The 57,671-nt window shown below is 57.5% G+C and carries 51 protein-coding genes and 1 pseudogene (1 of these 52 only partly in view); 14 read left to right on the forward strand and 38 right to left on the reverse strand.

The genetic code is table 11. The features are described from left to right. Both BX591_RS13815 and pdeR read left to right on the forward strand, forming a co-directional pair. Positions 1 to 385, forward strand: the final stretch of a protein-coding gene (locus tag BX591_RS13815; RefSeq protein ID WP_111932010.1) for a DEAD/DEAH box helicase. Its footprint begins 4,106 nt before the window's first position; 385 of the gene's 4,491 nt are visible here — the last part of the coding sequence; its start codon lies off the left edge, out of view; the stop codon is at positions 383 to 385. Positions 386 to 631: 246 nt separating this feature from the next. Next, positions 632 to 2,635: a cyclic di-GMP phosphodiesterase gene (pdeR, locus tag BX591_RS13820; RefSeq protein WP_111932011.1), complete on the forward strand. Its 2,004-nt coding sequence runs from the start codon at positions 632 to 634 to the stop codon at positions 2,633 to 2,635. Between the two features lie 99 nt (positions 2,636 to 2,734). On the opposite strand, the gene BX591_RS13825 is transcribed toward pdeR, so the two are convergent. Both BX591_RS13825 and BX591_RS13830 read right to left on the reverse strand, forming a co-directional pair. Next, the gene (locus tag BX591_RS13825) at positions 2,735 to 3,622 is read right to left on the reverse strand and encodes a crotonase/enoyl-CoA hydratase family protein (protein ID WP_111932012.1); all 888 of its coding nucleotides are present in this window, start codon (positions 3,620 to 3,622) and stop codon (positions 2,735 to 2,737) included. 460 nt (positions 3,623 to 4,082) lie between these two features. After that, positions 4,083 to 5,546, reverse strand: a complete 1,464-nt coding sequence (locus BX591_RS13830) for a M20 family metallopeptidase (protein WP_111932013.1) — start codon at positions 5,544 to 5,546, stop codon at positions 4,083 to 4,085. 205 nt (positions 5,547 to 5,751) lie between these two features. Between BX591_RS13830 and BX591_RS13835 the strand changes: the two genes are divergently transcribed. After that, entirely contained in the window at positions 5,752 to 6,063 is a 312-nt protein-coding gene (locus BX591_RS13835) for a superinfection immunity protein (protein WP_111932014.1), read from the forward strand. Between the two features lie 38 nt (positions 6,064 to 6,101). Here the strand turns inward: BX591_RS13835 and BX591_RS13840 are convergent, their stop codons facing one another. The 5 genes from BX591_RS13840 to BX591_RS13860 all read right to left on the reverse strand — a co-directional run bounded on the left by BX591_RS13840 (position 6,102) and on the right by BX591_RS13860 (position 10,583). After that, positions 6,102 to 6,377 (reverse strand): YodC family protein, encoded by a 276-nt coding sequence (locus BX591_RS13840; protein ID WP_111932015.1) that lies wholly within the window; start codon positions 6,375 to 6,377, stop codon positions 6,102 to 6,104. Positions 6,378 to 6,867: 490 nt separating this feature from the next. Further along, positions 6,868 to 8,340, reverse strand: a complete 1,473-nt coding sequence (locus BX591_RS13845) for an MFS transporter (protein WP_111932016.1) — start codon at positions 8,338 to 8,340, stop codon at positions 6,868 to 6,870. A 33-nt stretch (positions 8,341 to 8,373) separates the two neighbouring features. Continuing rightward, a complete protein-coding gene (locus BX591_RS13850) occupies positions 8,374 to 9,012 on the reverse strand; it encodes a TetR/AcrR family transcriptional regulator (protein ID WP_111932017.1) in 639 nt (212 codons plus the stop codon). Between the two features lie 82 nt (positions 9,013 to 9,094). Then, positions 9,095 to 9,943 carry an isocitrate lyase/PEP mutase family protein gene (locus BX591_RS13855; RefSeq protein WP_111932018.1) on the reverse strand — a complete coding sequence of 283 codons (849 nt, stop codon included), beginning with the start codon at positions 9,941 to 9,943 and terminating at the stop codon, positions 9,095 to 9,097. A gap of 214 nt (positions 9,944 to 10,157) precedes the next feature. Then, positions 10,158 to 10,583 carry an OsmC family protein gene (locus tag BX591_RS13860; protein ID WP_105506390.1) on the reverse strand — a complete coding sequence of 142 codons (426 nt, stop codon included), beginning with the start codon at positions 10,581 to 10,583 and terminating at the stop codon, positions 10,158 to 10,160. A 265-nt stretch (positions 10,584 to 10,848) separates the two neighbouring features. On the opposite strand from BX591_RS13860, the gene BX591_RS13865 reads away from it, so the two are divergent. Then, positions 10,849 to 11,157 (forward strand): DUF4148 domain-containing protein, encoded by a 309-nt coding sequence (locus BX591_RS13865; RefSeq protein WP_105506389.1) that lies wholly within the window; start codon positions 10,849 to 10,851, stop codon positions 11,155 to 11,157. 140 nt (positions 11,158 to 11,297) lie between these two features. On the opposite strand, the gene BX591_RS13870 is transcribed toward BX591_RS13865, so the two are convergent. From BX591_RS13870 to BX591_RS13910, 9 genes are all read right to left on the reverse strand, one after another. Next, entirely contained in the window at positions 11,298 to 11,852 is a 555-nt protein-coding gene (locus tag BX591_RS13870) for a carboxymuconolactone decarboxylase family protein (RefSeq protein WP_111932158.1), read from the reverse strand. Between the two features lie 55 nt (positions 11,853 to 11,907). Next, entirely contained in the window at positions 11,908 to 13,236 is a 1,329-nt protein-coding gene (locus BX591_RS13875; protein WP_111932019.1) for an aspartate aminotransferase family protein, read from the reverse strand. Between the two features lie 170 nt (positions 13,237 to 13,406). Continuing rightward, positions 13,407 to 14,261 carry a MurR/RpiR family transcriptional regulator gene (locus BX591_RS13880; RefSeq protein WP_111932020.1) on the reverse strand — a complete coding sequence of 285 codons (855 nt, stop codon included), beginning with the start codon at positions 14,259 to 14,261 and terminating at the stop codon, positions 13,407 to 13,409. A 579-nt stretch (positions 14,262 to 14,840) separates the two neighbouring features. Continuing rightward, a complete protein-coding gene (locus tag BX591_RS13885; RefSeq protein ID WP_111932021.1) occupies positions 14,841 to 15,353 on the reverse strand; it encodes a gamma-glutamylcyclotransferase family protein in 513 nt (170 codons plus the stop codon). Between the two features lie 160 nt (positions 15,354 to 15,513). After that, entirely contained in the window at positions 15,514 to 16,098 is a 585-nt protein-coding gene (locus tag BX591_RS13890; RefSeq protein ID WP_111932022.1) for a hypothetical protein, read from the reverse strand. 115 nt (positions 16,099 to 16,213) lie between these two features. Beyond that, on the reverse strand, positions 16,214 to 16,801 hold the full coding sequence (locus BX591_RS13895) for a PIN domain-containing protein (protein ID WP_111932023.1): 588 nt from the start codon (positions 16,799 to 16,801) through the stop codon (positions 16,214 to 16,216). Then, complete coding sequence (locus tag BX591_RS13900; protein WP_111932024.1) at positions 16,767 to 17,927, reverse strand: helix-turn-helix domain-containing protein; 1,161 nt, start codon at positions 17,925 to 17,927, stop codon at positions 16,767 to 16,769. Before BX591_RS13900 ends, BX591_RS13895 begins: the two co-directional genes overlap by 35 nt. A 1-nt stretch (position 17,928) precedes the next feature. Then, the gene (locus BX591_RS13905) at positions 17,929 to 19,317 is read right to left on the reverse strand and encodes a hypothetical protein (protein ID WP_244146961.1); all 1,389 of its coding nucleotides are present in this window, start codon (positions 19,315 to 19,317) and stop codon (positions 17,929 to 17,931) included. 8 nt (positions 19,318 to 19,325) lie between these two features. Continuing rightward, entirely contained in the window at positions 19,326 to 19,880 is a 555-nt protein-coding gene (locus BX591_RS13910) for a hypothetical protein (protein WP_111932026.1), read from the reverse strand. 922 nt (positions 19,881 to 20,802) lie between these two features. On the opposite strand from BX591_RS13910, the gene BX591_RS13915 reads away from it, so the two are divergent. Then, entirely contained in the window at positions 20,803 to 21,081 is a 279-nt protein-coding gene (locus BX591_RS13915) for a hypothetical protein (RefSeq protein ID WP_111932027.1), read from the forward strand. A 304-nt stretch (positions 21,082 to 21,385) separates the two neighbouring features. Here BX591_RS13915 and BX591_RS13920 read toward each other — a convergent pair whose 3' ends face one another. The 6 genes from BX591_RS13920 to BX591_RS13950 all read right to left on the reverse strand — a co-directional run bounded on the left by BX591_RS13920 (position 21,386) and on the right by BX591_RS13950 (position 29,741). Beyond that, the gene (locus BX591_RS13920) at positions 21,386 to 23,194 is read right to left on the reverse strand and encodes a DUF262 domain-containing protein (RefSeq protein ID WP_111932159.1); all 1,809 of its coding nucleotides are present in this window, start codon (positions 23,192 to 23,194) and stop codon (positions 21,386 to 21,388) included. 591 nt (positions 23,195 to 23,785) lie between these two features. Continuing rightward, positions 23,786 to 24,487, reverse strand: coding sequence for an H-NS family nucleoid-associated regulatory protein (locus BX591_RS13930; RefSeq protein ID WP_111932029.1), 702 nt, complete (start codon positions 24,485 to 24,487; stop codon positions 23,786 to 23,788). Positions 24,488 to 25,318: 831 nt separating this feature from the next. Then, complete coding sequence (locus tag BX591_RS37340; protein WP_111932030.1) at positions 25,319 to 25,609, reverse strand: transposase; 291 nt, start codon at positions 25,607 to 25,609, stop codon at positions 25,319 to 25,321. A 426-nt stretch (positions 25,610 to 26,035) separates the two neighbouring features. Continuing rightward, entirely contained in the window at positions 26,036 to 27,013 is a 978-nt protein-coding gene (locus BX591_RS13940; protein WP_111932031.1) for a 3-hydroxyacyl-CoA dehydrogenase, read from the reverse strand. Then, on the reverse strand, positions 27,010 to 28,263 hold the full coding sequence (locus tag BX591_RS13945; protein ID WP_111932032.1) for an iron-containing alcohol dehydrogenase: 1,254 nt from the start codon (positions 28,261 to 28,263) through the stop codon (positions 27,010 to 27,012). Before BX591_RS13945 ends, BX591_RS13940 begins: the two co-directional genes overlap by 4 nt. Beyond that, positions 28,260 to 29,741 carry an NAD-dependent succinate-semialdehyde dehydrogenase gene (locus tag BX591_RS13950; protein WP_111932033.1) on the reverse strand — a complete coding sequence of 494 codons (1,482 nt, stop codon included), beginning with the start codon at positions 29,739 to 29,741 and terminating at the stop codon, positions 28,260 to 28,262. The genes BX591_RS13945 and BX591_RS13950 overlap by 4 nt, the downstream gene beginning before the upstream one ends. A gap of 164 nt (positions 29,742 to 29,905) precedes the next feature. Here BX591_RS13950 and BX591_RS13955 point away from each other — a divergent pair, with 164 nt between their 5' ends. Further along, positions 29,906 to 30,613 carry a GntR family transcriptional regulator gene (locus BX591_RS13955; RefSeq protein ID WP_111932034.1) on the forward strand — a complete coding sequence of 236 codons (708 nt, stop codon included), beginning with the start codon at positions 29,906 to 29,908 and terminating at the stop codon, positions 30,611 to 30,613. A gap of 123 nt (positions 30,614 to 30,736) precedes the next feature. Here the strand turns inward: BX591_RS13955 and BX591_RS13960 are convergent, their stop codons facing one another. The 11 genes from BX591_RS13960 to BX591_RS14010 form a co-directional block, all read right to left on the reverse strand. Then, complete coding sequence (locus BX591_RS13960) at positions 30,737 to 31,468, reverse strand: SDR family NAD(P)-dependent oxidoreductase (protein WP_111932035.1); 732 nt, start codon at positions 31,466 to 31,468, stop codon at positions 30,737 to 30,739. A 153-nt stretch (positions 31,469 to 31,621) separates the two neighbouring features. Further along, positions 31,622 to 33,277: a flavin-containing monooxygenase gene (locus tag BX591_RS13965; RefSeq protein WP_111932036.1), complete on the reverse strand. Its 1,656-nt coding sequence runs from the start codon at positions 33,275 to 33,277 to the stop codon at positions 31,622 to 31,624. 90 nt (positions 33,278 to 33,367) lie between these two features. Next, positions 33,368 to 34,270 carry an alpha/beta hydrolase gene (locus BX591_RS13970; protein ID WP_111932037.1) on the reverse strand — a complete coding sequence of 301 codons (903 nt, stop codon included), beginning with the start codon at positions 34,268 to 34,270 and terminating at the stop codon, positions 33,368 to 33,370. Positions 34,271 to 35,053: 783 nt separating this feature from the next. Continuing rightward, a complete protein-coding gene (locus tag BX591_RS13975; protein ID WP_111932038.1) occupies positions 35,054 to 35,485 on the reverse strand; it encodes a nuclear transport factor 2 family protein in 432 nt (143 codons plus the stop codon). A gap of 97 nt (positions 35,486 to 35,582) precedes the next feature. After that, positions 35,583 to 37,163, reverse strand: a complete 1,581-nt coding sequence (locus BX591_RS13980) for a cation:proton antiporter domain-containing protein (RefSeq protein ID WP_111932160.1) — start codon at positions 37,161 to 37,163, stop codon at positions 35,583 to 35,585. Positions 37,164 to 37,200: 37 nt separating this feature from the next. Then, positions 37,201 to 38,643, reverse strand: a complete 1,443-nt coding sequence (locus tag BX591_RS13985) for an alginate export family protein (RefSeq protein ID WP_111932039.1) — start codon at positions 38,641 to 38,643, stop codon at positions 37,201 to 37,203. Between the two features lie 162 nt (positions 38,644 to 38,805). After that, positions 38,806 to 39,498 (reverse strand): YoaK family protein, encoded by a 693-nt coding sequence (locus tag BX591_RS13990; RefSeq protein ID WP_111932040.1) that lies wholly within the window; start codon positions 39,496 to 39,498, stop codon positions 38,806 to 38,808. A 76-nt stretch (positions 39,499 to 39,574) separates the two neighbouring features. Further along, positions 39,575 to 40,492: a glyoxalase gene (locus BX591_RS13995; RefSeq protein WP_111932041.1), complete on the reverse strand. Its 918-nt coding sequence runs from the start codon at positions 40,490 to 40,492 to the stop codon at positions 39,575 to 39,577. Positions 40,493 to 40,518: 26 nt separating this feature from the next. Beyond that, positions 40,519 to 40,890 (reverse strand): DoxX family protein, encoded by a 372-nt coding sequence (locus BX591_RS14000; RefSeq protein ID WP_244146963.1) that lies wholly within the window; start codon positions 40,888 to 40,890, stop codon positions 40,519 to 40,521. A 62-nt stretch (positions 40,891 to 40,952) separates the two neighbouring features. After that, positions 40,953 to 42,842 (reverse strand): amidohydrolase, encoded by a 1,890-nt coding sequence (locus tag BX591_RS14005; protein ID WP_111932043.1) that lies wholly within the window; start codon positions 42,840 to 42,842, stop codon positions 40,953 to 40,955. Next, positions 42,839 to 43,129 (reverse strand): XapX domain-containing protein, encoded by a 291-nt coding sequence (locus tag BX591_RS14010; RefSeq protein WP_111932161.1) that lies wholly within the window; start codon positions 43,127 to 43,129, stop codon positions 42,839 to 42,841. The genes BX591_RS14005 and BX591_RS14010 overlap by 4 nt, the downstream gene beginning before the upstream one ends. Before the next feature lie 474 nt (positions 43,130 to 43,603). Here BX591_RS14010 and BX591_RS14015 point away from each other — a divergent pair, with 474 nt between their 5' ends. From BX591_RS14015 to BX591_RS14030, 4 genes are all read left to right on the forward strand, one after another. After that, on the forward strand, positions 43,604 to 44,293 hold the full coding sequence (locus BX591_RS14015) for a hydrolase (RefSeq protein WP_111932044.1): 690 nt from the start codon (positions 43,604 to 43,606) through the stop codon (positions 44,291 to 44,293). Positions 44,294 to 44,437: 144 nt separating this feature from the next. After that, a complete protein-coding gene (locus tag BX591_RS14020; protein ID WP_111932162.1) occupies positions 44,438 to 44,716 on the forward strand; it encodes a DUF1427 family protein in 279 nt (92 codons plus the stop codon). 204 nt (positions 44,717 to 44,920) lie between these two features. Next, positions 44,921 to 45,220 carry a YciI family protein gene (locus BX591_RS14025; protein WP_111932045.1) on the forward strand — a complete coding sequence of 100 codons (300 nt, stop codon included), beginning with the start codon at positions 44,921 to 44,923 and terminating at the stop codon, positions 45,218 to 45,220. A 337-nt stretch (positions 45,221 to 45,557) separates the two neighbouring features. Next, a complete protein-coding gene (locus BX591_RS14030; protein WP_111932046.1) occupies positions 45,558 to 46,439 on the forward strand; it encodes a pirin family protein in 882 nt (293 codons plus the stop codon). A gap of 114 nt (positions 46,440 to 46,553) precedes the next feature. Here the strand turns inward: BX591_RS14030 and BX591_RS14035 are convergent, their stop codons facing one another. Continuing rightward, positions 46,554 to 47,120, reverse strand: a complete 567-nt coding sequence (locus tag BX591_RS14035) for an acyloxyacyl hydrolase (protein WP_111932047.1) — start codon at positions 47,118 to 47,120, stop codon at positions 46,554 to 46,556. 244 nt (positions 47,121 to 47,364) lie between these two features. Next, positions 47,365 to 47,967, reverse strand: a complete 603-nt coding sequence (wrbA, locus tag BX591_RS14040) for an NAD(P)H:quinone oxidoreductase (protein ID WP_111932048.1) — start codon at positions 47,965 to 47,967, stop codon at positions 47,365 to 47,367. A 1,239-nt stretch (positions 47,968 to 49,206) separates the two neighbouring features. Here wrbA and BX591_RS37345 point away from each other — a divergent pair. Next, complete coding sequence (locus BX591_RS37345; RefSeq protein ID WP_420849372.1) at positions 49,207 to 49,611, forward strand: transposase; 405 nt, start codon at positions 49,207 to 49,209, stop codon at positions 49,609 to 49,611. A gap of 290 nt (positions 49,612 to 49,901) precedes the next feature. Next, the gene (locus tag BX591_RS14050; RefSeq protein WP_244146964.1) at positions 49,902 to 50,174 is read left to right on the forward strand and encodes an NUDIX domain-containing protein; all 273 of its coding nucleotides are present in this window, start codon (positions 49,902 to 49,904) and stop codon (positions 50,172 to 50,174) included. A gap of 288 nt (positions 50,175 to 50,462) precedes the next feature. Here the strand turns inward: BX591_RS14050 and BX591_RS14055 are convergent, their stop codons facing one another. From BX591_RS14055 to BX591_RS14060, 3 genes and pseudogenes are all read right to left on the reverse strand, one after another. Beyond that, entirely contained in the window at positions 50,463 to 50,708 is a 246-nt protein-coding gene (locus BX591_RS14055) for a hypothetical protein (protein WP_111932050.1), read from the reverse strand. A 189-nt stretch (positions 50,709 to 50,897) separates the two neighbouring features. After that, positions 50,898 to 51,148 (reverse strand): annotated as a pseudogene (locus tag BX591_RS37350) (IS3 family transposase); the annotation flags it as partial. Positions 51,149 to 51,587: 439 nt separating this feature from the next. Next, positions 51,588 to 53,675 (reverse strand): putative bifunctional diguanylate cyclase/phosphodiesterase, encoded by a 2,088-nt coding sequence (locus BX591_RS14060; RefSeq protein ID WP_146749759.1) that lies wholly within the window; start codon positions 53,673 to 53,675, stop codon positions 51,588 to 51,590. A gap of 1,760 nt (positions 53,676 to 55,435) precedes the next feature. Between BX591_RS14060 and BX591_RS37235 the strand changes: the two genes are divergently transcribed. Together BX591_RS37235 and BX591_RS14065 are read left to right on the forward strand one after the other, a co-directional pair. Further along, positions 55,436 to 56,101 carry a PDC sensor domain-containing protein gene (locus tag BX591_RS37235; RefSeq protein ID WP_338068895.1) on the forward strand — a complete coding sequence of 222 codons (666 nt, stop codon included), beginning with the start codon at positions 55,436 to 55,438 and terminating at the stop codon, positions 56,099 to 56,101. Then, on the forward strand, positions 56,101 to 57,621 hold the full coding sequence (locus BX591_RS14065; protein ID WP_338068896.1) for a response regulator: 1,521 nt from the start codon (positions 56,101 to 56,103) through the stop codon (positions 57,619 to 57,621). Before BX591_RS37235 ends, BX591_RS14065 begins: the two co-directional genes overlap by 1 nt. The last annotated feature ends 50 nt before the right edge of the window (positions 57,622 to 57,671 follow it).

Consider the following 57,671-nt stretch of genomic DNA (forward strand, 5'->3'; position numbering starts at 1 on the left):
GGCCGACTGGTTGCCGCCGTGGCGCGATCTGCTGCGCGTGCTGCAACGCCTCGAAGCGCGCGGCGTGATTCGCGGCGGACGCTTCGTCAACGGACTCGCGGGCGAACAGTTCGCGTTGCCGGAAGCGATTCCCGTATTGCGAGAGGTTCGCCGCCATGCGAACGATGGTGCTTTTGTGTGCGTCGCCGGCACCGATCCGTTGAATCTGGCGGGCACTTTGCTGGTCGGGGAACGCGTGTCCGCCGTGGCCGGTAATCGGGTGTTGTATCGCGATGGCGTGGTGATTGCCACACTCGTGGCAGGGACTTTCTGGTTCGCGCCCATCGTGGACGGCAATCCCGTCGAACGGGAGCGGGCACGCAGCTGGCTGGCAAAAAGACTCTAGGGATTGCACCCGCTTTGCACGCGTTTTGAACGCGAATTACTCGGCTAATTACACAGTCGGGTCATTTAGAAGCACTAAAGCCGATTTTGAAGCAAGCCTTAAAGTTCCGGACTGTCCTTCCGTTAATGTTTATAAGCCCGAAGCGCTGCCGCTTAGCTACAATGGGTAGAGTCTTAAGTATGATGAAGACTGTCTGCCGCCTTCCGCCTTAACGGCGGCCAACGGCACACATCGCCCGGGGACCCCATGAACGACGACCAACACGAGCAGGTGCTTTTTGCCCAGTTCGGCACAAGCAGCCCATGCTGGCGTCTGTCGACCGACAGCAACGCGCTTGAACTCACGCCCGTTACCGGCGACATGCCCGCGAATGTCGCGATTCCGCTGAACCCTCAACAAGCTTCGCAGATTCGCTGCCTGACCGGCGTCACCTCGCATCTGATCGCCGACGTGCGCCTGTTCGGTGAGCCGTTGCGTCTGCATCTGGTCGGCAAGAAGCTCAACAGCAACACCTGGGCCGGCACCGCCTCCGCGTACGACGACACCGAATCGGTGGCGCGCGATCTGGTGCATGGTCTGTCGTTCGCCGAGCAGGTCGTCTCCGAAGTGAATTCGGTCGTGGTGATCGTGGACAGGCACGGGCGAATACAACGCTTCAACCGGCTTGCCGAGGAACTCACCGGCGTCAAGGAAGAGAACATCATCGGCCGCAACGTGTGGGCGCTGTTCATGTCCACCGAAGACGGCGCCGCCTCCAGCCAGAACATTGCGGGCTTCTTCAATCGCGGCGTGTCGTATGAAGTCGAGCGGCGTGTCAAGACGGTGCACGGCGAACGGCTCTTCCTGTTCCGCAACAAATTCGTCCAGAGCGGCAGCGGCGTCGAGGAGCAATTCCTGATCTGCTCGGGCACCGACATCACCGAAGAACGCCTCGCGCAGGAACGGCTCACCCAGTTGGCCAATACCGACGCGCTCACCGGCCTCGCCAACCGCAACGCGATCCAGGACAAGATCCGCGTCGCGATCGAAGAAGCCGCGCCCGGCGAAGCGGTCGGCGTGCTGTTCCTCGATCTCGACAACTTCAAGAAGGTCAACGACCACTACGGTCACGTATTCGGCGACCGGCTGATCCGCGACGTGTCGTCGGCCATCAGCACCTGTCTGAACGAAGGCGACGTGCTCGCGCGACTGGGCGGCGACGAGTTCATCGTGCTCGCCGCCAAGGGCACCGCGCACGAACTCGAATTCACCGCGCAACGCATTCTCGAGCGCATGCGCACACCGTTCGCGCTGGGCCTCGTGGAGGTCTATACGGGCTGCTCGATCGGCATTGCGTGCTATCCGGAACATGGCGACAGTCTCGAATCGCTGATCCGTTCCGCCGACACGGCCATGTACGTCGCCAAAGACGAAGGCAAGCGCACGCACCGCGTGTTCTCGCCGGACATGAACCGCCGGGTCGCCGAATATATGTGGCTCGACACCAACCTGCGGCGCGGGCTCGACGAAGGCCAGCTTACGCTGCATTACCAGCCCAAGCTGTCGCTCGCCACCGGCACGGTGCAAGGCGCCGAAGCGCTGGTGCGCTGGAATTCGCCGGAACGCGGGCAGATCATGCCGGCGGAGTTCATCCGCTATGCGGAAGAATCCGGCCTGATCGGCGTGCTCGGCCGCTGGGTCATGAATACCGCCGCGAAGCAGGCCGCCAAATGGAAAACCGACGGCTACAACCTGCGCATCGCGATCAATGTATCGGCGCGGCAACTGGTCGATACGGCGGTGGTGCGCCATTTCACCGAGGCGCTGCAGAACGCCAGGCTCGACCCCTGCCTGATCGACCTCGAACTCACAGAGAGCTGCCTGATCGAAGACGAAGCGGCCGCGCTGGAACTCATCAAACAGTTCCGCGTGCTCGGCGCGCAGGTGCATCTGGACGACTTCGGCACGGGCTACTCGTCGCTGTCGCAACTGGGCCGCATTCCGCTCGACGTGATCAAGCTCGACCGCAGCTTCGTGCGCTCGATCAACGCCGACACCAAGGCGCAGGCGCTGGTGCGCTCCATGGTGGCGGTTGCCCAGGAGCTGGATCTGAAGGTGGTGGCCGAGGGGATCGAGACCGAATCGGAAGAACTGTTCATGAAGGGGCTCGGCGTCGATTACGTGCAGGGTTTCCTGTACGGCCAGGCCATGCCGGCCGCTGAATTCGAACGCTGGTTGCAGGATAGGCAGAAGCTCAGACTGATTGCCTGAGCTTCCGACCGCGCCGTGAAGTCCCATTGAGACCACCCGTTGCGGTTCGAGGCGTTTGCGAGAGCCGCGAGTTATCAGCCGCGATTCATCAGCCGCGATTCACGCGAAGTTGGCCGCGCTGGAGGCCGTCTGACGCAGGTTGGACGTACGACGGTTTTGCAGCGTCACCAGCCGCTCCATGAAAGCGAGGTCCTTCTCCTCGATCGTGAAGGCGGCATCCACCCAGTCCTCGGTGATTTCCATCAGTTCGGCACGCGACAATTGCAGCACGCGCTGGCGAGCCCGCAGCATCGCGCGAATGCCGTTCATCTTCGGCTTGAGCGTATCGATGAACGTGCGCGTGGCCAGATAGGCATCGCCGGGTTCGAACAGCTGATCGACCAGCCCCTTGCCGTAGTGCCATTCCGCCGTATGCGACTCCCCCACGCCGATCAGTTCCTCGGCGAGCCGCATGCCGGCCTTGCGCGCCACCAGCGAATAACCGCCCATGCCCGGGAACAGATTGAAGGCGATCTCCGGGAAGCCCATGCGCGCATCGTTCTGCGCCAGCAGGAAATGGTGCGCCAGCGCCGCCTCGAAGCCGCCGCCGAGCGCCGTGCCTTCCACCATCGCGATCGAAATCGCGCCGGTGTCGAAGCCGCGCGCCGCCGCATGCACGCAATCCACGCAGGCACGCGCGTAGGCCATCAGCGCCTGACGCTTGCCCGAGCGAATCGTCTCGGCGAAGAAATCGAGATCGCCGCCGACGTTGTACATGGTCGGAATCAACGACCCGGTCACCCAGAAATCGATCTGCAGCCCCGACTCTCGCGCCGCCTGCGCGAGCCCCAGAATGTCATGCACCAGATCGAGGTTGAAACAGGGACGCGGTTGGGCTCGCAACATCATCCACATGATGTTGCGGCCTTCTTCATAGTAAGCGGAGATTTGCGACAGGTTGCCGGCTTCGATGAACGGACGGCAGGCGTGGTGGCTATGCAGATTCATTTTGAACGGTCCTTTAAGGTTAAACACTGGTAATGCAATGCGAGCCTAAAGCAGACCGGAATCGGATGGGAGCGGGGTAACCAACAGATGAATGCAAGCGCTTATCGAAGCCACGCCGGACGGCGCTCCGGAGGCAGGCAGCCGCCTATCGACGCCATGCCGGGGACGCAAACGATTGCGCACCGAAGATGGGCGAAATTAGCCCGTAAATGAACATGCCGCCGCGCGCAAATAGCGAGCGGCGTAAATTCGAATTTTTTGCCGAATTGGAATGAGAATGAAATAAAGGTCGGTTAGGCAAGGCAATCGAAAATATGGATTGCGGATGTTTATTTTTTGAATTGTGGCCTGACAGACGGAATACCTGAATTGCATAGCGCGGGCACTTCGCCGCGCTATGCCAGTGGTGCCGCTCGGCTCCGACCGAGCGGCACGACCGGATGCGCTTACGCACTCACGCTCAAGGCGCGGCGGCGATCACATCGGCCACGGCGGCGGTCAGCTTCTTGCCGTACGGCACATGCAGGAACTCGTTCGGCCCGTGCGCGTTGGACTTCGGTCCCAGCACGCCGCACACCATGAACTGCGATTTCGGGAAGCCTGCCTTCAGCACGTTCATCAACGGAATCGTGCCGCCCTGCCCCATGTACGCGACGTCGGCGCCGTAGTGTTGACGCGAGGCGTCGTTGAGCGCGGTGGCGAGCCACGGTGCGAGATCGGGCGCGCTCCAGCCGCTGGCCGCGCCCGCGTCCGGCTTGAACGTCACCTTGGCGTTGTACGGCGGGTCGACTTCGAGCAGCGCCTTCAGTTCGGCGACGGCCTTCTCCGCTTCGATCATCGGCGGCAGACGCAGGGACAGCTTGAACGCGGTGCGCGGACGCAGCACGTTGCCGGCATCGGCGAGCGCGGGCATGCCCGCCGCGCCCGTTACCGACAACGACGGACGCCACGTCGAATTGAGCAGTGCTTCCCGCGGATCGGTGGTGGTGGGCAGCACCTGGCGGCCGTTCTCGCCGCACGCCCAAGGCAGTTTCTTCCAGACGTCGTCGCCGAGAATCTTCGCGGTCGCTTCGGCTTCGCGCAAACGGTCGGCGGGAATCTGCACGTGGAAGCCTTTCGGCAGCAGCGTGCCGTTCGCGGAGTCTTCGAGACGGTCGAACAGTTGCCGCATGATGCGGAAGCTCGATGGCGCGATGCCGCCGTAACCGCCCGAATGAATCCCTTCGTCGAGCACCTGCACTTCGAGGTCGCCGGCGACCAGCCCGCGCAGCGACGTGGTGAGCCACAACTGGTCGTAATTGCCCGCGCCCGAATCCAGACACACGACGAGCCCGACCTTGCCGAGCCGCTCGCGCAATGCGTCGACGTACGGCAGCAGATCATAGCTGCCCGACTCCTCGCAGGTTTCGATCAGACCGACGCAACGCGGACGCTCGATACCTTGCGCGTCCAACGCGGCAAGCGCGGTGATGCTGGCGTAGATCGCGTAGCCGTCGTCGGCGCCGCCGCGGCCGTAGAGCTTGTCGTTCTCGAGCTTGGGCGTCCAAGGCCCGAGGTCGTTGCGCCAGCCGTCGAACTCGGGCTGCTTGTCGAGGTGGCCGTACAGCACGATGGTTTCCTCGCTGCCGGAACGGGTCGCGGCCGTTTCGAAGAAGATCACCGGCGTGCGGCCCGGCAAGCGGATCACTTCGAGCTTCAGGCCGCGCACGGATTGCTGTTCGGCCCATTGCGCGGCGTCGGTGATCACGCGTTCCAGATAGCCGTTTTTGACCCACGCGGGATCGAACGCCGGGCTCTTGGCCGGAATCGCGATGTAGTCCGTCAACGCCGGCACGATCTCATCGTTCCATTTACGGTCGACGAATTCGCGTAGCGTGTCGTGGTTGATGCGTTGGGTCTGCTGGGTCGTATCGTCGGAGATCATGATGGCGTCCGTGTCGGATCGGGTCGGTCGAAACGAACATGATAGTCCTGATGCCCGACGCGCTGAAGCCCTCGCCACCCGGCCCGGCCTGACGGGGCCTGCGGCGACCGGGCGCGCGACACGAAAAATCGCTCCGCATGGACGCTGCGCAAAATAAACAATCGCGCGACAATCACGGCTTACGTTGCGTTCGAGGAGCGCCCCCATGGCGGGCAATGTCATCGTTCAGGCCGTGGCCGCCGTGCTCGCATTGGGGCTGTATTTTCTGCCGGCCGTTCTGGCGGATCGCCGCAAGCGTCACGACGTGCTGACGCTGGCGCTCTTCAACGCGTGCCTCGGGTGGACCGGTTTCGGCTGGCTGCTTGCGCTCTACTGGTCGTTGCAACCGAACCCGCCGAAGAACGTCGCCGGCGAGGTGGTCGAGACACGCAAGATCGTGCGGATGAAGGCTTTTTCGACCGCGTTGCTGGTACGCGTGCAACGACGCGCCACGGCACGGGATAGTTTGAAGAAGTAAGGCCGCGAAGCCGAGCTGGTTTGCCTGGCCGCCGGCGCTCAGGCGGCCCGCCGCCCCACCCGGCTCCATTGCACGGACCCGGCCGGAATGGAGCGCGGCGCGGCGCGCACGCTGGCCGGCGCGAACATCTCGCGGCGCAGTTCGCCGTGTTCGTCGAACCACTCGCAGATCAGCCAGTCGCCGGGATTGAGCGCCACCGGTCCCGCATAGGTGATCGTCATACGCGAGCCCCCGTCCTTCAACGTCACGACGTCGCCGACGTTGAAGCTCGCGGCTGGCGCTATCTGCAGTGCGTCAATGGTGGCGGTCGGCATATTCAATCCCCAGGAACTGTTGAGCGGCATTCAGGTCATTGCACCGGATTTTCGACGTTTGAACTGTTGAAGGATGACTCTAAAAAGAGAAGCCAGATTAACAATCGAATTTAATCCCGGCAAGCAATTTTTATTGACATCGTTTTCAGCGGCACTGCAATAGGTTTGGCATGGCGCGGTAGCACACAAAAAGCAGGGAAAACCCTTCAATGCCAAGCTGGGCATGCCGCTCATGCGGCACCGCACGAGCGCAAGAGTTACAGCCGTCAACTCGCTTTTCCAGTAGAAAATGCGAGTTGTATTTCCTCATATTTAATACGCTTACATGGTGCTATCAGGGTTTATTATGATCCCCGTCAAACCCGCCAAACGGAATTACCTATGAACGACGCGCTCACCGGCAAATAACTCACATGCAGTATTACGGTTTGTTGAAAACGCATAATAATTTCCGGCAAGCTAGATGAAAACGATTACCGGGGCATGATTTTCAAACCGGCTGTGCCGCGAGGCGCAGCGCATGTTGCTGATGGCGCACCAGCAGCACGCTCAAGCCGATGCAGACGAACATCAGGAGCGCATTGATCGCGAGACTGAACTGGAAGCCGTGCGCGTAGGCGTGGGGCGTCGAATGGCCGCCGATCACGCCGAAGAACGCACCGCTGATCGCCGCCGTGCCGAACGCCGAGCCGATCTGCAAAGTCGACGAGACCACGCCCGACGCGAGCCCGGCCTTCTCCGGCGCCACCTCCAGCAGCACGATGCGCACGATCGACGGCAGCAGCAAGCCGTGGCCGATCCCCGCGCACACCAGCCCCAGATAGAACGGCAGATCCGGCGTCACGGACTGCGCCGAGGCCCAGCCCGTGAACGTGAAGCCGACCGTCATCATCGCGAAGCCGAGCGTCAGCACGTGACTGCCGATCCGCTTGACCACCATCGGCGACGTGAGCGGGCCCGCCACGAAACCCAGCGCGAACGGCATGATCGCCATGCCGGAGGCGAGCGGCGTCCAGTGCAAACCTGTCTGCAGGAAAATCCCGTAGGTCAGGAAAAACGCGCTGTTGCAGTAGAACAGGAACGCGAGCACCAGACCCAGCGCGAACGCCGGATTGCGGAACAATTGCAGATCGATCAACGGATAACCGCCGTTGCGCTCCACCCGTCGCTCGGTCGCCACGAACAGCGCGAAGGCCGGCACCGCGAGCGCGAACATCGCGAAGGTCCACGCCGGCCAGCCGGCTTCGCGGCCATGGGTCATCGGGTAAATGATCAGCAGCAGCACCGCGGAGAGCAACGCCACGCCCTTCAGGTCGATGCCCGCGCGGGTGGCCGGCTGATTTTCCGGCACGAACTTCCATGTGCCGATGAACGCCACGATGCCGATCGGAATGTTGATCAGAAAGATGATCCGCCAGTCGAGCCCGAACGGGTGATAGGTGATCAACGCGCCGCCGCCCAACTGCCCGACGATCGACGACAGTCCGAACATGAAGCCGTACAGGCTCATCACCTTGGTCTGCCGATGCAGCGGCACCACCGCGCGAATCGTCGCGAGCACTTGCGGCGCCATCACTGCGGCGGCGATCCCTTGCACGATCCGCGAGATCACCAGCATGTGGCCGCTGGTGGCGAAGCCGCACAACGCGGACGCGACCACGAAGGCCGCCATGCCCGTCATGAACATGCGACGGCGGCCGTACAGATCGCCGAGCCGACCACCTGTAATCAGCAGCACCGCATACGACGACGCGTAGGCGGATACCACCAGTTGCAACTGCGCGTTCGTGGCGTCCAGCCCGGCATGAATCGACGGCAGCGCGAGATTGACGATGAAGTAATCGAGCGGTGCGAGAAACGCGCCGATGAACAGCACGGCGAGCGCCAGCCCCTGCCGTTCGCCGCGCGGCGCGGTTTGCTTCGCGCTTGCCGCCGTAGCGGACTTGATTGCTTCACAATTCATGACTGATCATTCAAAAATTAGGCAAAAAAAAATTTAGACGAGCGCGCGCATCGCGACGTCCACGATTTTTATCAGCGCGTCTTCCTGATGGGCTACGCGGCCCATCACGCGCAATCCCTGCATGATGCACAGCAGGAAATCGCCGACGGCTTTTTCGTCGAGCGTGGCGTTGAATGCGCCGCTCGCCTGGCCGCGAATCACCGACGCCGCGAGCAGGGTCGCCATGCGCCGCTGAATCGCGGCGACGCGGGTGCGCAACTCGTCGTCGCCCGGTTGCATTTCGAGCGTGGTGTTGGTGATGAAGCAGCTACGCTCGCCGGTCAATGCGCAAGCAACCCGGGCGTAATGCAGCAGCGCGTCGCGCAGTGCTTCTTCAGCCGGAACCGGCGCGTTCAGCCGCTCAGCGAGCCGCGCGACCGAACCTTCCGCGTAGTGATCCAGCGCGGCCAGCATGATGCCGTGCTTGTCGCCGAAGACGCCGTACAGGCTGCCGCGCAACAGGCCGGTCGCCTTGCACAGGTCGTCGATCGACGTGGCGTGGTAGCCGTGGTTCCAGAAGACCTGGCTCGCGCTCGCCAATACCGTGTTGGTATCGAACTCGCGCGGCCGGCCGCGTGGACACACCGCACCTGCTTTCTTCGCCGATTGTTTGGGAGAGCCGGATTGCTTCATGGACTGGATATTATGACTAGCCGTTCAAGAAAGCAAGGTCGAGTTTTTGTCGAATTTTCGTAGACCCCGGCTGGCGCGCTGTTCAGCCCGGCTTTCTCCACTTCTGATCCGCCTGCGTGAACAACTGATTCATCTCGCTGCCGCTGGCCGCTTCTTTCGTGAAATCGAACGTGCCGTGCTCCCGCATCTCGTGCGCCGCGCGCAGGAATGCGCCCAGCGCCGCGCGCGCCAGCGAGCCGCCCACGCTCACGCGACGCACACCGAGTGCCCGCAGGTCGTCGAAGCTCAGCACCACGCCTTGCAGGCCCATCAACACGTTGACCGGACGGTCCAGCGCGCCGACCACCGCGGCGATTTCTTCCCGCGTCTTCAGGCCGGGCGCGTACAGCACGTCCGCGCCGGCCTCCTGATATGCCTGCAAACGGCGGATCGTGTCGTCGAGATCGGGGCGGCCGGTCAGATAGTTCTCGGCGCGTGCGGTCAACGTGAATTTGAACGGCAGCGCGCGAGCGGCTTCGACTGCGGCGCGCACGCGCTCCACGGCAGCCTCGAACGTATAGATCGGGTCGTCGTCGCGGCCGGTCGAATCTTCGATCGAACCGCCCACCACCCCGGCCGCCGCGGCCTGGCGGATGGTTTCCGCGCAATCCTCGGGGGCGTCGCCGAAGCCGTTTTCCAGATCGGCGCTGACGGGCAAATCGGTGGCGCCGGCGATCTCGGCGAGGTGCAGCATCATCTGCGCGCGGCCGATCGCGTTATCCGGCAAGCCGCGCGTGAATGCGTAGCCGGCGCTGCTGGTGGCGAGCGCTTTGAAGCCGGCCAGCGCGAGCAGTCGCGCGGTGCCGATGTCGTACGGATTGGGGATGATGAAGGCTTCGCCGGCGGCGTGATACGACTGGAATTGCCGTGCTTTGTCGGATTGCGTTGTCATTGACGGTTCCATGGAAAACCGCCAGCCTCGGCAGGTTGCCTTGGCGCAGCGGTGAATCGTTGAGGAGGTTTGCAGAGCAACGAGAAAAAGCCGGCGGCGGGGTCAGCCGCGCACCGGCTTGCCGCATTATGACAGCGGCTTTGAAGGCGGCAACTCGCGATGCGGGCTGGGTTGTCGCCCGGGTTGTCGCTCGGATTTCAACTCAAATTGCGACTCAGGTTTCGAGCTTCGCGTCCAGCGTGATGGTGGCGTTCAGAACCTTGGAGACCGGGCAACCCGCCTTGGCATCTGCCGTGGCTTTGTCGAAGGCGGCTTTGTCGCCGCCGGGAATCTTCACCGCTACGTCGAGATGCACGGCGGTGATCGAGAAACCGCCGCCGTCTTTATCCAGCGTGACGGTGGCGGTGGTGCCGATCCGTTCGGGCGTGATGCCGGCCTTGCCCAGTTCCGCCGACAGCGCCATCGAGAAACACCCCGCATGCGCAGCCGCGATCAGCTCTTCCGGATTCGTGCCGATGCCGTCCGCGAAACGGGTCGCAAATGAGTACTGGGTCTCCTTGAGGACGCCGCTGTCGGTGGAAATCGTGCCCTTACCGTCTTGCAGGCCGCCTTGCCAGACTGCTGATGCTTTGCGCTTCATCGCTTTTCTCCTCTAGATGCCCTCTCGGGCGTACCCTCTCGGGCGGAAATCGAACTTCATCATAGGCGCTTCCGTGTGCCGGTGTCGTGACGATGCCGCAAATGCCCCAGCACGGAATTCCTCGCGCGAACCATATCAATATTGGTAACAATCTTTCTCTGGAAAGCCGCTTTTTCACGAACCTCGCAAGAAATAGACTGATTTCAACAGATCGGAACACAGCATTGCACCCGATCTCTCCAACAATCGAATCCCGGAGGTCATCATGAAATCGCTTATTTCCGCAGTGGTCGTTGCATCCGCTCTCATCGTTCCGGCCGTGTCGTTCGCGCAGCAGACGAATGGTCCGGTGACGCGCGCCCAGGTTCGCGCTGAACTGGTTGCCGCGCAGCAAGCGGGGCTCCTGAACCAGAACGACACCACTTATCCGAAGACCGTGCCGCAAAACGCGGTCCCGGTCGCGGTCGCTGAACAAGGTTCGCAGGACGTGGGCGGGACGAGCGCCGGATCGTCGGCGGCTGGCGCGCCCACGTCGGTACAGCAACGTTTGTTCTCGACTTATCGCGGGCAGTAAGCAGATCGCCGCTCTGGTAACGGCAACGAAGGGGTCTGGCTTTACCAGTAAAAAAGCGCTGAGGTGGCGAAGTGAATTCGCCGCCTCAGCGCTTTTTGTTTAATGCAGAAATATCGGATGCGGTTCGTGCAAAAACGCCCTTATTCGTCGAACGGCAAACTCTCCTGCCCGACCGCCCTCATACCGAACACATTCAACGTCATTGCCACCAGCGCGTAATAGCCGAGCAAGCCGACCAGATTGATCACCACCTGATGCCCGAAGCGCCCCACCGCCTTCGCATAAGTCGCGTCCGACACGCGTTTCGTGTCGTACAGCTCGCTCGCGAAATCGTGGATCAGCGCGTCGTCGGGGTCCGCGAAATCCGGACGATGCCCCTCGCGAATCGTCTCGGCATCCGCGGCCGGGACACCCGCTTCCAACGCAATCGGATAGTGGATGTACCACTCCGCCTGCGCCTGCCAGCGCGCGGCGGTCACCAGAATCGCCAGCTCCGACAGGCGCAGCGGCAAACCGGTCCGGTAGCGGCAGAACGCGCCCAGGCGCTGCGCCTGCTGCGCCAGTTCCGGACTATGAATCCAGCCGAGAAACGGCCCGTTCAGATTGCCGCGCGGGCCGGACAGAATTTCGTCCAGCACGGTTTTCTGTTCGGGGGTGACGTCGGACAGGTCGAAGTGAGGCAAACGCTCGGTCATCATCGGTCTCGCAGGTCGCGTGGCGTTGTCAAAGGTGAATGCGTGGCGGTCGGCATCACACGGCGGCCAACGCGCCGCCAATCGCCTCGCTCAGCCGCCCGACGATCTCGTCGATGTCGCGTGCCGTGCAGATGAACGGCGGCGCCAGCAGCACATGATCGCCGATCTTGCCGTCGACCGTGCCGCCCATCGGATACACCATCAAGCCGCGTGCGAACGCTTCGCGCCGGATCGCCGCGTGCAGTTTCACCCCGGCATCGAACGGCGTTTTGTTCGCGCGGTCCTTGACCAGTTCGACGCCGACGAACAGCCCGCGGCCGCGTACGTCGCCGATGTGCGGATGCTGCGCGTAGTGCTCGCGCAAGCGGCCGCGCAACTGCTCGCCGCGCGCCAGCACGTTCGGCAGCAGGTGCTCGTCGGCGATCACGCGCTGTACTTCCAGCGCGGCGGCGCAGGCGGTCGCGTGGCCGATGTAGGTGTGGCCGTGCTGAAAAAAGCCCGATCCGCCGACGATCGCCTGATAGATCCGGTCGCTCACCAAGGTCGCGCCGATCGGCTGATACCCGGCCCCGAGACCTTTGGCGATAGTCAGCAGATCCGGCGCCACGCCGTCTTCCTCGCAGGCGTACAGATAGCCGGTGCGGCCCATGCCCGACATGATCTCGTCGAGAATCAGCAGCACACCGTAGCGGTCGCAGACCGCGCGGATCTTGCGGAAATACTCGCGCACCGGCGGCACCGCGCCCGCGGTTGCGCCCACCACCGTTTCCGCGACGAACGCGGCCACCGAATCGGCGCCGAGTTCGAGAATCTTCTGCTCGAGTTCATCGGCGAGACGTTGCGCGAAGGCCGCGTCGGTTTCGTCGGCGCGTTGCTCGCGATAGGCATAGCACGGGCTGACGTGATGCGCCTCGATCAGGATCGGCAGGAACGGCTCGCGGCGCCATGCGTTGCCGCCAATGGCCAGCGCGCCCAGCGTATTGCCGTGATAACTCTGCCTGCGCGCGATGAAATGCCGGCGCTGCGGCTCGCCCTTCTCGACGAAATACTGACGCGCCAGTTTCAGCGCGGCCTCGATCGCTTCCGAGCCACCCGACACGAAGTACACGTGTTCGAGCCCGGCCGGCGCGCTCGCGACCAGACGGTCGGCGAGTTCCTCGGCGGCTTCGGTCGTGAAGAACGACGTATGCGCGTACGGTAACTGCTGCGACTGCCGTTTGATCGCGTCGATCACGCGCTGGTTGCTGTGACCGAGACACGACACGGCGGCGCCGCCCGAGGCGTCGATATAGCGCTTGCCGCTGGCATCGATGATCTCGATGCCCTCGCCCGCGACGGCAACCGGCAGCGACTGCTTCGGCGAACGATGAAAGACGGTGGACATGGTGGGCGGTTTCCTGGTAAATCCTGCTTTCGCGGAACGGCTGGCATTGAATCAACAATCGATACGTATTTATACTTCACAACAACATTTGTTGTCAAATGGCGCGACCGTGAACCACCCGGTGCCGTGCTGCTCCGGGTGATCTTTAACCTCGACTCAACCCAACATGTTCAAGGAACGTACGCGCCCTTGGCGTGCAACGACTGCTCGGCGATCGCGAGCTGTTCGACCGCGTCTGCGCCTTCCAGCGCCAGCAGATGCGCGACCAGCGACTCGGTAATCGCGGTGGCCGCCACCAGCGACGGAAAGAACGACGGACTCTCGTGAGAAAAGATCAGCACCTTGTCGGCATTCAATGCGATCGGCGAGACCGCGCTGTCGGTAATCGCGATCAGCTTGCTGCCTTTTTCCTGCGCCGCTTCGGCCACGCGCGCCGCCTCCACCGAATACGGCGCAAAACTGACGACCACGGTCGCACTATCGCGCTCGACGGTGCGCAGTTGCATTTCCAGCGTGCCCGCCTCGCCGTTGATCAGCGACACGGACGAGCGGAACAGCCGGTACTCGTAGACAAAACCGAAAGCGACCGCATAGCAGGAGCGAAAACCGGCCACGTGCACATGCGGCGCGCGTCGCAACAGACGTGCCGCTTCCACGATCGCGCGACCGTTGTGCGAGGCGGTGACCGCGAGATTGTGCTGTTGTGCGGCCAGCAGATCGATGGCCAGCGCGTCTTTCGATTTGACCAGCGAGCGAGCGCGGCTGGTCAGCGCTTCGGGCCGCGTGCGCACGCGCGCGACGAACAGGTTGCGCAATTCGTTCCAGCCGGGGAAACCGAGTTGCTGCGACAGGCGCACCAGCGAAGCCGGTTGCACCTGCGCGCGTTCGGCCACTTTGCGCATGGACGAGACCGCGACCTCGTCGGGATGATCGAGCAGGAAACCCGCTCCCATCTGGAACTGCGGACTCAGTTCGGAGAAGCGCGCCCTGATCAGGGCGGCGAGCTGGTCGAAACTGTCTGGCATGCGAATGTACCGGGCGAACGGCCGATGAGGATGACAACAAATGTTACCACCCGGCCCATCGCATCCAACATTAGTGACAACACGGTGGTAGCTGGCAAACGATAGCTGTCCTGTTGCAATCAAACCTGTCCCAACGTGTTTTTTGCAAACAAATCTGTCCCAGCGAGGAGTCGCTTTTCTGGGCGCATTCGCTAACAAATTGATTTACCGAGGATTAGAGGCGTGTGCAGCCTTCGCAAGCTGTGGTGCGAGTGACGCCTTTTTGAGCGTTGCAATATTTACAACTGCTCCTCTACTACAGATGAGTCGCCAGTCAGAACGCAGATTGTAGATAAATCAATAAGTTAGCGTTCCGCTTTGCAAACAAAGTTGGCCCGGCGAATCGCGTGTGCAAACGATAACTGACCCATGCAGAACAGTCGCAACCCATTGATTTTAATAGATATTTACCTCAGTAGCCGGAGTGTGATATACGGGAGGATTTTCACGGTCGAGTGCTAGCCTGTTTATACGTACTCGATGTTCGAACTGAGCACGGTATGACACCTCATGACGGCTGTTGAGTTGGACCGGATTCAGTCACACGGTCAGATACGCGCGAAGCTCTTTTTCGCTTCGAGTCGGTAAGGGGTCAACCGTGGAAACGACCGATTCGATTCCCCGCACATATTCTTCCGGCAAGTTCGCTTCGCGCGCCCCTACCACCACGTGGTGCTTGTACCAGTCATACGGTCGCAAGCCGGGCTGCTTGTCCGTGGCAACGTACGTCAGCGAGTCCATTTCGCCGCCAGCCGTTTCGACGCGAACATTGCTGGGTTCGTAGCCATGACCGGCCCCTTCGTATCTATCAAGCGCAGGCCGCTCGCTACTCGCGACTGAGAAAATGACGCCGTAGACCCGGTCGCCACCATTTCCAGTGTGTTCGCAATCACACTTGCCAGAGCCGTCTTTGCTAACTTTATCGAACGCGAGCTTATAGCCAATCAGAAAGCCGGTGGCGACTACCCTCGCGGAAGGCAGTCCCGCGACGAGCCGGCGAGTCGACATATTCGAGCCGTAGGCGAAATAGAAGAATTCATTGTCTGCCAACATGTATGCAATATCCGTCGTAAGAACCGCCAGACTCACGCGCCCTTAGGGAAGCCGTTCTCAGATGTATAAACTCAGGTCACGATGCGTGATGCCAATAAAAGCGTATGCCGCGTGCCGCGAACGCCTCCATCTATGACGCCGCGGCCACGCCTGCCTACGCTCAACGCAACAGCGGCCAAGCGAGGTATTCGGCGACTCCAACTGCTAGCGCGAGACAAACAATTGCCCCACTCATTGAGACCACCGTGATTCTGTCACCAGAATGCGTCCTGTACAGCAGCACCAGGCTTTCGAAACTCTTTGCACCCAGATTTCGGTAGAACATCGAGAAAAAGTAGAAGACTATGGTCGCTGCAATGGTCATTGCCCAGAGCTTCAATTCGTGAGGCCGCTTAAGTACCAGCAGCAGAACGAAAACAGCTGAGTATCCAAAGAGTGCGAGCGCAAATCCCCAATACAAGACAATGTCGCCAGCCAGCAGTGTTGCCTGTATTGACGGACGCCGCTTGCGTTCAATATCTCCTCCGACCATCCGGTTTAGCCTATGGAACGCCGCACGCGCAAAGGAAAGCGCTGCGGCCACCGTCTTTTGCCAATCTCCTGCTGACTTCCGTAGTTCCCCGAGAGTTCTGTTAGCAAAGCTCGCAACGCGCAGCGCAATCAGCACTATGACGAAGAACTGCAGCCACGAGCTCGAAGAAAAAGGTTCGGCAAGTTCTAAAAGTTTCGTGATGTCCTCAGTCATAACGCCCCTCAATTAGAAAAAGTCAGTTAATACGTCGTTTCGCTTCTCTTATACAACTCTGGTTAGCTCAACACTGATTGCGGCCGCTCGTTCCACTTCCTTAATTTAAAAGTGTTCAAGCGGCGCCCGCCTCTGCAAAAAGTTCAGAGAACAGCGGGCGCTCATCGGGCACGACCGCCATTCTAGAGACAGTGCGCGCCGCCGAGACGGCCGCGCGGAGTTCAAGCAGGGTCCAGTTCGCTCGAGTTGCTGCTGCAAGCAACAAACTGAGAGAACTACCTGCAATGACCTGTTCAAAACGGGTCGTAAGAATCCGCCTCGCTTTTTTGTCGTCAAGTACGACGCTCCCCAACCCGTCGACCGCTATCGCAATTGCAGCGCTTTCGCCATCGTCCAGCGTATCCGTAGCAGGGCCACTCACCAGCGAAAGATAGGTCTCATATGCCTGTTCGGACATCCGGCAAAGTTTGAGGCAGCCGTGTTCGAGCAAAGGCTGGAGCGGCGCTCCTTCTGCTCGCTGACCAGGCATCCGCCGAACCTCCGCCGCCGTTCGCTGTTCCACCCAGCATGTGGCACCGATGGCTTGCAGGATTTCCTTCGGTCTGCCGGTACCCAAAAGATTAAACAGCACGCTGGCGTCCAGGACTAGCGGTCCTGTTGGAAATTCGCTAGATGGCAAGCGCAAGCTCTTCTCCTTCGCCATCCGGCGCGACGTGTTCCAAGACTTCGCGAACGGTTCCCAAATCGAGTTGCAGCTTGCGCGCAATCTGTTGCTCTGAGAGCAACCCCTTCTCGAATGCTTCTGCTGCAAGAAGCAACGTGCGGGGGGTGAATCTTCCCGCAACCTCCGGTTCGTCGAGTTCTCGCCGCACTTCTTCCAGATGCTGCGTTCCGAGGCCTCTTGCCTTCAGCGAATCAAACGTACCCCTCGGCAGCAAACCCAAACTCTCAAGCCGGCGCGTCATCGCCTCAATCGAGGTATGGAAGTACACCGCCATTGCGAGCAACTGCCGGACCGAAAACTGCCCTGCTGCATCCCGTAGCTCTGCCGCCTTCTTACGAACAGTCATTGCCGGCATTAAAAAAGCACGCGCAAAGGCATCACAAAACTTCTCTTCACGGTCTGAAAAATCGTCGTCGGTCATGTGTACGACGACTCCGGCGCGTCGCAACAGCGCGTGACAAAGCTCGTGAGCCAGCGTCAGCCGTCTACGGGAAGCGGGATGAATTGCATTCACGACGATAAAGCCACCTATCTCGTCGTCGTAGGCGAACGCCCCGCTCACCTTGGACGGCAGTCCTCGTTCGAAAACGCGCAAACCCATGTCGAGTTCGACCAAAGCAATAAGGTCTGGTATGGGCCCGAAGCCGATTCCCAACCTCTGCCGGACGCCAAGCGCCGCATCTTCGGCCTGCTGGTCGACGGGACCCGAGCGAGAGACGCTCACAATAGGCAGGTCGGGTTGCAGCATCGGTCGTTCGAGCATCTTCTCGAGTTCTACCGAGGCGGCGGCAAGTTTGTTCAGAAGAAGATGTGCAACCGCGCCGTCGACATCATCGCTGTTGGTATGGGCGCGAAACTTCAGTTCCATATCCAGACTTGGCGTCCCGGCGGCAAGCAGTTCGCTTTCGGGCACAGCATATAGCTCGGCAAATGCCCGGAGCTCATCGGAAGAAACGGGACGCTTGCCGCTTTCGATAGCGACGACAGTCGTCCGTGCAAAACCCAACTTCTGTGCTGCCGCTTCCTGCGTCAGCTTTGCAAGCGAGCGGGCACCTTTAAGTCGCGGCCCCAACACTTCAGGGCGGACCTTAATTTCGATAGCCATGCTATCCCCTCGCGATTTTCGAAATCCATGAATCCTGGCCACACGTGGCCAGGAATGCGCTCCACTCGAGGGCGTGCTGTTCCAGCAGGCCTGAGAGCTTCATTGTGGTTACTGCGATGTCATCGTCGACAAACCGGCTTAAATCGATTGCAGCCGCCTGGACAGCACGACGTTGTGAGGCAGTTCCTGCATCTGCCAGCCGTTGCATGTCGCGTACACCGTTGCGTGCCAGGTCTCCAAAAAATTTCAACTTCACTTTGTTGTCGCCTGGCCGGAGAGCGTCCTCCAGCGAACTCGCCTTCAAGTTATTGAAAAGGTATTCAGTGCCATCTTCGAGTCGAGCACTGTGTTCCGCAGCGCGTCTAAGCAGACAGTTGCCACAAATACCGCAATGGTATTTTTTCTGGTCGTGCGAAGCTAAACGCGCATCACAGGAACAGGACGGATGCCGACTCAAAATTGCCCGTACGTCTTCGCGGTGCTCAGCAAGAGCACGCAATAGTGACCCTTTTGTTTCGAAAAGCGCGGGGTGGTAGAACGCGACGTGACTCCCCGTCAACGCTTTAAGAAAATTGGACAGTTTTGCAGTAAATCCCGGGTAGCAGCTGCGGTGCTTCGGCTCGTGTCCCGTAGTGACCAACGAGCCTCCTATGCTCCCCTGCCCGTTTTCGGGAATCATCACGCGGTTCCCGCCTGATGCAATTGCTCCGAGGCTGGCCAGGAGATAAAACATAAAAGGCCTTGACCTGAAACTACCCTCCGGATGGCGAAGCCTTCGGACCTTGACGGGCACGCCCACATACTGCACCCCCGCCATGTTCTTCCGTTGCAGAGCACTCCGGTGCCCGCCTGCCGAACGCGCGTCAGCATAGACGCACACAACTTCGGTTTCCGGCTCGGATAATTGCAGCAGTCTTACCTGGCCATAAGAGTCCAGCCCGTGAGAGAATGGGACGAAAACGATGTCACGGTTGCGCAACGAAATATCGGATAGCGGCGATTGTTGTAATGCCGGCGCTGCCCCGTCTCGCGCGACAAACTCGAAGGACCAGCTATCCCCAGTCAGGTAGTTGAGACATTGCACGAGCGCATCGCGCACCCCCGGCATCAGCCAGGCATTGAGCTTGAAAACTGGAATTTCAATGTGGATGCGACGGGTCCAACTCTTTGCGTGATGTCGCCGAAGCGAGCGGTCGGCAAACTTAACGGCGCCAATTAGCGTCATAAGGTCGTGCGCGATGCCGTCCGACTCTTGAAAGGCGTATTCCGAAAGAGTACTCGCATCAACCTGAATGTCTTCGCCCAAGCGGATAATCTCAACCTTGGCTGACTTACGTGCGCGCTTCGTGGTGACCCGAAAAGCGGTTACGGGGATATCAATCACGGGCATGTGAGCGCTCATATATTGAGGCTTAGGCCAAAGTCCAACATATCTTTCTTGTCGAGCTTGCGCTTCGCTTTTGGTGCAGGGTCTTCGGAAAAATCGAGCTCAGCCACAAGTCTCGTCATTTCCCGACGCAACGAAGCGCTCTGAAACTCGCCAAACTGGCCCGCGACGGACAGTGCGCAATGTTCAATTCCCTGAAGGGCGCAGTCTGAGATAACCGTTGCACGAACTGCTTCGTGAAGTTTGTCGACCGGGTCGCCGTAGATAATCAAGCGAGCAACTTCACATGCACCTTGCTCAAGCGGCCTTTCGGCACGGCGCTCAAAGTCGTCCACGACGGCGAGCAGGCTGTCGACGCGGAATAGGTCTTTGCTCGCCCGTTCGAGTTGTGCGGTGAGCTCGGCGAACCAAGGAGCGCGTACCCCCAACTCCCACTCGTTACAAGTTGCCCGATGTATCTCCAAGGCCGCTTCACTTTCGCCAGCGGCTTCAGAACGCTCCACCAGCCGCACTGCTTTGCGCCAGTGCGATTTGAGGGCTACCGTCGTATGAAGGTCGTCACGCATTCACTCTCCAAGGAGCCTGCATAACGCAATCATAGGCTCAAAATTGACAATGTCAAAGAAAAACTTTTTTACGCTTGACTATGTCAAAATACGTGGAATTGCTATTTGCTTGAAAAATATAATAGCTAAAAACTATTTATCGTACGGCGGTTGGCTCCCGTGGCAGTAGATGGACTCGGACGCTTACTACTTTGAGAGGCGCGGCGTTTTTATCCACGGAGCGAGCACCCGTAGCTACGGTTCCGCTTTCCACCAAAAATCTTGAAAATCTAGTCGAAAAACACTGGGGCAGGTATGGGCGGAAAAAGGAGCGATATCAGTTATCGCTAGCGGGAGACGCGAGATAGAGGCTGGAACCTCGCCGAGCGCTGAGCAGCGCCCCGATTTCCATCATAGGGCAAACGTTCCTGCGAATAGAGAGGCTTCTTTGCAAATGCCTAGATTAGAATAGAGCACGCGAAAAATAGTCAGAAAAATTCTTTATATTCAATCCCTTGCAATTTTTCACCAGACCCAATATGACGTGAATCCGTTCGCAATATGACGTGTCCGGCACCGAAAAGACACTGACGCGACTTCGTCCGCGTGTGCACGCTACGCGAGACCCTCTCGTCGGCACAATGCTACGCCAGGGTCTCGTACTATCGCTTGTTTAACCCTACGCAAGGTCGCGCGCTAAATTCGTCGAAACAACTGGGCAACCATGTCCGGGAAGAAGTCAGCATTGAACCACAGTTCCAGGCTGGCTAAGGAGTGCACTTCGAAGTCGCATGCCCATTCCTGAAGCCTCTGCTCGCTTCCTGTACGTCAGTAATGGCGCGTTACGGGTCTCGCGCCGCGGTTTCACATGTATCCGACCTCACTCCTTACAGTCCGAGTCGTAGTCAGTAACATTGCACTCAAACGTGCGAGGAGTAGCAACATGAACAAGAAGATTCTGGGAGCGGCGCTCGGTCTGGCAGTGCTGGCAGCATCAACGGAAGCATCGGCACACGTCGACGCCGCCATTGGATTGGGTATCCCCGGCGCCGTGTATGCGCCAGCAGAGCCAGTGTACGCATCGCCACCTCCCGTCATGTACGCTCCCGCACCTGTCGCCGTCGCGTACGGTGGTGATGACGACTGGCGAGCCCGCGAATGGCGCGGACGTCGCGAGTGGCGTGAACGTGAATGGCGCCGCCAGGAATGGCGCGAGCACTAGTGGCGAGAGCATCGTGATTGGCGTGGGTATTGAAGCGACGCCAGAAGGAGCCCCATCTTCGGCATATATGGCTCGAACTCGCAGACTCTGAAATTCCCCGGTGTGGAGGTTGCGCCGCTGCTCGCACCGGGGACGCGCTCGCCGGAAGCGCAGTTCTGTAACCTGTGGTGGATTAACCCTGGCATGCGCTTTTCCGGATGTTGATAAACGGCCGGGCGCCCCGTCAGCGGCGCAATGAAATACCCTCCGCCGGCAAAGCCAGAGAGGGGTGAGAGAACGTCGACGCTTTAAACCTGCGCGAGGGTCACGCTTGCTCTGCTGCTTCCGCAGCGCCTTCCATATTAAGCGTCGCGCTGAAAATTGGCCAACGCTTCTGCAGCTGGCGTGCCAGTCGAGCGCCGCGCTCTTCGATGTTTTCCCGACGGTAGCCCTGACTTAGCCCGCTGCGCGTCGCTGCCAATGCCTTCACTGTCTTCATTCCAGAAGAGAGGTACAACGAGGGTGAGGTGACTTTAGCCTCAACGGTCTTATCCTGGCAGGCGCTGTTCAGACTGCCTTCCAGTAGAAGCAGATTCCCGAGGCGATGCTTGTGCTGCTCGTATTGGTCGGAATCGACGAAGCCATAATGCTCAATGCTGAAGGACGGCTTCTGCGGGAGAACATGCTCAACAGAAAGCCCGCCAGAGTTAAAAGTCACCAACTCCTCGATGCTTGCCGCAGGCAATGGTAGCTCGGCGCGTAGCGCGTCTTCTTCTTCCCATAGCATCCGATGAACCCCGGCGTTCCGATACAGCTCCTCAGTTTCTAACTGTTGCACCATCAACGTGTCCGGCATGAACTTCTGGCAGAACCATCTCAGCCGGGTCGCTACTTCTGAAACGCTTAGCTTCGAAAGGTTTCGTGTAATGGAGAACACATCGGCTTGAGGATTCGTGCCTTTCAGTTTGAATACTCGAATGTCGGTGACTTCCACAAGCTCCTGCAGCGTCCGCGAGTCCGTGTCTCCGACCTCCTTCAGCCATCCATTCAACTGAAGCCGGATGACCAACGGATACAAAGTGGCATTCAAGTCCTGTACGACGAGAAGCATATACGTGTCGCGGTCGGTGCGCGTCGCCCGGACAATCGCTTCCAGCCCGAAAAAGAAAGAGGTAAGGTCCTCCGTATAATTTTCGATGAATGAACGCAGGACGTCGGGCTTAGCACGCAGATTCTGAAGTGCTGGTTTCAGGAATGTCTCCAGGACGGAAGCGGACGTCGCGTTGTAGTCGCCCCCAGCGTCGACGCCAAATATGCGTCCGTCATAGGCAAGGTAGTGGTACCGGAGGACATCGTCTTCAACAAACGCATCCCGGTCAATGTTGCGAATCTTAAACCCACGTTCGGCTGCCAGGTCTTTAACGTTATTGAAAGCGCGGAAAGCCTTGCCGAACTGGACGGCAATATAGTTGTCCAGTTCGCCACCGAGGTATCGGTTCGAATAATAAACGAGCAGGCTCTTTACAATATCCATCTTGGCCAGAGGCACGCCGCGGTCATTGACCGTCTGGAACATGCGGATGGCCTTTCCTTCATCGGGCTCGATAAACTCGAGCACTTCCATTTTCGTAAGTGTTTTGAGCCACTTGATAAGTAGGGGATGTCCTCCTTGCTGAACCAGGTCTCGGACGCGCAGACGGATGTGCTCGTAATTGTCTGCTAAGCGCTTCTGTCCAGCCGACTCTGGCGTTGGATTTTTCTTCGCCAGCATGGCCTGAAAGAATTCCATGTTGTCACCCAACACCTGAAACTTTACTCCGTCAAGCGGGCTACAAATATAGGAGCTGTACATGGCACTGCGCACGCGCTCTTCCGCCAGCGCGTCAATCAGCGCGCCCAAAAGCATTGTCAACGTTGTCAACCGCTGCTGTCCGTCGACAACGAAAACCGGTTCTCCAGGTGCTCTCTGCGAAAGGATAAATGTCCCCAGATAGTGACCTCCAACATCGATTGCCTCTTCAATGTCGGAAAAGAGTTCGTTGATATTTCGCTCGCGCCACGCGTAGTCGCGTTGATAACTAGGTACGACCAGATTTTTGCCTGCGAAGAACGTTTCGATGGTCTGCTTGCTCACGCTCAATCCTGATATCGATAAGTGGAATACGCAATGCAAGTGAACGGACGGAGAATGGCCCCCGGTAGTTGAAATTGAGTTTCCGGAGTATTCGTTGACCGCATATTGTGCGATATCTTACCGTCGCGTGGTTCGAAGGGGCTGCGCTCGCTGGCACTGCACCATGTTGCGCTACGTGGCAGAACTCGCCAGCACAGACGGATGCGCGCTGTGTCGCAGTTAGCCGCGTAGCGGGAAGCTCAGTATCTCGCAGCGCTCGGTCTGACAGCATCGGCACACGTCGACGTCGCCATCGGACTGGGCATCCCCGCCGCCGTGTATGCGCCGGCGGAGCCAGTGTACGCACCGTCACCTCCGTCATGCATGCTCCCGCAAGCGTGCGGTGGTAGGCGCAGTCGGGGCATTATGCTGGGCTTCACGCTGTCGTTGGTGCGGTCAGTGGTTGCATGGTCGGCAGGCACATTGCGAAGCAGCACGCTCAACAGCAAGCCGCGCAACGCCAGGCGACACAGGCGCAAAAGGGCGTCGTACGCTCGGTGTGCCAGGTGGACCGAGAAGAACGCTGGTCCATCAGGCAACTGCAAACTACGCTTAGGTCGTCAATTCGACGTTCGGCTCGACTGTGGCCACCGGAGTGGGCACAGCCACACTCTTGCGCGGCGCTTTTTTCGCAGCAGTCCCGTTAGCCGGCACCTTCGCCCTCACCGCCCTATTGGCAGCAGTCTTCTTCGCCGCCGGAGCCTTCTTCGCAACTGCCTTCGTAACCATCGGTTTCGCATCGGCCGCAGCACCGGCGCCGCCAATCAGAAATCGACTGCGGTTTTTGGCGTTGGCAATCCACGCCGGCGCGCGCCCACGTCCACTCCATGTCGCGCCGCTCTTGGGGTCAAGATAAAGCGCCGGCTGCGGGCCCCTGACATAGTTCCCGGCTGTCGCCGATTTTTTGGCAGCAGGAGCGGAAGACACCGCGTTAGCTTCAACCAAAAACTTCGAACGGTCCTTCGCGCTAACAATCCAAGCCGGCGCACGGCCGTGTCCGGTCCAAGTGGAACCGGTCTTCGGGTCACGATACTTCGCGGCCGACGCCGACGACTTCGCGGCAGCCTTGGCGCCCGGCTTAGGTCCACGTTTCTTGCCACCTGCATGCGCATCGATATCCGCAGTCGTCAGCCCATGCTTTGCCATCAACTCATGAATCTTTTCAATGACACCCGACGCTTGCTTCGAGATGAGAGACTCGGCTTGCTGCTCCAGTTTTTTGATTCTTGCCTGCAGTGATTCGAGAGTTGCCATTTTGGCCTCCGTAGCCGTGACGCCGGAACTATGCCACACGCCCGCGTTGAGTTGCGAATCGCAAGCACAGATATTCTCTGCTATCAGCAATGGGTCGAAGCGACGGATGTTTCGGTCCGCTGCCAATCCCGGCAAGAGTCTATTAACGCCAGACAGGAATCCGGTAGTCGGCGACGAACTCGTTGGTAACGTCTACCTTGTTCACACTTATCAAAATATTCGCTCAGCTTGCCCATTTCATCTCATACTGCACGAATAACGAAGTCTGCGTGTGAACCTGTACAGGACCGTACCTCATAAAGTCTTTCACCACCTCCGCATGCGGGTGGCTGCGCTTACGATTCGGGTCCGAACTGAACACACCTAGCGATGGGCTAAACTGCTTGGCGTCGCGGTAAACCCCGTAGTTCCAAGATTATTTTGACCGCTCTCCGATAGCACGGCGGATAGCGACCGACACAACGCAACTGATTGCTCGGGTAGGTAAAGGATAGCAAGACACAATGCGGCCGCGCTCAATGGTAACCACAACTGGCCGGCGGCAGCCAAACCTTGCCTTACTAACGACGGCGTAACAGCGGGCACCGCCTTGACTCTCTGCAAAAAGGCAAGAGCTGCGGAAATGAACCCTGCTTTCATTCGCGCCAATGGAGCGCCCGATACGCCTTTCATATTGCAATTATCAAGGAATAGAAGGATAAGTCCGAGGTAACTAAGCTAACGGCATACTCGACCGAGTCTTGATGAACAGCTGAAAACAATTTTTCTCGCCGCGGCCTTTAGCTGGACCAGTCCACATGCTCGTCAGGTGTCGTTCGATTCGCATCCGGACTAGTCAATACCCTCAATATCCAGAATCTGAAATACCTGGGCAAGCACTCCGTTTTTTCGCCAAATTAACCATTTGTTATAGCAGGTCTGCATTGGCGAATATATATGCGGTAGCTGAGACCAGCTCTCGCCTGTCTCCAATATCCAGAGGATGGCGTTCAAGACATTTCTGTCACTTCGGGTCGGACGACCTCGACGGACTTCGGTCGAGTCATGGAACAGGTGAGCTACGCGGGCCCAATCATCGTCGGACAATGGCACACGTGAAGCAGAACCTTTTTCGACTGTCATTGCCACTTCCCCTCGAACAGGTCAGATTTCTGGTTTTAATTACTTGTTTGTATTGAACTAGATTTACTCACTGCACAGTGTGGAGTGTTGACACGCGACTCAAAGGTGGTTTCGATAAACGCGTGCAAGTCAGCGCTAAACGTGTTGCCGTAGTGCGCAGACGAAGACCGAGGCGTATCAACTCGAGAAGGAAGCCCTTCCCCCCATTTCCGAAGCCACCGCAGAAGTTACGGAACGTACGCGTCTAAGATTAACGACATGCCTTAAACCGCTTGAGAAGGCATCTCCAACCCTCAGAAAGGCCCACCCAACGAACAATCGACGCTTGAGAGCTGGGCAAAACAATCGCGGACTTATAAACGCCGGAAAGCCAGAAATTCCTGTTCTGCGTAGCCAAATATCCCGTGCGTCCACAGACGTCCTGAATCAGGAATTTTCGGATGCAAGCGCACGAAGTAACTGTTCGTCTCGCCAGCGTACTCGCGCGGCCCAGTCATCCAGACTGAGTAAGGCCCGACGTTGTCGAGTCACGTCTTCGACGAGCTCCTTTGACCAGGGGTCATGCTGGCCGCGTTCGGCGCCCATCCGCTCGTAAGCAGGTCCCATCTTCTCGGCATGAGAAGCAATTCCGCCTCGCGTGTTCAGGTCGGCAGTCTCGAACGGCCCAATGACACTCCACCGCCGGCCAAGTCCGAGCCGGACAAGGTCGTCAATGTCTTCCACAGACGCGACTCCATCACGTACAAGACAGTACGCTTCGCGCAGCAGCGCTCCTTGCAAACGATTGAATACGAATCCTTCGACCTCCCGCCGAACAAGGACCGGCTTTAGGCCCGCTTGCGCATAGATTTCCGACGCGTGTTGCGTAACTATCGGCGAGGTAAATTCGGTCGGCACAACCTCAATTACTGGTAGCAAATATGGTGGATTGCCTGGATGTCCAACAATGATTCGGTCCTGTGCGCCAGTACCTTCTCCTAACGCTGTTGGCGTTAGCGCAGAAGTCGAACTTGCTAATACCGTGCCGCCCGTCGCAAGCGAGGCCAGTTGCATGAACAGCGCCTGCTTGAGCTTTAGCTGCTCGGGGATGCACTCTTGCACGAGAACCGCATCAGCCACAGCGTCGTCGAGCCGCTCGTGATAGCTCACCCTGTCGCGAACGACATGTGCCGCCTCCTTTAACAGGCCAAAGTCCGACATCAAAGACATTCTCGCGTCGAAGTCGTCCTGAGCCCTTCTAAATGTTTGACTGAAGGCGTCCCAGACACGCACCTGATATCCAGCCAATGCAAAAAGGACGCTAAAGGCAACTCCGATAGAACCTGCCCCAGCTATAGTTATAGTCTGGCCATCTGCAGCCGAGTTCTGCTCTTCGTCAGCCGAATGCGCTTCGATTGAACTCATACCAGCTCCCACCAGCTTCGGTCACCCTCGTAGCCCTTCTGCAAGATGGCAATGACCGCTTCTCTCGTGAGTACTCGCGGATTGTTTGCAAGCAACCTGGTTGCCATCATCGCCTGGTCCGCGACGGCATCGAAGTGCTCGGGCTTCAGTCCGATGGCCTTGACGTCGAGCGGTGCGCCGACAATCTCGAGCAATTCTTCAACTCGCTGGATTGCGGCGTGCGCCTGTTCAATCAGAGGCGATGAAGAATCAGCAACGCCAAAGATACGACCAACTTCTGCGAATGCGTCCACTCGGGCGGGCAGGTTGAATCGCATAATGTAGGGCAATAATGCGCCAACACCGAATCCGTGTGGTGCATCGCTGTAGGTCGCCATTGGCGACTGGATGGCGTGCGCACCCGCAGTGCCAGTCGTGTTAATTGCCATGCCAGCGGCGTACGCCGCGAACATTACGTCTGCGCGCGCATTAATATCTTGCGGATTGGCGACGACCCGAGCAAGACCTGAATTCAATAAGGAGAGGCCGTGACCAGCAAATAGGTCCGTCAACCGGTTCTTGCCGACGTAGAGCTTCGTGTCAATTTCTTCCGGAGTCGGGTTTTTCGCGCGAGCCGTAAATGCTTCGATGAGGTGAGACAAAGCGTCCGCGCCCGTGGCAGCAGTCAGGCCGGGCGGGCAACTCAGTGTCAGCTCGGGGTCAATCACCGCTGCATACGGCTCGAGGTGCGGGCTGGCGATGCCGAGTTTCATGCCCTTATCACGGTCGTACACAACCGAAATGCAGGTGACTTCGGCGCCGGTGCCCCCGGTCGTCGGAACGGTGATGACTGGAAGTCCCGGAGCCGGTACTCGAAATTCACCGTAGTAGTCACGCACATCATGCTGGTTCACGAGCGCAATCGCTGCGACCTTTGCCAGGTCAAGGCAGCTTCCACCGCCAATTCCAATGACAGCATCAATGGCCCGGGGCGCCGCAGACGAAGAGTAGCGACTCACGACCTCAAGGATGTTGTCGCGCGGCAAGTCCGGTTCCGTCTCGCTATAGACGGAAACCGCGATGCCATGAGCCTCAAGCCCCGCCTTGATTTCGTGGAAATCTTCGCTTGCCGCCATTCGCGCATCGGTGACGATAAGCACGGAGGAAGCAATTCCCTTGGTGATGAAAGGCAATTGTCTGCGCTGCCCTGGCCCGAAGAGGACGCTTTTAGGCTGACGCAGCAGCCCCAAACCCGATGTGGTGTCAGTCATGCCAGTATCTCCTGCTCAGACTTCACGGTAAGCGCCAGGTACTTGGTTTCCAGGAATTCGTAGATGCCTTCATGGCCGCCTTCACGTCCTAATCCTGATGCCTTGATGCCACCGAACGGCGCGGCCGGGTCCGCCATGATTCCGCGGTTGATGCCAACCATGCCGAAGTCGAGCCTTTCGCCTAACACGATGGCGCGCGAGATGTCCTTGGTGAAGATATAAGCGGCCAAACCATATCGAGTATCGTTTGCGAAATCGATGGCCTCCGCAGTCGATTGAACCGGGAAGATGACCGCAACTGGCGCGAAGAGCTCATCGCCACAGAGAGCGTCGCTTGCCTTCGGAAAGCGAACAACCGTCGGCTCGTAAAAATATCCGTCGCCGGCGACGACGTTACCCCCTGACTTTATTTCGCCCCCGGCGTCCGCCAATCGAACAACCATACGATGTACCCGGTCACGCTGCCGCTCAGAAATGATAGGGCCCACGTCGACCGCCTCCATCCCATTGCCAACACGGAGCGCCTTGGCGCGTTCGACAAATTTCCGAGTGAACTCCTCTTCAACTGCCTGATGGACGATGATTCGGTTGGCCGCAACGCAAGCCTGCCCCGCATTTCGGAATTTGCAGGCAATTGCGTGCTCAACCGCAGCATCGACATCAGCATCATCGAGCACGATGAACGGACCGTCACCGCCCAATTCCATCGATGCATTCATGATGTGCTCGGAAGCTTGACCGAGAAGCGTACTGCCAACACCGGTTGAGCCGGTGAAACTCACCTTGCGCAGACGCCTGTCGCTCATCAGAGCCGAAGAAACGCCTGCGGCGTCGGCCGTATGAAGCAGATTGATAACACCCTTCGGGAAACCTGCGTCCTCCAGCACCTTCACGAACAGAGCTGAGGTAAGTGGGGTCTCTTGCGCCGATTTAGTCACGACGGTACAACCCGCTGCCAGAGCGGCACCCGCCTTGCGGGCAATCATCAGAAGCGGAAAGTTCCACGGAGTGATGAGCAGGCATGGCCCAACAGGCTGATGGGTTGCGACGACCCGATATCCGCCGTGTGAGCCGTCGGCGAACGTACCGTGGAGGTGAGCAATCTGCTCCGCGTACCAAAGGAAAAACTCAGCAGACAGCTTGAATTCACCACGCGACTCAGTCAAAGGCTTACCGCTTTCGAGAGTCATGGTTTCGGCGAAGAGGTCGGCACGCGAGACAAGAAGGCGGTGCGCCTTGTGGAACAGGTCTGCACGTGCCCGCGGCGAATAGGCACGCCATGAATCCTGTGCCTCGACAGCGGCCTCCAAAGCGTCACGTGCATCGCAGATGGAGGCACTGGCCACATCGGTCAGCACAGCCCCCGTTCCAGGATTTACGACTACAAATCTGTCCTGAGATGCTCGCCACGCTCCATTGATAAACAAGCCTAGCGGAACCACTTCGCTCAGCTGAACGCCATGAACTTTGACTTGCATCGCTCTCCTCCTGTCCTGACAGAAACGTCGACAAACGCACCCTTTTGGTGCTGTAATACCGTATTACGATGTGGATGATAATACCGAGTGACAGGATGTTTGGCAATGGCGGTTAGGTGGTAGACTTGATTGCAATAGTCACTTATGGTTTTAGGGTCCGAGTCATGGCACGTTCGGTTATTGTGGAAAGACACGCGGCGCCGTTGCGCCAGCAGGTAGTCAGGCTGCTTCGCGAACAGATTCTCGATGGCGAACTCGCGCCCGGAGAAAGGCTTCTTGAAAGCGCTCTGTGCAACGCTTTCGGCGTTTCGCGGACAGTCATTCGCGAAGCGTTGCGTCAGTTGGAGTCCGAGCATCTTGTCACCGTCATAGCTAGCATTGGTCCCATCGTTACTGTTCTTACCCAGCGGGACATCGAGTCGATTTATCAGGTACGGCAGAACCTCGAAGGACTCGCCGGAATGCTTTTCGCGGTGAATGCAACTGACAAACAAGCCAAAGAGATGATTGAGTTGCTGGCGCGAATGGAAACGGAGTTCCTTAAGGGTAGCGTTGAGTCGCGCGACAACATCAAGAGCGAGTTCTATGAACTTCTTCTTGAAGGCGGAGGCAATAAGGTCCTGGCAGAGACGATGAACGTGATTCACGGCCGCATTGCGATTTTTCGCCGATACGCGTTCATTGATGAAGCCAGGGTCGCGATTTCGATGAATGAACTGCGTCGCATAATCGACGCTGTTGCCGTGAAGAGGGATGCAGACCTAGCGCGTAACGCATGCGAAGAGCATGTCAACCTTGCGGGAAAACTTGCGATTCAGGAATACGAAAGGCGCCTGCCCCAAAATGCGTCCGTAGCCGAGACCGTCGCTTAAGCTATAAGGCTTCGCACGGCTCCAGCGGGCAGTCTTATTGAAGACCTCGACCTTCAGAGCCCACCGCAGGCAGCAAGAGACACCTCGGTCTTGCGACCTCGATGTACCGACTGCCTCACGCAACTAGATTGCCCAACCGCCGTCAATGGCGATTTCAGCACCAGTGATAAAGGCGCTTTCGTCGCTCGCGAGAAACGCGATGAGTGCAGCGACCTCTTCCGGTGTACCGTGGCGCTTCAGGGGCGCGGACTCCGCACCGATTCGATTGATTTCATCGGTGTTCTCTTTCAGCATATCCGTGGATATGAAACCCGGGTGTACAGAATTCACTCGAATACCGAATTCGGCAAGCTCCGAGGCGGCGACCTTCGTCATCCCCCGAACGGCCCATTTGGTACTGCCATACGCAATGGCATTTGCGAAGCCGCGCAGTCCAGCGATTGACGATATGTTGATGATAGCGCCCCCACCGGACTTCTTCATCGAAGCTGCGGCATGCTTCATGCCGAGCAGGGTACCCATCTGGTTTACCTGAAACATCTTTTCCATCAACTGCTCGGTCGTGTCTTCAATCTTCGCCGGCCGGTAGATACCAGCGTTGTTGACCAGGATGTCGCAGCTACCGAACGCCCGCTCGGTCTCCTCGAACGTCGCCCGCCACGACAGGTCACTGGTAACGTCATGATGAACGTATATGGCACCGTCGCCGAGCTTAGAGGCGAGTGCACGCCCTTCCTCGTCCAGAACATCGCTCAGCACAACCTTCGCGCCTTCCGAAACGAAGCGACGCGCCTCCGCTGCGCCTTGCCCGCGAGCAGCGCCGGTGATGAGAACAGTCTTATCTTGAAATCGCATATTCGAAATACTCCTATTCTCTAACGGCGCACGTATCTGGGCGCGAAGAGACAAACGCCGGTAATCCGGCGAAAGCGCAAAAGGGGCTTGTATTGGCCGCCGGCATTCGCGTCCGGCGGCCGTCGCGTTGACAGCAGCGGGCAGCGCCAGCGCTTAACAGGTCGTCAGCGCGCCCTCATGAAAACCAACGAACCCGTTGCTGGCAATATCCTCGCAACGCTTGAGGTAGACATCTGCCCCCCCCATGTAAACGTTGAATTCCGTCGGCTTACCGGGGATATTTGCGCCAAGGAACCAGGCGTGCGCCCCAGCTCCCTTGGCCATGATGGTGGCAGAGCCGGCCCGGTGCACCTCAGCTGCCCATGCGTCTTCCGCTTCGACCGTTGACTCCATACATCGAATGCCGTTTGCATCCGCGAAAGCAATTGCGCGCGATACCCAACCCACCGCCTCCTGAATAGCCACAGGAAGATTCGCGTAAGGTGTTTGAGGTCCAAGTATCATGAAGAAATTCGGAAACCCGTTGACGGCAATGCCCATATTCGTCTTCAGGCCATCCTTCCACTTATCCCGCAGGACGAGCCCGTCTCGGCCAACAATATCAATGCGGGTAAGCGTGCCGGTCATCGCGTCGAAGCCGGTCGCGAAAATCAACACATCGAGCTCGATATGACGGTCGCCGATACGAACACCGGTTTCCGTTACTTCATCAATCCCGTTTTGGCGAATGTCTACAAGATGCACATTCTGCCGGTTATACGCCTCATAATAACCGTGTCCGCCCGGCGGGCGCTTCCCATTGAACGGGTAGTCTTTCGGACAAAGGAGCTCGGCCGTGGCCGCGTCCTTCACGGTCTCGCGAATCTTACGGCGAATGAAATCTGAGGCATAAGCATTGGACTCTTCATCCAAAGCGAGGTCATTGAAAGTCTCGAGCATGAAGTGGAAGCCGCCCTCCTTCCAGCCGTCCTCAAAAATCCGCTCTCGCTCGTCGGGCGAGACGTCCTTGGCGCCAACCACAGGCTTTTTGAAAGGCACTGCAAAACCGTGCGACGTTGCCTGCTTATGAATGTTGTCGTAGTCTTTCCGGATTTCGTTCATCCAGTCCTCGTTAACTTCGTAGTTGCTGCTAGCCACTACGTAGTTCGGCGTGCGTTGAAGCACGTAAAGGTCCTTAACGATGGGCGCGATGACTGGAACAATTTGCACACCCGACGCACCAACGCCAATGAGGCCAACCCGTTTTCCTGCCAGGTCCGCCCCTTCTTTTGGCCATGTCGCCGTTTGATAAATTTCGCCTTTAAAGGACGACACCCCCTTGATGTCAGGCCTTGAAGGCGCCGAGAGGGCGCCCATGCCACTGACAAGGTAACGCGCCGTGAACGTATCTCCGGACGCCGTTGTCACATGCCACAAATTGTTGTCTTCGTCGTACTTCGCCCGGGTGATTTTCGTATTGAAAGTGATGTCTTTGTAGAGGTCGAGCTTCTTCGCGACGAATTCCAGATACCGGAGCACTTCCGGTTGACTCGGATAACGCTCGTTCCATTTCCACTCTTCGCGAACCTCACGCGAAAATGAAAACGCGTAGTAGTAAAATTCGCTATCGGTGCGAGCCCCCGGATAACGGTTCCAGTACCATGTTCCGCCGACACCCGTCGCCGCATCAAAAACACGCGAACGCAAGCCAAGCTGATTCAGATGATGCAGCATCCCGAGGCCAGAAAATCCCGCACCAATGATTATGGCGTCATAATCTGCCTCTGCAGATGAGGCTGCGGTCGTGTTCGCGACAGTGGAATCTTTCATGACTACTTATCTCCTATGCCAAATCTTGTTATCAGGCTTTGATATTTAAGAAAACCTGACGGACTAAATTAACGGGTAGTCAGCGCGCATTCAGCGCCTCCAAAACCAATCAGCGATTCTGACCATTTCGGCGTCCGCGTCAGGATGCTTGCCCGCGAGGAACGGATAGACATGCTGCATTCCCTCTGCAACAGTCAGAGTCACGTCAACACCAGCCCTCTTCGCACGTTCCTCGAGCTGGATGCTGTCGTCCAACAGGGATTCGACTGACCCAGCGTTGATGTAGAGACGAGGAAAACCGGTGAAATCAGCGTAGAGCGGATTCACACGCGCGTCTGCCGCGGAGACCTTGCCGCCAAGATAGCGGTCAATATTTGCCTGCAAGCCGGCTCGAGTAATGAGAAAGTCTGTGGGGTCGTTCGAGTCGAGGGTGGCGCCGTTGTTTTCCATGTTCAACCATGGCGACATCACCACGACCTGACGAGGCAGCACAGCCTTCCGCTCAATTAATCTCAGCACAAGACTGATAGCCAGATTTCCTCCGGCGCTGTCACCGACCGGGATGACATTTTCCGGTCGGTAGCCGTCGGCAACGAGTCCCTCAAATGCAGCATCACTGTCGTCGATTTGGGCTGGAAACGGGTATTCCGGAGCGAGGCGAAAATCCGCGATGAATGCGCAAACGCCGACTGCTTTGGCCAGATGTCCGACCATCTTCCGGTGACTCGTGGAAGAACCCAAGGCAAATCCGCCGCCGTGCAGGAAAAGTAGCACCTGACCGGGCTCCGCATTCTTCGGGGAAACCCATAGCCCAGGCACCCCGCCCACAGTTCTTGAGCTGTATGTGACGTCTTCGGGCTCCCCTGTGGCACGTTGCCAGTCATCGAAGATGATTCGCAACAATTCAACCGACATTTCCGGGTGCCGGCTCATTTCAGTAGCCCATTGTGAATAGATTTCAGCCAGTAAATCGGTAGGACGAGGTGCAGTCATAACAGTGCCTCTTGAACAAAATTGGCGGCCCACGCTTGACTGCGCGGAACCTTCGTGCGGCTCGCGACGTTGAATGCAAGCCGCAACCGAACCATTTCAACATGCGATTACGATATCACCGTAATACGAGAGTAGAGACCAGGGTAAAACCCTACAGGCCAATGCTGAAACCGGCGGGGCACCCAATGCTACGGCTGCGAATGTCCCTGAGAGCCGCCATTTCGCGTTCACGCGCTCCATAACCGCCAGTACAGTGGGGGCAAGCTGGCAAACAGGTTCATCGCGACGCAGTGCGGCGCTGCGGCTGGAAGAGGCAATCCGTTACGAGCGACAAAAACAAAGAACAACGAACGTCGACCTACTCAATGACTATCGCTGAAAGCCTTCGTTGCTAACCGGCCACCGTGGTCTCAGGCGAAAGTTTCTAGATAGCGGTTCGAAGGCAGCCGGAAACCAAGGCGGCATCAGTCACGTCAAAGTGTTCTTGGCGCCGTACATGCGTCCCGGAGCCGAGATAAGGGCGCTCTTCGAGACGGCGCCCGGCAAGCGGATTCAGCTAGCGCGAGTAAGAATTCTGCTGCCCGCAGGATGACGGTGAAATCGCCTTTCCAGCGCGGCGCCCCTCGAGTCATTTGCAAGGCCGGGAATCCGCTCGCAGACCAGCGCGCCCGTGGGCCGCGGCGACACTGTCACCGAGCCCGCTCGGACGAAGCACCCTCAATTGTGGGGCTAGCCTGACGCGGTCGCTGGTCTGAAAATTCAGAGCATTAAGGCTAGGCGCGTTCACTCAGTACGCCATGGGTAACGAGAAGTGTCCGCATCCTCATAGTCCGGGTCGAGATAAATGAAACACCGCTGAATCTTGAAATCACGTATTTCAAAGACATCACACCACCTCCCGGCCAAGGTTTGACCCGCACTCCAGCAGACCCCATTTGTGGTCACACCGGAACTCGTTCCTTCGATGACAAGAAGGTCCCCCTGCTGGATGATATTCAGATAAGCGTGGTCATGTCTAAACTCCGCAATCATCTTGCCGAGGTCAGAAAAAAGTCGCTCGTACTCGCTGCGCCCTGTCGCGAGCCCCCACTTCGGAAAATATACTTGGGCTTGGTCATCGAACAGTTCAAAAAAGCTGCTCCGGGAATCGAGGCGCCGCAGATACTCCAAAGCAAGTGCTCGACGCTGCTCGTCCGTCATTACCTTCGTATCCATGGTCGCTCCTCAGAAAAAAGCAAAGACAAATCAGGTTAGGCATGATTCCCGTAGACCGACGCGTTGTTTTCTATACGCTATCGGAAGAACAGAAAAGCTAAGGCTCAAGCAGTCGCAGAAGCCTTAACTCTTCGAAGTCAAGCTCAGCTTCAATGCGGTGCAGGACGGCGTCGTCGATGCGCCCCGCCTCCTTGAGCTTCAACAACTCCTTGCGCGAGACACTCACCATCTCGAGCTCAAGGCGCAACTGCCTCGCTCTTGCGTTGACCTGCACGCGCCCCTCAAGATGAGCGCGCTCATTGTTGCTGACACGAACCTTGTATTCGTCGATTAGCCGTGCGAGAGCGAAGTCATCACTCAAGCCACTGCTGGCCTTTCTCGCCCCAAGCTCCTGCAACGCAGCATTGAATGTCCTTGACCGCGCCTCTAGTTCAGATAGGGTACGCCGCTTCACCGGACGAAGTTGGATGAAACGAATCAGAATGGTCAACGTTCCGCCTTGAATGACCAGGGTAGAAATTATGACGGCAAACGAACTGAAGACAATTAAATCACGGGCGGGGAAATCCTGAGGCAACGCGAGTGCAGCAACGAGGCTGACAACCCCGCGCATACCCGCCCAGGCAAGAATCAAAGACTCGCGAAACGACCAAGCCCGAACAACCTTCGTTTTCCTTATCAGTTTTCCCGGGAGGTACATGGCGACGCCAACCCAGACGAGCCTGGCGACAAAGGTTGCGATGACGGCGGGTACAGCCATCGTCAGTCCGTCGACAAGCAACGAATCCTGCTGCTGCATACGAAACAGGATGCCTCGCAGCGCGAGACCGATGAGAATGAACACCAGAGAGTTGAGAACGAAGTCCACGGCTTCCCACGTGGCCTTCGCCTTAAGACGCATGCTGGCGCCGAAAATACGATGCTGGCAAATTCCTAATATCAGTCCGCACGTTACAACCGAGAGCACGCCAGAGCCGCCCATTTCGTCAGCCAGGGCGTAGCTTGCCCAGGCCATGATGAAAGTCACACTGATGCCGATAGCGATGTCTTCGATTCTGGCAATAAGCCAGCTCATCACCGTACCGCTTAGCGCTCCGACCGCAATCCCGATGGCAGCAAGCGAGATAAAGAGACTGCCGCTGCGGGCCAGCGTGATACTGCCCGTGGATGCTGACAGAATAGCAATCTGGTACAGCAGGAGGCCCGATGCATCGTTGACGAGACTTTCCCCCTCGAGCGTCGTGACCAACCTGTCTGGCAACGGATTGCGCTGGAGAATGGCCTTTGCCGCGACCGCATCAGGCGGAGACACAATGGCGCCTAAAGCAAGGCATGCGCTCCACGGTAGAGATGGATTGACCACGTGCACAACGACTGCGACGATGACGGTCGTAAACAGCACAGCCCCCAGTGCCAGCGAAATGATTGGGCCGACTTCCCGGCGAAAGTCATCCCATGCGGTATAGAACGCGCTGGACATCAGCAGCGGGGGAAGGACTGCAGCTAGCACGAGGCCAGGGTCAATCTCGGGATAGTGCCCTCCGATGAGAGCGGCACAGCATCCCGCGACCAGGAGTACGAGCGCACGAGGAAATTCCAGGCGGTCAGCAACGCATGTCAGCACACACGCACCCGCCATCAGCACCAGCAGGTAATGGAAGAACTGGACGTTATTCATACGTAATTCCGAGCGCACGGGCATCGCGCGCACCACGCTACCAGCCATACTTCAGCTCCACCCCAACATAGTCGGAGTTACTTCCGCCCAACTCGCGGATGGAATCTCCGACCCGGAAATGAACGGCCTCAACCGATGCAATCAGGTTCGCCGCCACTGTCCAGTCAGCACGTATCTGCGCGTAGGCGCCAGTCCATCGCGTGCCGTGGCCAGCCGTACCCGGGACCACAGCACTTCCCTGCTGATAAATCGCGTCGTTTGTGCTCATCCGCCATTGCAATCCTACGGCGAACAACAAGGCTAGCTTGCTGGAGGGCTTGAGCGTAATCGAGGGCTTCACATGGATGAGGTTTGCATACCCTGTGTAGCCCGCCAGTGTGAAATAGTAACCGTTCGGGAAAAGTGGATTGAAGGTCTCGACGCGACTGTCGTTCAAATGACGGTCACCGGATGCCGCATCAACCTGCAGACCGAAGCGCGGCGCCCAGGGAGTATCAAGGGTGTAGCCGAACAGTGAGCCCACCGCCCAAGCCGCAATTGTCTTGTCGCCGACATAGCCCGTCTGGTACATCGACTCAACGTCCCAATCAGTGGCAGAGACTTTCCCGGTATATCGCAGGTCAAATACATTGCGATGCTCCTCACCTTGCGCATCGATGAACTGTGCGCCTGCACGGGTATAAAGCGAATAATATCCGGACAGGTCTCCAAGACCCACATCCTTGCGTTCAAAGCGCACGCCGCTGAAGGTCAGATGGCGATTCGACGTATCGTCGAACGCCGAGATGTCGCGATACTGAACCGGCCGCGTCGCGTATCCAATGAACCGCCACTTCTGATACTCGTAGTCCGCCCATAGTGCGTCGTAGGCCTGCCGCACGTTTGGTCCGTCACGTACGGAAATAAATCTCTGCAAGTCGAAAGCCATCTCCTGCCGCCCAACGCGCAACTTTATCGTTCCCGGGCCGAGCGGACTTACCCAGGCAGCGAATGCCTGCTCCAAATCCAGCGGATTCTTGTCGGTGGTCTTGACCTGGTCCTTATCGAAGGCTCTTGCGTCCTCGAGCTGGACAAAAAATTGCAGATATTCGCCAACGTGGGCGTCAGCATGAACCTGCGCGCGCTGAATCAGGGAGCTATCGGAGCGTGCAGGGCTGAGCCCGAAAAGCGGCGTTTCGCTGACCTCGAAGCGTTCGCGTAAATTGGCGCCAAGCGACAGATACGAATAGGGGTCACCACCGAGCGGGATGTATTTCAGGCTATCGAGTGGCTCACGCGGTACACAGGGATTCTTGAGAACGGACCAGTCCTCTTGCCAGCGATTGAACATGACGACCGGCCGCTTAACATCACACGTGTCAGTCGGCGTCGCGGTCTGCTGAGAGGTCTGCACCTCGCTCTCACTATCCGCCCGTGTCTCTTCGCAGTATCCGAGCGCAAGCCCAGCAACGGCAATACCTATGCACGCCGCGAGTTTCATCACACCGGGCCTCCCGCCCTGTCGAACATTATTCTTCTGGCCGCTACGGAGTTAAGTCCTGTGCTGCCGCATATTCAACACACTCTCCAGATGTCATCCAGGCGCCGTAGGTGACATCCCATCTTTGTGGCACTACCATCACGGTCGAACGCCGGAGTATGTTCATGAGACGAGCTTGCCTACCGCATTCCGGTGCATCCATGCCTGCATCGCCAGCCAGGCGAGCCCGATTACCGGCAAAAGGAGAGCCCAGAAGCCAAACGTTCTGTATCCAAAAGCGCCAGCGATGGCTCCGAGGCCAAACGCTACGATAGCCGGAAGCATTTTCGTGGCACGCGCTCGCGCCGCTGCCTTGACGTCGGCCCCAACCCGTGGCGAACACAGGTCAAGCACGTCGAGAATGACCTGCGTGACATTCCCGGTCATGACGGTGTTCGGCACCCCAGGGCGTGCGACAAGCCGGCTGTGCGCGTTCTGGACACCCATCGCAGTTGCGCCAATCATTCCGCACACGACCACGGCCCAACTTTCAGGGCTGAACCTGGGTCCGAGATTGATACCTGCAAAACAGAACACCAGAAGCAGAAACGCCTGCACGGCGTAAAGCATGCACGCACCGCGCATTGGTGTCTCGGGATTGCGGCCGCGGATGATGAAGCTGCTCACCGCAACCCCCAGGATGAAGGCAGGAAACGCCATCAGCTTCAGGAAGACCCCTTGCCCATATCCGGCGACCCCAGCACCAATAAGCACGAAGTTTCCCGTCACATGTGCCGTGAAGAGCCCGAACAGCGAGACGAAGCTGAGCGTGTCGACATAGCCAGCGGTTGCCGAGAGCAAATTATCATCATTCATTGCGCACCCTGTGGAGAAGCATTAGCGAGGATTGGCCTCCCAGATATCGGCGCTCGGTCTTCGTCGTGACACTGTCCTATTTCGCGGTTGCGTGAATCTCCGCGATGTATCCTCCAGGGAACTGGACGATTGCAGACTCTCTCTGGTCTGCCGTGAAAGGTTGCACGAGAACCGAAACTCCAGCTGCCTGCGCCTTTTTCAGGGTGTCATCGAAATCCTTCACTTCGTACCCCGTCATCTCGTGACCGTAGGGGTAGGGCAGATGGCCATCCGTCACGAAGACCGTCATATTCCCGAAACCAGACGTCAGCCGAACGAGACGAAAGGTGTCGTTTGGTCGTCCGATTTCGACGCCCGGCGCGTGCCGGTTATCGGAGAGAACCTTCCCGTTCGAAAACGCGACCCAGTTCTTGATGAGTGCGTTAGCACGCGCCGGAGAGACGTAAACCCTGTTTTCGGGAACAGTCTCGAGTGGTCCGTAGTTCGGCGCCTGCGTGTGCCAATAGAGTTGCATGTGCACACCGCCGGGCCACGAAATGACTGCATCGCGCCCAATCGGGTCCGGGAACGTATCGACCACGACATCGGCACCGTGAGCCTTCGCCGACTTCATCGCACCATCCATGTCTGTGACGAGGTAGCCGGTACGCTCGTCACCAAAAGGATACGGAATCGGCGTCTTGAAGCCGAACACCGAAATAGTGCCTACTGGCGTGAATACCAGCTGAGACATCGTCTGGCTAGGCGTCGGCGTCACCTGAAATACCCCCTGCTGCGATTTGTGTCCGCCGAACGTCGCGACGAAGCTGTCCGTAAACTTGTCGAAGTCCTCCGGCGCCACGTACACGTGAGTCGTGTCGTATTGAGTCCCAACCGAGAAGGAGGCCGACTGCGGCACCCCGAGGTTTGCCTTGGCCAAAGAAATCGACGGGGTAGTAGCAACGAGGCCAAATGCAATGGCAACGGCGACACCGAGATATTTAACGTTACGCATGATAGTGAGTTTCCAGTTCTGTTTTTTTAGACGCGAGAGCGTCGCTCACTGCTAGCCAGACAAGTGACCATCACGAACGCGGCAATCAGCCCAAGGTGTTCGAAGAAGCTGTTCAACGCCATGAAGCGCGCCGCACCTTCCAGACTCCAGAAGTTGTTCGCAACCAGCATCGCCACCACCGTCAACGCAGCCAGCCCTCCCGCTCCAAGCCACGTGAACCTGTTGAAGATAATGCACAGGGAGCCGACTATCTCCACGAGAATCGCCATGGCAGCCCAGAGCCACCCAGGATGGAGGCCGACGTGCACCTGCTCAGCAACCGCCGCATCGAAATGCAACAACTTGGTAACGCCGCCAATGAGGTACGCTGAGACAAGACAGATGCGGACCAGCGGCATTACCCACGGTTGACGCAGTAGCGTCGCAACCCACGATGGACAGTCCACCGCTGGCCTCCTCTCTAGACCGCCCAGCACGCGCATCCCAGCGCTCCCCAAAAGCCTTTGTAGTCCGTTGTCGGCGCATTGCCAAGCCAGGCACGGCCATGGTCGTGCCCGTGAATGCCACAAGCGCGCGCGCAGTCACATGCAGCGGTCGCAACCTGCTGCAGTGGAGCACCGGAAGCGACGCCCTGCTTCCAGGCGCCAAAGCCGCCATACTTTCGCACCGGTGACCAGTCCGGCATTGCGGGAGGCGGCGGACTGTCGTCCAGCGCGGCGAATTCGCCAGTTGCATACACGACCTTGCCGCCCACCACCGTGAGCAAAGACGAAGCGCCAGCGATGTCGTCCTCGGCGCAGGCAAAGAAGTCACGGTCAGGGACGATAAGGTCCGCGAACTGACCCTCGGCAATCTGCCCTTTCTTGCCGACTTCATTCGAGAACCAGGTGACCTTCTCGGTCCACATGCGCAGAGCCGTCTCACGGTCCAGACAGTTACGCTGGGGATAAATGCGCATGCCACCGACCGTCTTGCCGGTCACCAGCCACGAGAGGGAGACCCACGGGTTGTATGACGCCACACGAGTTGCGTCGGTCCCCGCCGACGTATGAATCCCTTTCTCGAGCATTTTCGCAACAGGTGGGGTTCCCTCCGCCGCCTTCTCGCCGTATCGCTCGACAAAATACTCGCCCTGGTACGCCATTCGATGCTGCACGGCCACTCCCCCTCCGAGAGCCGCGATGCGGTCCATCGATTTCTCCGAAATCGTTTCCGCGTGGTCGAAGAACCAGTTCAGGCCGGCAAGCGGTGTATCGCCGTTTACCTTTTCGAATACATCAAGTGCGCGACTGATGGTCTCGTCATACGTCGCATGCATGCGCCACGGCCAGCGATTTTCCACGAGTACGCGGATGACGCCTTCGAGGTCGCCCTCCATTTCAGGAGGCATGTCCGGGCGCGCCACCCTGAAGTCCTCGAAATCTGCTGCTGAGAATGCAAGCATCTCGCCGGCGCCGTTATGCCGGAAGTAGTCACTCCCTTCCTTGTATTTAGAGGTCTTCGTCCAGTTGAGGAAGTCTTCCTTCTCGCCCTTGGGCTTTTGCGTAAACAGGTTGTAGGCAAGCCGGATTGTCAGCAGCCCTTCGGCCTCAAGCTGCTGGATGACCGCGTAGTCTTCCGGAAAGTTCTGAAAGCCACCGCCAGCATCAATGGCTCCAGTGACCCCCAATCTATTCAGTTCGCGCATGAAGTGCCGCGTCGAGTTCAACTGATATTCAGGCGGAAGCTTGGGGCCCTTCGCCAGCGTCGCATAGAGGATGGCCGCGTTCGGTTTCGCCAGCAGCAGCCCTGTCGGATTGCCCGCGCTATCGCGCACAATTTCGCCTCCCGGAGGCTCAGGCGTGTCCTTCGTGTAGCCGACCACCCGCAGCGCTGCAGCGTTCAGCAGCGCCCGGTCGTAGAGGTGCAGCATGAAAACCGGCGTGTCGGGTGCTACAGCGTTCAGCTCATCAACGGTCGGCAAGCGACGTTCGTCGAACTGATGCTCCGTGAATCCACCGACAACACGTACCCATTGCGGCGGCGGCGTGATAGCAACCTGCGCCTTGAGCATTTCCATGGCGGTTGCCAGAGAGCGCACACCGTCCCAGCGTAGCTCCATGTTGAAATTCAGCCCACCACGGATGATGTGGAGATGGTTGTCGATTAACCCGGGAAGCGCTGAGCGTCCCTTCAGGTCGACCACGCGCGTGCTATCGGACTTAAGTTGACTTACCTCGCTGCCACTACCCACACCAATGAATTTACCGTCCTTGATAGCAACTGCGGTTGCAGCTGGCTTCGATTTATCTAGTGTGGTAATGCGGCCGTTAAAAAGAATCAGGTCCGGTGCATCTTGATGAGACGTCATGAACGCTTCTCCTCAGACGTTACCCCCGCCATAGGCCCAGCACTTCCGGAATTACGGCCAGGCAGAGACCCAAACAGGTGCTGGTTGCAATGCTCTTCCTTCCAGGCCAGACGAAAGTTGGCACCGGAAAGCATCTTCTTTGCAACAGGAAAAATCTGCTCGCCAGCGAGTATGCCTAACAGGCCCACCAGCGCGACGACAGGAGGGGCCGGTGAGGTCACGCCAATCAGGCTATAGACCAAACCTACCAGGATTCCAGCCAGCAGCGAAAGTACATACGCTTTCATTGACCCACCCTCCTCCGGGACACTGAAAACAAGCATCTGACACAGCGATGACCCCACAGAAAAAGAGCTCCCAAACTGACGAGAAGCCTCGTGACCGGACATCAAAGCCCCCCATCCGGCCGCCGTATGCAATCCTCCGGGAACCACTCACAGCTAGGATTAATATAAGCAGAATTCGGCAACCCTTTTTGCCCCAAACTCTTTCGGTGTCCTAGTAGCTTAGGACTTCAAAACTCCAAAGAAAAGTGGCTTTTTAGCATCGACGCCATACAAAAAACCCTGGTATCGATTTCGACAACTTCACATCCCTGCAATGTGAACTATGCTAGTTTTGGACCACGAAACGGCACTGCTCAGGTCTCGTTTTCCGACTGTGACACGTCATACTTTTAAGCGAAGAGCAACGTGAGTGGCTCGTCCGGCGTTCAAATTTGCCGCGACGTTCGTTAAAACTTCATACGAAGGGACGGCATCATGAGCAAAGAGAAACTGGAGGTACTTACTCCAACCAACAGCCAGGTCATCTTCATCGACCAGCAACCTCAGATGGCTTTTGGCGTTCAGTCAATCGACCGGCAAGTACTGAAGAACAACGTCGTGGGACTGGCTAAGGCGGCGAAGGCTTTCAACATCCCGACAACTATAACGACAGTCGAAAGCGAAAGCTTTTCCGGCTTCACATACCCGGAACTGCTTGACGTGTTTCCCGACGCCCCCACCCTAGAACGAACCTCGATGAACTCGTGGGACGACCAGAAAGTCCGCGACGCACTCAAGAAAAATGGCCGTAACAAGGTCGTTGTCTCCGGCCTATGGACGGAGGTCTGCAACACGACGTTCGCGCTCTGCGCGATGCTCGAAGGCGGCTATGAAATCTACATGGTCGCCGATGCATCCGGCGGAACGTCGAAAGACGCACACGACTTCGCGATGCAGCGAATGGTTCAGGCTGGCGCGGTTCCTGTCACCTGGCAACAGGTGCTACTCGAGTGGCAACGCGACTGGGCGCGCAAAGAGTCGTATGACGCGGTGATGGAAATCGTGAAGGAGCATTCGGGCGCATACGGAATGGGCGTTGACTACGCCTACACGAGGGTCCATGGCGCCCCTCAGCGTACTTCAACAAAGCATGAGGCTCTCGCTCCAGTACCGGCGAAGACCTAAGGTAAAAACGCATGCTGAGCTGTCAGGCTCGTATTCGGTTCCATTACTCCGACACGAGCCTTTCGACACAACGTCTCTCGCCGGGATGCAAACGGTTTGAGAAAGCCATCTGTCAGATTGATGCGCGAGTCGGTGGACTTTCCAATGAAGCCCTATATTCTCTCTCTCCTTGGTGGCGTTCTCGCCGGTGCGATATACAGCTTGCTTCGCGTTCGCTCGCCGGCACCGCCCATGATTGCCCTTGTGGGATTGCTCGGGATAGTCATCGGAACTCAAATCATTCCGACCGGACGCCAGTTCATGGCGAACGCGACGCTTCCATTCCTAAATGCAGAAACGGTGCAGACGCAGACTAAACATACGTTTCAATCGAATAACACCGAACTGATTTCTAGAGCCCCTGCCGCCGCGACACCGAATTGACTCGTCCGCGGGCGCATCGGCACATCTAATGATGTGTTGTGTCGCTTATAAATGTATCAACCATCAAAAAAACAGGTCTTCACGCGACCCCGCCTCGATAACTCATAAAGCCGCTGTCTTTCGGATACCTATACCGCAACTACGCAGCTCGTCGCATATCGAAGTTGCCCCTTCGTGCCGCGCACTTTTCGAGAGAGGACAGTCATGTTCTACATCATCCACGCACTCGACAAACCCTGCCAGACTCAGACCAGGCTCGACAATTATGCAGACCACAAATCGTACCTTTCCAGCGCCAGAGTCAAGACTATTGTCTCTGGTCCTTTGCTGGACGACGACGGTGCAACGATGATTGGCTCTTTCTTCCTGCTGGAGGCAGATACCAAAGAGGAAGTCATCAGGTTCAATGAGAACGACCCGTTCGCCAGGATTGGGTTGTGGCAGAGTGTCAGCATCAACGCCTTCAATAAGCGCGTCGATAACCGCGTAACGGATGCGGCATAGTAGGGCTTACATTCGCTGACGCGGGTCTCGCGGCATTTACTGTGGGCGCTACGGGCGGCGGCGCTGAAGGAAAGCCGGCCTACTTGCCTTGAGCGGCATCCTGACGCCAACTCCTGCGATGATGCCGAGTGATTTCGAGCCGTGTCCCACAAGCGAGGCTTCGACTACGACCGGTGCCGAGAGCCATCAAGCACGGGCAGTATCATCCGCAAAGGCAAGCGAGAGCTTGTACCTGGAAGCACAGCGAGGACATGCACGAGAATTTGTCCGCCACCACATGAGACCACCGCGGCAAACATGGCGCCTGACAGCAACCGGAGCAAGGAGATAGACCATCATGTCTGAGTCGATAAAGGTCATGTTGTCGCCGCGCGAGAGCGATATCGGCAATCTCATCGTGCGACGCTTCCTGCCACAGCGTGCTGCGCGCATTGTCGGACCGTTCATATTTCTCGACCACATGGGGCCCGCCACTTTTACGTCCGGTAAAGGACTCGACGTCAAACCGCACCCTCACATCGGGCTCGCAACGGTGACCTACCTTTTCGAAGGAGCGATAACCCATCGTGACAGCCTCGGGTCTCTCCAGGACATCCTTCCCGGCGATATTAACTGGATGACCGCGGGAAGGGGAATCGTGCATTCGGAGCGCACACCGGATGCGGTGCGCGCCAGCGGTCACGTCGTCAACGGCATCCAGACCTGGGTCGCATTACCTGTTGAGCACGAAGACGCGGCGCCGATGTTCTCGCATCACCCGGCCGCTTCATTGCCCACTTTCGAGCGGGATGGTGTGCGGGTACGCGTGCTTGTCGGAACCGCTTTTGGACTCGTGTCACCAGTCGAAACTTTCTCGCCAACGCTCTTCACATCAGCCGAGTTCGACGCTGGCGGCACGCTGGTCATCGATAACGAACACGAGGAGCGCGCGGCATATCTTATCGACGGTGACCTTTCTATCAACGGCGAAGCATTGCAGGCATCGACAATGGCTGTGCTGACTCCTGGCGCGGGCGTAAGGCTCGATAGTGTGTATGGGGCTCGCATGATGCTTCTCGGGGGCGCCCACCTACCCGGCGACCGATACATCGAATGGAATTTCGTGTCGAGTTCCAGGCAAAAGATTGCAGCCGCAAAGTTGGCATGGACTGAGCAGACGTTTCCGAAGGTTCCAGGTGAAACAGAGTGGACACTACTTCCCGTCCGGGACCCGCAGTAAGGCCGACTGCCAGCTCGCGAACCAGCGTGGACAATATATGGCACATCATCAAACGGGACCGTGCTTCGTGCCTCGCAGCCCTAAGCCAGCACTACGCCGCACAACTAACGCGCGTCAGAAGTTATACTGCAAATATATCTCGCTAAAGTTAATTCCCGGGTTCGGATGCTTGATGCCGGCATTGGACAGATGCTGGAACCGAAATCCCGCCTGATAGTTCTGGCGTAAACCGAACTGGGCACCCAAGCCGACCATATCGGCGAACTGGAACGACGAGGAGACGCTTCTGTCGGGGGTTTCATCGACGTGAGAGAGCAGCCTCACGCCAACACCTGCTTCGATATACGGCCTGAACGAGCCCGAACTTTTTACAAACCTCAATACCGGGGTGAGACCGAACTCCCAGATATTCGGATGACTCGCAGGATGCTCGCGGATATCCCAGTAAGCTAGGTGCCCCTCGCCGACGACTGTGAAGTGATAGCCGCCAATTTCCCACCAGGTCAGTCCGGGGTCCCATACAAATCCCATTTCTGCCTTGCGTACGTCATGGTCAGCAACGCCTCCGACAAACTGGAGCCCGAACTGATTCGCGTTAGCACTATTCGCAAGCATCGACGACAATGCAAGCAGACATGCGGTAAAAACGCCGTTTTTTCTGGCGCTCGGAGCTATATTCATTGCTTTATCCGTTGTCGTTCTTCAACGGCGGCTACCGCAGATACCGACCGTGTAATTTTCCACGCTTAACGGCCTACAGCGTCCTTCCACCTTGCAATGCCTTTTCGTGCAGCCACGCCTCGAGAATTGGAGAGGACCAAACCTATCTCGCATACTTCCATTGAGAAGCTTGCCCCTCTATACCACTCTCTCAGCGCCCCCTGTCTTTCCGATGCTTCCTGTTTCGAATGCTGTGTGCCCTCTATCAGGAAGCGAGTTTGACCGCTAGCTCGGTGACATGCTTACCTTGATAGCGCGCGATGTCCAATTCGTTAGCGGTGGGTTGACGGCTCCCGTCCACGCCGGCGAGCGTCGTCGCGCCGTATGGGGTGCCCCCTGTGATTTCGTCCATCTTCGTGAGGCCGGCACATGCGTACGGCACCCCGACCAAGACCATGCCATGATGCAGAAGCGTGGTGTGGAAAGACGTAATAGTGGTCTCCTGACCACCGTGCTGCGTGCCGGTGGACACAAACACGCTTCCAATCTTGCCAACCATCGCGCCCTTCATCCACAAACCGCCGGTTTGGTCCAGAAAGTTACGCATCTGTGCAGCCATGTTACCGAATCGGGTTGGCGTGCCGAAGATGACGGCATCGTAGTCCGCGAGTTCGTCAACCGTTGCGACAGGTGCGGCCTGTTCCAGCTTGATGCCGGACGCCTTTGCCTGCTCGGCAGGAATCGTTTCAGGCACTCGCTTGAGCGTCACTGTCGCGCCAGCAACTGAGCTCGCACCTTCAGCGACAGCGTTCGCCATTGCTTCGATGTGTCCGTAGGACGAGTAATACAGTACTAGAATTTTGGCCACGTGGTTTCTCCAGTTTTACACGGCGACCTGAACGGTCGATTGATAGCTCAGTCCGGCATGCTGCAATGCCGTGCATAGCTCTGCTACTACTCAGACGCTCCACCTTCGCACCGAGGGCATCGCGGTCTCCGCACTCACGACTCAACAAAGGTAAGCCCTTAAGCTCAGTCATGCCGCTGTGAACTTGCGGCAGAAGGTTAGTACGACGATACCGAGACCTTCCGCTAGCTTTGGTATTGACTCGCCGTAGGAATGTCAGGGGCAGAAAGCGTACCCAAAAAGCTTACGCACCCCGTCCTCATTCATCGCATCTCGCGTTACCGTATGACGCGTTTTAGGTGACGAATAGCCGTTTGGCAAGCACCTCGCAAACATTGTTTTCGAACCGTTGCCATGGCCGCGTCAACACAATCTCAACTGTGAGCATCGGTAAAACCGCATGTATCGTACGATGCGGTCAAGCACCTGCCACAGCAGTTCGCAACAGAATCGGTAGACCACTATCGTCGTCACACCGAGCCACAGCTCTGCCGTCGGATGTACCAAATTTCTCCCTACCACGCTTGCTTAATTTTGGGATAACTCACGCATGTCTTGGCCCATTTTCCTATTGTGATACTTGCGACGCAGCGAGTATCGGAGCGGAAGTTTCCAGCATCTTCAGACGGAGGTGTATAACAAAGGGGAGAAGTTACTGATGCTGGCTGAGCATAGCTTGCTTTGATATCCGGATTAACTGGTGGAATGCCGGTAGCGACGGTTTGACCAATCATAAGCGCGAGCAAGAGCCACGAACTATTCAAGCTTCGCAGGTCGGTACAACTCCGAACTCGTCAAGACAGCACATTACGCAACAAATTCCACGAAATAAACTCGTCACCTCTGCGGTGGAAAATTACTTGAAGTCGCGCGCGCCATCCTAAGGTCATTTCGTTTTCTGAACAAAGCTCGATGTTGCTTTGAAAAATGAGACCTGTTAAGGAGCATAAAAAGCAAGGCCCCAAATTGGGGCAAGCCCTCACCGTTATTTTCTTCGATGTACATATGATATAAAGCGTGTCCAACGACCGCGACGACCGAGTAAAATGTAATTGTCTTGAAAGTGCGCGCGAGTAGTGGCGCTCTGCATGAAAGACATAGGTGCGCCCCATCCGAGTTGCAGGTTCATTGCATCGATGCGCAGCGATGCCCTACGGCCTAGGCAGCACAATACGTTCGAGTTGGCTAATGCAGAAAATGATGGTGTACGACGATTTGACAGATAACGAATGGGCACTGGTTGAGGCACTATTTCATATGAGCCGCATTCCAAATGAGCGGCGCGGCCGACCTCGTGTTGATGCTCGCGGAGTAGTGAATGGCGTTTTGTGGGCACTGGCCTCAGGGGGAGGCTGGGCCACATTGTCCGCACGATTTCCGTCGCCCCCCACTTGCCGCCGACGCTTCGAAGAATGGCTTGCAGACGGAACAATTGCTGAACTACTCAGGCGACTGCGCACGAGTGGTCGAGACGTTCCGTTACGAGGTCCAATTGGCGCGGCAGTGGTCAAAAAAAAGCCAGTCGTACCGGCAATACAGGAACGTCGTTCCGGTGCATTCTGGATAACACCGGAGACTTTGCGCGCACCAGTTGCAGCAGATTGAAGAGGCTCACTAATCGACACCCCATCGTATGGGGAACGCGGCCTTCGCCAAGTCAACCCGGCGCGATTGGAAAAGCAGGTCAGCAAACGAAGAAGAGAAGCCTTCGCGGGAACTCCCGTACGTCAACGACCAAACATCATCTGAGAAGAAGCAGTCTCAGCTAGCCCGTTCTGATTCAACGGCCGGTCGTTGGGCGACGCCGCATCGCAAGTGGCCGCAATCAGACGTGCGAGACAAGCCTGAAAAACAGGGCAACTGTTACATGCGTAAGTGAGAGCCGTATTCTCCTGGTGGCCAGAGAGCGGTCGAGATGGGCACTGCCTGAAGGGAAAATTCGTCGAGACGAGCTACCGCTTGCGGCCTCGCGACGGGAATTGGGAGAAGAAACTACGCTCGTACCTCAGGAGCTCACCTACCTATTCCAGTTTCGAGGATTCAGCACGCCGCAGCGGAGCCCTGCAATGAAATTGCGAAATGCAAATGGCTCTCCCCTGTCAAAATCGCAACGTTGTCCGCCAGCGTATCGACTCTCGATATTGTCGCACCTTTCTTGGCACTTATAGCCTCGCGGATTGATGAGGCAAGGCAGCTGGCGCTGCCTCCTTGCAACGCACTCAAATGAACCATACCTACGAGTATCGCGGCTTTAATATCGATGTTGCTGTCGAGGAAGACTATAGCTAGAGAAAAAGGGGGTAACGGAAGCAGGAAGTTCGCGGCAGTCGTCAAGATTCGACAGGTCGGTGCCGCTGTCGCTATCCTTTCCCCCGTGCGTTTCGGCATATGGTTGATGACCTCCTGACGCCACGACAGACAGAAAGAGGTTTGCGAACATTGCCGCTGCAGTAGGTCTACGCCGGGGCCTTGGGCAGTCGGTCTGCGCGCATGACATTGAGCTCTTTCTCAATCTCCGCCAGCTCGCTCAACAATCTTTGCAACGCGCAGACTTGAAGCTCGGCCAGGTGCTTCTCTTTCATCAATGACGTTACTCGACGTCGCCAGTAGTCGACCAACGCGATTTGTGGTGCACACGACATGATGGACGCGCGCATGACCATGCCGACGTGCGCGATGTCGCGCTCGACAATTGGGTTCATATCTACCCTCGCAGCACTCTCTCAGGTTCTAATGTTTGTTGGACGTCTTTAGACGTTCCGTTGGGGACATTACGCGAGAGACGAATTCGAAGCAACCTGCAAAATTGATAGGGATTCCACCTACTAGAGACCCGCAACAAATTTCCATTGAAAGCACGCCTTAACGGCGCAAGCCATGTTGTCGATGGTGCCCACGCGCAAGCCTTGTGTGAGCAACTCCTTCCACACGCCGGGCCAGCCGTATTCAGCTTTAACCTGCGTGTGAATCAACTTGAATTGTGCGACCAAGTATATCGATGCTTACGCGGCTTTGGTGCGGCTCGTCGTGCGCGGTGCGTTACCGGTGCTGATGATATCAATTGGCAACTGACTTCCAGCACTTCGTATAGCACTCAGACTGGCCGGCAGCATCGATTATCCTCGATGAAGGCGTACTTCAAGCGCGCAGTTGGCGAGTTGTCTGTCGATGATAGTTATGTGCTAGACGGAATCCCTGAAGCCGGAACGCAGAAAAAGAAGCCGGCTTGCGCCGGCCTGAAAAATTCCAGTGATTCAAATCCGCGGGCTCAATAGAGCATGGGAGGAGTAAGATTTTACACGTAAGAATGAGGCGGCACGCAAAGGAATAAAGGAAAAACTTCACCTCTTTTCGCGCTATACGAATGTGAACGGAAGGATAGCCAATGAAGCTGTCAGCCGTCCCAGCAGCTCTACTGTCCAGCGACAGCAACAAGGTCTAGCAGCGGCATCACCCTAATGAGTAGTTTAAAATGACGACAAACGCGGACCAAAGCAACGCGTTCAGAAGAGAGAGTCGGGCAACTACGCTTTGCATCTCTAAGGACAAGTCATCCCATCGCGTTCTGTAGCGTGTCAATACTACCGTTGAGAAAAATCGAGAGCAAAGCGCTCCAGGATGTCCGGCGCAGGGCCGGGCCTTCCGAGCAAATATCCTTGCACTTTATCGCACTGGGAAGCCCTAAGCACGTCAAGCTGTTCCTGTGTTTCGACTCCTTCTGCTACCACCGACATACCCAATTTATGAGCCAAATCGATAACCCCTTCGACGACAGTCTTTGTCAAACTGTCGGCAGCGATGTCATCGATGAATGACTTGTCCAGCTTGACGATATTCGGGCTAAATCTTGTCAGGTAGCTTAGGCTTGAGTACCCCGTGCCGAAATCATCGATTGCTATCCTGATACCCAACGCTCGAATCCCTTCAAGGATGCCCTGCGCGTCTTCAAGGTTATCAATCAGCGCTGACTCTGTTATCTCGACGACCACTTGCGATGCAACAATGCCACGCTTTTTAACGGCGCGAGAGAGCATTGAAACCAGCCGTGAATCACGCAACTGAGTCGCGGATACGTTAATTGACATCGCAATACTTCTTGCGCCGACAGTTGAAAACTCACCCAGCGCGCGCAACGCTTCGCGAAAAATCCAGTGTCCAACGTCGATGACCAACCCGGTGGTTTCAAGAACTGGGATGAACAGGTCGGGGTATATCAATCCTCTGGTCGGATGGTTCCAGCGCAGCAGCGCTTCCAGGCCAACGAGTTCTCCGGTATGGACACAGAACTGGGGCTGATAATGCAAATTGAACTGGCGTTCACGAACAGCATTTCTGACTTCTGTCTCGAGATGAATCTTGTAAAGGTCGGTACGTTCCTTGTCGCCAAAGACCCGGAATGTGTTCTTTCCTGAACGTTTCGCGGCATACATCGCAATGTCTGCACTTGTGAACAGTGACTCGGGGGTTTTTGCGTGCTGCGGGTATAGCGCGACCCCGATGGAGTATGTCATTGAGATGCGTTTATCATCCACCTCAATAGTCGGCCGACAGGCGGAAATCAGTCGGCGGCACACCGCGGCTACGTCCTGATTGCCCGACCGACAGGGGACCACAACGGTGAACTCGTCTCCTCCTGCGCGGGCAACAGTCGCGTCCGCTGGCAAGGCAGCGCGGATTCTTCTGGCGATGGTTTGCAGTACAACGTCCCCTATGGCGTGCCCGAAGGAGTCGTTCACTGCTTTGAATCGGTCAAGGTCGATGAACAGGTAGGCAAAAGATGCGTCACCCTTGCACAGGGTTGCAAGCAAATCCATCATTGCGCGGCGATTGTGCTGCCCCGTGAGGTCGTCGTAATGCGCTAGGAAATCGAGTTTCTGCAGACGTTCCCGCTCTTCAGTTGCTTCGACGCAGACGCTGACAACTCTCTGCACAGACCCGTTTTCAACGACAGGATAGATATCGGCGCGAACCCATTTTGTCCGCTGTCCGGCGAAGCGTAGGCGGAAATATGCCTGCGTCGGCCGACCTGATTCCACCGCTTCACGCATCCGGGCGCGGAGAATCTTGAGGTCTTCTGGCTCAACACGCTTTGACCATATCGTGCTGTCCTCGGCCATGGCGGAAAGGGGCAACTCCCACATCCTCTCAAAGGCGGAGCTGATGTGGTTGAGCTTTTCAAAATCGGGGCTCGCACTAGCAAAAACCACGTCTACGTGGTCTTCCATGTCCCTCTGTATCTGGGACTTCCTTCGCAGCTCAGCTACCAACTCCACTTCATCAGTTATGTTGCGGGATTTGCACAGAACGGCAACAACGGTTCCGTTGGCCTTTTTTACCGGCCAATAGGCTGATGTCCAATACCGCGGCTTGCCAGTCATCGTGTGGCAGTGCCCCTGAAAGCTCGACGACTTCCCCAAGAGCGCTTTATCGAAAGCAGCTCGCGCATCTGGGGTTTCCCATAGAGACAGCCAATCCATTCCGGGCATCTGGCTGGTGGATGTGGCTTCAAGGAGCTCTCTACCCGTTTCCGATATCGCGATTATGCGACCGCGTCTATCGAGCAGCTTGATGCAATCCTCTGCAACGCTGCAGAGACCGTAGGCCAGCTGCCGTGAAGAAGCCAGACGACCAAGTAGCAGTGCGTAGCCGCAGGCAAGTACTACCAACATGACGGACACGACGCTGACAAGCGCCGGCGCGAGCTCGCGATGTCTGGTCGCTATACCTGCCAATGAAATAATCAGGGCCAATGCCCCACAAAGCCCAAAAGCCCGAGATTTCCAGGCTTGTCTGGACGCACGACGTATCCCGCCCTCGACCTGCCTAACAAACTGGTGAGTGCTACGCACGTTTCCTGCCCTCGGAAATTCCGGCCTCAATCCACGCTCGTATGCTTCTGTAGCGATGACTTTGCTTTTATGGAATCATACTCGCCCCGCAACGGGACTACTCGCATACAGTGCACCTCAGGCGCATGTTTTCACTTTTTCTCTATCGCTTCACTCAGCAGTCTCGCCCATGGTGATGCGAAGCTGCTGCTTTTCGTTAACTACTTCGCTATGAATCGATGCTGCGTCGATTTCTAGGTCTGCAAGATTCATTGAAGCTGCCGCCTACTTTTTCTCAACTTCAAGATGACGGTCGTCAATTTTTCTCGTCAAGCTTGCATCGCAGCATTGCTGCCATTGCTCGTATATCGACGACGCTCTAGTGGTATAAGAAACTGCCACTTAAAAAATGCAAAAGGCGATGCCCACCGGGGTGTTAAGTGACGACCACGGACGCGAGGGATGGCGCAGTGAAGTTGCCCCTAGGATTTGTAAATTCAACTGGTCTGCGACGTCGCTAGGCCCAGTCGACCGTTGAATGCAGAGTTTGTTGGCGTCCTTCCAGATGCTGCTAGCTGCACCGTGCCAATCGTTATTCTTTGTGGGCGTACCGACTGCGTGGTCTACAAAGATGGCCATTCGTTTTTCGCGGTAGCTCGCCATCCGTTCCTAGTTGGCTCTCCAGTGGAGGACTGCTGTCCAGAGCTCGCGACCTTCAATATGAATTCTTTCGATACATGGCCCCATTCCGCGGCGGAGCTGGTTCGCCACCTCGAACCGGGCGCGCCCATACAAGTTCGGGACACTGCGTGATGAATAAATAAGGCAGAACCATCGGAGTTGATTACATCGCCGAGTCGGTCGATGCCTAGAAATTTCACCGCTGCTGTAATGGTAACGCGGACCGAACAAGGGCCGCAGCATTCCACGAGAGAGAATGCGAGATAATGCGATAAAGCATCATGTCGGCTCTAGACATTGGGCTCTGGCCCGACCGCGACAGGAAAAAGCGGCGGGCGCACAACCGGAACAGCCCGTCACATCCGTGGGATTTCGACGCTCGCGCCAGCCTTGATGCAGTTATTTTCTACCAATCAAGCAAGTTATGCAGTCTCTCTATAAGCCAATCCGTTTCAACAACACTCGTCCAGCCTTTGCCCTTAATTGCACGCCGTATTCGCCGCAGCGTCCATCGTGCGGATGGTCCGGATTTTTGGCCGCATCCTTTAAAGTTTGGGGAACACTTTGATGCGCCAAGCCTTCGCAAATCGTCCACCGCTCGGCCTGCTCTTTTTCAGTCAAACCTGCGACAAGGCCTCGGTGATAGCGGGCCGCATCCGTCGCACGCCGTGCCGAGGAAATCTCGCGTAATTTCTACATTGCGATACTGCAAAGGGCGGCCTCATATACGTTGTGCCTTGCAGGTGGCGTGCGTCGGTGGGCGCGGCACCGCCGAGCGGCGCATCGGCAATCACTTGGTGCTCCGCATGAGCATTTTGGCATGTAAAATGCTTTCGCCAGTTATGTCGGCTCCAGCATGGTCCGACATGTGCCGAGACTTAACACGTGCAGACTATAGGGCAGCGAACGTGCGGTTGTTCATGGACAAAAATACGAATAATAGTCCCGGGGCGGATAATTCAGGTTCGTCCGAAGACCCACTCCGGGACGGCGTGCCTCCGCCCACTCGTAACTTCGCAGCGACCAGGAAGGTTCTCCTCGCTCTTCTTCTGGTTTCGCTCGCCTTGCCTGCGCTTTGTCTGGCCGGATATGGGTATTACGACTATCAGCGCCGTTATGCAGATGCCGTCACCGCGAGTGAACGTTCAACACGCGTTGCAGAGGAACAGGCCCTCAAGGTCATGGACCTGAACGCCGAACTGGTGTCGCGTATTGAAGAGCAACTGGGCGACGCGACAGACGCTGAAATTCGCGACAACGAGTTAGCCATTCACGAGAAGCTGAATGCTATTGCCGGTGGCTTTCCGCAGGTAGCGGCGGTATCAGCTTTCGGGGACAGGGGGAATCTGCTTGTGAGCAGCCGGTTTTTCCCCGTGCCCAAAATCAACATAAGCCAGCGTGAAGACTTTATTGTGTCAAAGCGTCTCAGCCCCGAGCAATATGTGTCAAGGCCGATGGCTGCAAGCGTCTCGGGAGCTAGCGTCTTCAATATCGTCAAAGCTCGAAGTGCGACCGACGGCACGTTCCTCGGCACCGTCTCGGTGGCAATAAGGCGAGATTATTTCATAGGCTTCATCAGAAGCTGATGCAGGAGGATGAGGAATCTTTTATCGGCCTGTACCGCAGCGATGGTACGGCTCTCGTGACCTACCCGGAGGTTGACGCAACGGCAGGCAAAGCGACCACCCACGCGTTAACAGATGCTTTGGAGCACGACGAGCTTGCAGGGAAGCTAATCACTGGCCGCTCTTTCGACAAAGACCAACGTCTCCTCATATTTCGACGTGTGGGGCAATACCATTTGTTTGTCACTGCCGGATTTCTCCTTAATCAGCTCTTTATCGCCTGGCTTCACCACTTCTTCCTCATCTGTGCACTCGCAGGACTACCCTGCTCGGCGATTTGGGCGCTGCTCGGATTTTCGCTACGCCAACTGGCAGCGGAAGAACGTGGGTGGAAGAAGTGGCGAGAAGAAACCCTGCGGCGCCGGGATGCCGAGGCATCAGGACGTCATCTGCAACGCATGGGTGCGCTGGGAAATCTTGTGGCAAACGTGGCACATGAGTTTAACAATCACCTCATGGCGGTCAATTCGAACGTGACCATTGCACGCAAAAAGAGATACACGGATGTTGAGGACCAGGTGCTCGCCGTCGAGCGGGCAACGCACAACGTCGCCGGACTTGTGCGAACACTGATGGGCGTCACCAGGAAGCAACCCGTCAAGCCGGCAGAAGTCGACCTCTTTGAGGCAATTCCAAAGCTCCGACCGGTTGTGCGCGCCGCGGTCGGTGACGCAATATCAATCGGTTTTGATGTCTCGCCCGACTTATGGCCGGTTACTGTCGACCTTGCAGAATTCGAACTGGCAATTATTAACTTGGCGTTAAACGCTCGCGACGCGATGCCGCGGGGCGGTAAATTTACTCTTTCGGCAGAAAATGTGAAGTCCGAATCCCTACTGGGTGGCGTGCAAGCGGGCGACTTTGTGCTTGTGACCGCGTCGGACGACGGGGTCGGCATGGCACCTTCCGTTGCGGAGCGCGCATTTGAGCCGCTATTTACTACGAAACGACAAGGCACTGCGGCCGGCCTAGGGTTGGCGCAAGTGCTGGCGTTTTGCGAACTAAGCGGCGGCACAGCCAAAATCACCACCACACTCGAGGTCGGGACCGCTGTGCGTCTCTATCTTCCCCGGTGCGTTTCACGCGAGCAGCGCCCGACAGGCCAGGGTAAGGTGCACACAACGCCAACAGACTCCGCGACCACGTCGGTTCTGCTCGTGGAAGACAACCATGAGGTCGCGGCCGGGCTGGCGGCTGTTCTTCGCCTGATGGGGCACGACGTAGTTCACCTCGACAATGCAGACAATGCATTGCTTGCTCTAGAGGGCGGCCAGCGATTCAGCCTTGTTCTGTCAGATGTGCAGATGCCGGGAAAGTTGAACGGCATCGACCTGGTCGATTGGTTGAAGACCCATTGTCCAGGGCAGGCTGTCGCACTGATGACAGGATACGCCGACGAACTCGAACGGGCGCGAGGGACCGGCGTACCGATTTTCGCCAAACCTTTCGACCCCCAGGAATTGACTACACTCATCCAATAACGCCCGCACACTCTACGCAGTGATGCGATGCGAACTCAGCGCGTCCTCCG

Source organism: Paraburkholderia bryophila (assembly GCF_003269035.1).
Classification (GTDB): domain Bacteria; phylum Pseudomonadota; class Gammaproteobacteria; order Burkholderiales; family Burkholderiaceae; genus Paraburkholderia; species Paraburkholderia bryophila.

Excerpts from the sequence above, each read along its gene's own strand:
- BX591_RS14005 (WP_111932043.1), bottom strand. The coding sequence starts at position 42,842 with ATGACGTCTCATCAAGATGCACCGGACCTGATTCTTTTTAACGGCCGC.
- BX591_RS13885 (WP_111932021.1), bottom strand. The coding sequence starts at position 15,353 with ATGTTGGCAGACAATGAATTCTTCTATTTCGCCTACGGCTCGAATATG.
- BX591_RS13860 (WP_105506390.1), bottom strand. The coding sequence starts at position 10,583 with ATGAAGCGCAAAGCATCAGCAGTCTGGCAAGGCGGCCTGCAAGACGGT.
- BX591_RS37340 (WP_111932030.1), bottom strand. The coding sequence starts at position 25,609 with ATGACAGTCGAAAAAGGTTCTGCTTCACGTGTGCCATTGTCCGACGAT.
- BX591_RS13890 (WP_111932022.1), bottom strand. The coding sequence starts at position 16,098 with ATGACTGAGGACATCACGAAACTTTTAGAACTTGCCGAACCTTTTTCT.
- BX591_RS13950 (WP_111932033.1), bottom strand. The coding sequence starts at position 29,741 with ATGCAAGTCAAAGTTCATGGCGTTCAGCTGAGCGAAGTGGTTCCGCTA.
- BX591_RS13995 (WP_111932041.1), bottom strand. The coding sequence starts at position 40,492 with ATGCGTAACGTTAAATATCTCGGTGTCGCCGTTGCCATTGCATTTGGC.
- BX591_RS14025 (WP_111932045.1), top strand. The coding sequence starts at position 44,921 with ATGTTCTACATCATCCACGCACTCGACAAACCCTGCCAGACTCAGACC.
- BX591_RS13845 (WP_111932016.1), bottom strand. The coding sequence starts at position 8,340 with ATGAATTGTGAAGCAATCAAGTCCGCTACGGCGGCAAGCGCGAAGCAA.
- BX591_RS13855 (WP_111932018.1), bottom strand. The coding sequence starts at position 9,943 with ATGACAACGCAATCCGACAAAGCACGGCAATTCCAGTCGTATCACGCC.
- BX591_RS13840 (WP_111932015.1), bottom strand. The coding sequence starts at position 6,377 with ATGCCGACCGCCACCATTGACGCACTGCAGATAGCGCCAGCCGCGAGC.
- BX591_RS14030 (WP_111932046.1), top strand. The coding sequence starts at position 45,558 with ATGTCTGAGTCGATAAAGGTCATGTTGTCGCCGCGCGAGAGCGATATC.
- BX591_RS14015 (WP_111932044.1), top strand. The coding sequence starts at position 43,604 with ATGAGCAAAGAGAAACTGGAGGTACTTACTCCAACCAACAGCCAGGTC.
- BX591_RS13905 (WP_244146961.1), bottom strand. The coding sequence starts at position 19,317 with ATGCCCGTGATTGATATCCCCGTAACCGCTTTTCGGGTCACCACGAAG.
- BX591_RS13895 (WP_111932023.1), bottom strand. The coding sequence starts at position 16,801 with ATGGCGAAGGAGAAGAGCTTGCGCTTGCCATCTAGCGAATTTCCAACA.
- BX591_RS13915 (WP_111932027.1), top strand. The coding sequence starts at position 20,803 with ATGAACAAGAAGATTCTGGGAGCGGCGCTCGGTCTGGCAGTGCTGGCA.
- BX591_RS13970 (WP_111932037.1), bottom strand. The coding sequence starts at position 34,270 with ATGACTGCACCTCGTCCTACCGATTTACTGGCTGAAATCTATTCACAA.
- BX591_RS13900 (WP_111932024.1), bottom strand. The coding sequence starts at position 17,927 with ATGGCTATCGAAATTAAGGTCCGCCCTGAAGTGTTGGGGCCGCGACTT.
- BX591_RS14020 (WP_111932162.1), top strand. The coding sequence starts at position 44,438 with ATGAAGCCCTATATTCTCTCTCTCCTTGGTGGCGTTCTCGCCGGTGCG.
- BX591_RS14055 (WP_111932050.1), bottom strand. The coding sequence starts at position 50,708 with ATGAACCCAATTGTCGAGCGCGACATCGCGCACGTCGGCATGGTCATG.
- BX591_RS13940 (WP_111932031.1), bottom strand. The coding sequence starts at position 27,013 with ATGAGTTCAATCGAAGCGCATTCGGCTGACGAAGAGCAGAACTCGGCT.
- pdeR (WP_111932011.1), top strand. The coding sequence starts at position 632 with ATGAACGACGACCAACACGAGCAGGTGCTTTTTGCCCAGTTCGGCACA.
- BX591_RS37235 (WP_338068895.1), top strand. The coding sequence starts at position 55,436 with ATGGACAAAAATACGAATAATAGTCCCGGGGCGGATAATTCAGGTTCG.
- BX591_RS13865 (WP_105506389.1), top strand. The coding sequence starts at position 10,849 with ATGAAATCGCTTATTTCCGCAGTGGTCGTTGCATCCGCTCTCATCGTT.
- BX591_RS14065 (WP_338068896.1), top strand. The coding sequence starts at position 56,101 with ATGCAGGAGGATGAGGAATCTTTTATCGGCCTGTACCGCAGCGATGGT.
- BX591_RS13910 (WP_111932026.1), bottom strand. The coding sequence starts at position 19,880 with ATGCGTGACGACCTTCATACGACGGTAGCCCTCAAATCGCACTGGCGC.
- BX591_RS13965 (WP_111932036.1), bottom strand. The coding sequence starts at position 33,277 with ATGAAAGATTCCACTGTCGCGAACACGACCGCAGCCTCATCTGCAGAG.
- BX591_RS37345 (WP_420849372.1), top strand. The coding sequence starts at position 49,207 with ATGGTGTACGACGATTTGACAGATAACGAATGGGCACTGGTTGAGGCA.
- BX591_RS13930 (WP_111932029.1), bottom strand. The coding sequence starts at position 24,487 with ATGGCAACTCTCGAATCACTGCAGGCAAGAATCAAAAAACTGGAGCAG.
- BX591_RS13825 (WP_111932012.1), bottom strand. The coding sequence starts at position 3,622 with ATGAATCTGCATAGCCACCACGCCTGCCGTCCGTTCATCGAAGCCGGC.
- BX591_RS13875 (WP_111932019.1), bottom strand. The coding sequence starts at position 13,236 with ATGTCCACCGTCTTTCATCGTTCGCCGAAGCAGTCGCTGCCGGTTGCC.
- BX591_RS13985 (WP_111932039.1), bottom strand. The coding sequence starts at position 38,643 with ATGAAACTCGCGGCGTGCATAGGTATTGCCGTTGCTGGGCTTGCGCTC.
- BX591_RS14000 (WP_244146963.1), bottom strand. The coding sequence starts at position 40,890 with ATGCCGCTGGTCCGCATCTGTCTTGTCTCAGCGTACCTCATTGGCGGC.
- BX591_RS13870 (WP_111932158.1), bottom strand. The coding sequence starts at position 11,852 with ATGACCGAGCGTTTGCCTCACTTCGACCTGTCCGACGTCACCCCCGAA.
- BX591_RS13960 (WP_111932035.1), bottom strand. The coding sequence starts at position 31,468 with ATGCGATTTCAAGATAAGACTGTTCTCATCACCGGCGCTGCTCGCGGG.
- BX591_RS13830 (WP_111932013.1), bottom strand. The coding sequence starts at position 5,546 with ATGATCTCCGACGATACGACCCAGCAGACCCAACGCATCAACCACGAC.
- BX591_RS13850 (WP_111932017.1), bottom strand. The coding sequence starts at position 9,012 with ATGAAGCAATCCGGCTCTCCCAAACAATCGGCGAAGAAAGCAGGTGCG.
- BX591_RS13980 (WP_111932160.1), bottom strand. The coding sequence starts at position 37,163 with ATGAATAACGTCCAGTTCTTCCATTACCTGCTGGTGCTGATGGCGGGT.
- BX591_RS13945 (WP_111932032.1), bottom strand. The coding sequence starts at position 28,263 with ATGACTGACACCACATCGGGTTTGGGGCTGCTGCGTCAGCCTAAAAGC.
- BX591_RS13955 (WP_111932034.1), top strand. The coding sequence starts at position 29,906 with ATGGCACGTTCGGTTATTGTGGAAAGACACGCGGCGCCGTTGCGCCAG.
- BX591_RS13880 (WP_111932020.1), bottom strand. The coding sequence starts at position 14,261 with ATGCCAGACAGTTTCGACCAGCTCGCCGCCCTGATCAGGGCGCGCTTC.
- BX591_RS13835 (WP_111932014.1), top strand. The coding sequence starts at position 5,752 with ATGGCGGGCAATGTCATCGTTCAGGCCGTGGCCGCCGTGCTCGCATTG.
- BX591_RS13975 (WP_111932038.1), bottom strand. The coding sequence starts at position 35,485 with ATGGATACGAAGGTAATGACGGACGAGCAGCGTCGAGCACTTGCTTTG.
- BX591_RS13990 (WP_111932040.1), bottom strand. The coding sequence starts at position 39,498 with ATGAATGATGATAATTTGCTCTCGGCAACCGCTGGCTATGTCGACACG.
- BX591_RS14010 (WP_111932161.1), bottom strand. The coding sequence starts at position 43,129 with ATGAAAGCGTATGTACTTTCGCTGCTGGCTGGAATCCTGGTAGGTTTG.
- BX591_RS14060 (WP_146749759.1), bottom strand. The coding sequence starts at position 53,675 with ATGTTGGTAGTACTTGCCTGCGGCTACGCACTGCTACTTGGTCGTCTG.
- BX591_RS14035 (WP_111932047.1), bottom strand. The coding sequence starts at position 47,120 with ATGAATATAGCTCCGAGCGCCAGAAAAAACGGCGTTTTTACCGCATGT.